The organism is Plantactinospora alkalitolerans, assembly GCF_015690345.1.
Taxonomy (GTDB): domain Bacteria; phylum Actinomycetota; class Actinomycetes; order Mycobacteriales; family Micromonosporaceae; genus Plantactinospora; species Plantactinospora alkalitolerans.
The window spans coordinates 1-40,852 of sequence record NZ_JADPUN010000228.1; the positions used below are offsets into that span (position 1 = coordinate 1).

Here is a 40,852-nt window from a genome sequence, read left to right on the forward strand (position 1 = left end):
GATGATCGCCGAGCCGGCCCGGACCGGCGACCCCTACGACGCCGTCGTGGTCGTGGACGACGGCACCGACCCGGCCGCGCTGGCCGGCAGGCTTCCCGGCACGGCCGGCGCGGCCGGCTGGTACAGCCAGACCGACCGCCGCACCACCCTCGGCGACCAGACGTTCCTGTCCCGCGCGATCGGTGGCGACCCGGCCGACGCCGGGTTCGTCGTCCGCGAGGGCCGACCGCTCCGCGCGGCCGGCGAGGCGATCGCCGGGTACGGCCTGCTGCACCGCTTCGGCCTCCAGCTCGGCGACACCGTCACGGTACGGGCCGGCGACACCCCGCTCACCCTCACCATCGTCGGCTGGTACAGCGAAACCGAGGACAGCGGCGAACTCCTGATGTACCGGGCCGAGATGCTGCCGGGCGTGGCACCCGACGCCTACCTGGTGTCGGCCGGTCCGGGCGGTACGCCGGGGACGCTGGCCGCCGCCCTGCGGGAACGGCTCGGGCCGGACGTCACCGTGCACGCCCGGGAGGCCGACCCGGACGACCTCGGCACGTTCACCGTGGCGATGCGGCTGCTGGCCCTGCTCGTCCTGGTGGTCAGCCTCGCCAACCTCGCCGCCACGCTGCTGACCGGCTCCCGCGAGCGGTCACGCACGCTGGGCGTGCTCCGGACCGTTGGCTTCACCGTTCGGCAGACCCTGGCCCAGTCCGCCACCGGCGGCGCCGCGCTCGGTCTCGCCGCCGGGATCGTCGGACTGCCGATCGGCCTGCTGCTCCTGCACGTGCTCACCAACCAGGTCATGATCGGTATCGGGGCCGGCCCGGGGCTCACCGTACCGCCCTCCGGGGCGCTGCTCGCCGCCACCGTTCCGGCGACCGTGCTCACCGGAGCCCTCGCCGGCATCCTGGCCGCCCGCCGGCTCTCCCGGACGTCCGCGTCCAAACTGGTGCGCTGGGAGTGAGGACGTCAGCCGTACGTCCGTTCAGCAGCGGGGATCTCGTGGCTGGCCCGGAGCAGGCACTGTCAGAGGTCGAAGGGTTCGCCGCAGACCATCTGCTGGACCCGTGCGATGCCGGCCCGATGTGGATAGACGGCGCCGACGCCGGTGTCGCCGCTGTCGCCGCTGGCCGTGGGCAGCGGAGGCACCTCGGACCGCCGGGCCACGCCGACGCAGAAGACGGCGCGCCGGGCCGGCTCGGGCAGCCGCGCCTCGGTGTCGTACGGGTGACGGGGCCGCAGCGGCAGGGCCACCCGGACCACCTCGTCGACGCTGTTCCCGGGTGCGACCACCGAGCCCCGCACCACGAAGTCGACGGCGAGTCCGGCCCCCTCCGGCGGCGGGAAGACCCGCTTGGCGATCTCCACGACGCCGTCCGCACCCTCGGTCAGGTACACGGCGTCCGGGTCGACCGCAGGGTTCTCGTGGGTGTCCCGGGCGGGTATCCCGGTGAACGCCACCAGCTCCTCGCCGGCCCGGTTGACCAGCTTGTACTCGATCCGCAGCGCGCCGGCCTCCCGCTGCGCGGAGACGGTCAGCCCCACGTCGACGGGCGGGGCGGTCGGTTCGGCGGTCCGGCCGCAGGCGGCACCGTTCAGTAGCGCCACCAGGGCGCCGAGCATGGCCACCAGACGACGCCGGGAGCTAGGGAGGCCCACCGTCAGTACCTCGGGCGGTTCGGCGCGCCGAGTTCGTCGCGGAGCCCGTTCTCGGTGTACTCGTACCGCTGGTTGGGGTCGATGATGTTCGGAGTGTTGGGGTCGCCGTCGTGGTCGATCGGCAGGCCCGCCGCGGCCCGCTCGTAGTTCGGCGTGTCCGGGTTGTCCGAGCCGGTGTACTCCCGGTCGTCAAGCCCGCTGTTCTCGAAGTCGTAGACGTGCGACATCTCGTGGTAGAGCACCACCACCGGCGGCCCGTCGTGCAGCGTGGTGAAGCGGGGGTTGTACTCGATCGACGGGTGCTGGGACCAGGTCTTGCCGAACGTGGTGTCGTTCTGGTTGGCCCGGCCGTTGTCGATCGTCATCTCCTTGATGGTGAACGTGTCGCCCTGGTAGGCGATGCCACCGAGGATCGGCCAGTCGGCGGCGGGTGCCTTGCTGTTCTCGTGCGCCTGGTCCAGCGCGTCGAGCATCAGCTGCCCGCGCGGCGACGCCCGGAGCATGTCGAGGTCGGCCTGGGTCCGCTCCTTGAACTCGTCGGAGCCCTCGATGGTGATGTGCTTGCCCAGGTCCTTCAGCTCGACGGTGACCACCCGCTCGGTGCCGGAGCTGGTGTCCTCGGCCTGGCCGTAGACCGTGTCGCCGTCGGGTTCGCCCGACACGGAGGAGGCGTCCGAACCACCGTCGACCCGGTCCGCACCATGTCCGGTGTAGACGGTGTCGGCGCCGCCACCCGCGCGGATGACGTCGTTGTCCCGGCCACCCGAGATCATGTCGTTGCCGGCACCACCGTCGATGCTGTCGTTGCCGGTCGCACCCTCCAGGTAGTCCCGGCCCTCACCGCCGGAGATCCGGTCGTCGCCGGAGAGCCCGTAGACGGTGTCGTCGCCGTGGCCGCCGGTCAGCACGTCGTTGCCCCGGTACCCGTCCAGGTAGTCGCGGTCGGCGCCGCCGCTGGCCCGGTCGTCGCCGGCGCCGGACTCGATCCGGTCCTGGCCGTCGTTGCCGAGGATGATGTCCCGGCCGTCTCCGGAATGGATCCGGTCGTCACCCTCGCCACCGAGCAGGGTCAGGTCGACCCGGGTACCGGTGGGCACGTTGATCTCGTCGTTGCCCTCTCCGGTACGCATGACGATGTGCGCGTCGGCGGGGTACCGCATCGTGGTCCCGTTGACCGTGACGAGCTGCTCACCGGTTTTCGGATCGGTGGTGATGGTGACCTTGTCGTCGCCGGTGCCAGTGTTGATCACCACGTCGTCGCCGACCCGGATCACCGTCGTACCGGCGCTCGCCTCCGGCGGCAGCGTCCAGCCGTCGCTCGACCCGGTGACCACCGAGGTCCAGGACCTGGCGGTGGCGGTGAGCCCGGCCCGCGCCTTCTCCAGCTCGCCCACGCAGCGCAGCAGCTCGCCGTCGTAGTGCCGGCGGGCCTCCTGGGTTTCCTTCACCGCCGCGTGGACCGCCTTCTCCTCATCCTCGGTGCGGGGCTGGAAGGTGAACCCGGCACCGCTCCTGGTCGCCGGCACCTTCCCGGTGATCTCGGAGAGGATCTGCCGGAGCATCGCCTGGCCCCGGGTGAGCCAGCCGGCGACGTCGTCGAGCGAGGTGGCCACCGCCTTGGCGGCGGTCGCGGTCTCCTCCACGTCGTCGCCGAGCTTTCCCCGGTGGGCGTGGTAGGTATCCGAGGTGGTGCCCTTCCACGCGTCGCCGCGCAGCGCGGCGGCCTGGTTGTCCACGGTTTCGCGGGCGCCGAGCGCGGAGGTCGCGTAGCCCCGCCAGGCGGTGGCCGCAGCAGTGATCTTCCCCGGATCGGCGGCCAGATCCCACAGGTCGGCGACGACGATGGCGGGGCGAGGGGCCTGGCCGCCCGGTTCCGGAGGAAGGGCCACGGCTACCGCGCCCTGCCCTGGCCGGCGCCGGCGCGGCGGGCGCGCTCCGCGGCCTCGCGATCCGCCTGCTGATAGGCGAAGGCGACCCGGTAGAGCCGGTCGACGTCACCCTCGTAGACGGCGACCAGCCGGTTGACGGCGGTGTCGCCGTCCTCCGTGGCCGCCACGTGGGACCGGTGTGCGCCCTGCCCGGCACTCAGATTGCCGAACGCCGCCGCCGGCACGGTCAACGCGGCCTGTCCCCCGCGCCAACCGTCGCCGAGCTCGATCGAGGCGTCCAGAGTGGCGCCGGCCAACTTCGCCAGCGCGGCCGGGTCCGCGCGTACCTCATCACCCATGGGCGGCACTCTATCGTCCGGTTACGACCCCCCGAGCCGCCACGGGATGCGACAGCTCCGCGAACCTCCCGCCGCCGGCGGTACGGATCGGCTCAGAAGGTGACCGGAAGGCTGTTCAGGCCCCGGGTCCGAAACGACGGTCGCCAGGACAGTTCGGCCGGATCGACCGCGAGCGCCAACCGGGGAAACCGACGCAGCACGGCGCCGATCGCCACCTGTGCCTCCAGCCGGGCCAGCGGCGCGCCGACGCAGTAGTGGATGCCGTGCCCCAGCGTCAGGTGCCCGTTGTCCGGCCGTCCCACGTCCAGCAGGTTCGGGTCGGCGAACCGTTCCGGGTCCCGGTTGGCGGTGGCGACGCAGAGCAGCACGGTCGCACCGGCCGGGATGGTGACCCCGCCGATGGCGAGATCGGTGAGCGGGAACCGGCGCAACGCCACCGGTGCCGGCGGCTCGTAGCGGAGAAGTTCCTCGATTGCGGCCGGTGACGGCTCGACGCCCTCCCGCACCGCGGCGAGCTGGTCCGGATTGCGCAGCAACGCGAGCAGGCCGGTACCGATCACGTGCACGGAGTTCTCGTAGCCGGCGAAGAGCACGAGGAAGGCCAGCGACGTCAGTTCCTCCTCGCTGAGCCGGTCGCCGCCCCGCCGGTCGCCCGGATCGGCGGCGGTGCCGGGGTCGTCCGACCCGTCGTCGCGGGCCGCGATCATCGCGGTGAGCAGGTCGTCGCCGGGATTGCGCCGCTTGTCCGCGATCAGCCGGACCAGGAAGTCCTGTAGCTCCAGAACCGCCCGCCCCCCGGCCCGGGGATCGCCGCCGGGCGGAGCGATCATCGCGTCGGTCCAGCCACGCATCGCAATCCGGTCGACCTCCGGTACGCCGAGCAGGTCGGAGATGACCGTGACAGGTAACGGGCCCGCGTACTCGGCGATCAGGTCCGCCCTACCCGTCGGGGCGATCCGGTCGAGCAGCTCGCCCGCCGCGGCCTCGACCCTGGGGCGCAGCCGGGAGATCCGCTGCGGGCCGAACGCGTGCCGGACCAGCCGGCGGATCCGGGTGTGGTCCGGGGGATCCATGTTCAGCAGGTTCGCGTCCAGGGCCGGCGGCAGCGAGAAGCCCTTCCAACTGCCGTCGCCGTTCGCCTTGTCCAGCGACAGCCTCGGGTCGGCCAGCCCGGCGCGTACGTCGGCGTAGCGGGTGACCAGCCACACCTTCGCGCCGTCCGGCAGGGTGAGCGGGTGCACCGGTCCCGCCTCACGCAACGCGGCGAATCCCGGATAGGGATCGGCGATGAAGGCGGCGTCGAACAGCGCTCCGGCGCTGGACGGGCGGGGTAGCGCTGCGGCATCCGGCTGTCCGGTCATTCAGCGAGATTACGCCCCGTTCGCGATCGGCCTCGTCCCCGGACGCCCGGCGGCACCCGGGCCGGGCGGGGTCATAACCGCAAGCGGGGCGCGGATCCGGCCTGATAGTGTCCGCCGCCGTGACTCTGCCGAGCGACATGAACCTGGCCTGGTCCGACCCGGTGCTGCAACACGCGGTCGACGCCCTGGCCACCGGTGACCTGCTTCCCGGGTACAAGGCACTGGCCGACAGCGTCGGCGACTCCGACCGTCGTGAGTTGTACGTCGACGTCCTGGGAGACGTCGGCGCCGTTCACCTCCGCGACCTGCGGGCCGAAGCGGAACGGGCCGACGACGACCCGCACTGGTGGCTGTTGTCCGGTTCCGCCGCCCGGGCCGCCGCGTGGGCCGCTCGCGGCGAGGCGCAGATGAAGTACACGTCGGAGCAGCAGGTACGCGGGTTGCTGGGGCTGTCTCGCGAGTCCCGTGACATGTTGCGGCTGGCGGTGAAACTGGCGCCGGAGGATCCGGTGCCGTGGACGGTGCTGCAGAGCATCGCCAAGGCGGCCCCGATTCCCCAGGACGAGCCGCATGTGGTGTGGAATCGGCTGCTCGCGCTCGCTCCGGACTCGTTCCTCGGCAACCACCAGCGGCTGAGCATCCTGTGCCGCAAGTGGTACGGCAGCACCGAGCAGATGCTCGGGTTCGCGCGTGAGCGCTGCACCACCCTGCCCGACGGACATCCGCTGTGGTCGCTCGCGCCCCAGTCGTACATCGAGGTGTGGGTCGACGGCTGGATGGTCGGCAACCTGGCGGCGCGGGTGTACCGGGTGATGACCAGCGGCCCGTTGAAGAAGCGCACCGCGCGGGCCGAGGTCGACGCGGCGTCGGACCGGTTCCTGGCCGGTGCCGCCGCCTATGCCGACCATCCCTGGCTGATGGTGGCTCACCAGATTTTCGGCGCGTACTACCACAAGGCAGGAGTACGCGACCGGGCCCGGACACACCTGGAGCGTGGCGGAGAGCGGGCGTCGTCCTGGCCGTGGGGGTACTTTCCCGGCGAGCAGCAGGCCGCGTTGACCGGTGCGAGGAGCTCGGCCGGGCTCGGGTAGTCGTCGTCCTCCCGTTACCGGCCCGCCCCGGACCAGGGGCGGGCGGTCCGGGGCGGGCCGGAGGGTGACGACGCGGGTCAGCGGCGCCGGGGCAGCCAGTAGAGAAGTTGACCGGCGATCAGCGCGGGATGCGTGTCGGGCTGCGCTTGCAGGGCGCGGGCGAGGTGGGCGGCGAGATACATGGACAGCCCCACCCGGTCACCCTTGAAACCGATCAGCAGGGCCAGGCGGGCCGGCGCGCAGGGCCAGGGATCGTCGCAGGTCTGACACTGGTACGACTCGGCCGGGTGGTGCCGGCCGGGTGGGTAGCGCCGTTGCGCGGCCCGTCGCATCGCCCGGTACCAGCGCTCCTGTGGCCCGATCACGGTTACCCCCGGACGGTGGTGTGCCGGGATCCGAGCCGAGGTGTCGGAGTTCCGCCGCCCGTGCGGCCGTTGGTCGGACGGGCAGGGGTGGGTGCGTCCCAGGACTGGCGCCGGTTGGTCGTCCCGGTGCGGGCTGGTGGCGCGGGTACGTCCGCCCGGGCCGGCGCGGAGGTCGCCACGCGGACGGCGGCCCGGTGGTCGGTGCGGCTGAGCGGTGGCGGTGGCGGGTAGGGCATCGGCACCAGCTCGACCGAATCCGGGCAGCGCCACCGATAGCCACACCGGCAGTACCGCCAGAGCCGGCGCCAGTTACGGCGGTGGTAGGGCTTCATTCTGCGCCGGAGTTTCATGGTCATTGCCTTCCGTCGGCGGATTCCGAATTCCACCCTGGACTGGAGGTCCAATACGCCGGAAGATGCTGGTCGGGTGTGAGAAACCCGTCGGCAATCCAATAGAAATGACCATGAGGGCCGGAGTGATTTGGGGGACGCGAAAGTCTATGTCTGCGAGTCAATATCTGGTAGAGGACCTTCGCCGGACGCGGGAACTGATCGGGTTGACCCAGGAAGCGTGGGGAGAGCGGATCCACTTCTCCGCAAAGCACGTCGGTGCGGTGGAGCGAGGCGAGCGGCCAGCACTTCCGGACTATCTCCGCGCTGTCGATCGCGCGTTCGGGACAGCGTTCATGCAGTTCTACCAGATGTTCGTGAAGGGCGAACATGCTCCGATCTGGTATCGACCCTTCATCGAGCACGAGGGCCGGGCGAGCCTGCTCAGGGTCTATCAGCCACTGCTCGTTCCGGGCATCCTGCAAACCGAGGCGTACGCGCGGGCTGTCCTAGCCGGGTACCGCGTCCAGACGGATGACGTGGAAGGCATACTCGCGACCCGGTTCGGTCGGCAGGAAATCCTGCACCGCCGGCCCGACCCCTGCCAGTTGGTCGCGGTCGTCGACGAGGGAGTCCTGCATCGCCGGGTGGGAGACGCGGCAGTGATGGCCGACCAGTTGAAATCTCTGGTGGCGGCGTGTGATCAGCCCAATGTGCGGGTGCAGGTCGTTCCGTTCGAGGCTGGCGCATACGCCGGACTGGACGGTCCGCTGGCGATCGCGACCGTGGATGGCCGATCGGTCGGCTTTTTGGAAGGACACCTCAAGGGCCGCGTCGTCGAAAGCCCGGACGCGACGATGGATCTGGAGGGCGTCTGGGAGGCCATCCGGGACTACGCTCTGTCCGGTCAGCAAAGCCTGGAATTGATCATGAGGACGGCCGAGAAATGGACGTGAACACCGCCCCGAACTGGCACAAGTCGACGCGTAGCGACAGCGGAACCTGCGTTGAGGTGGCCGACAACCTTCCTGGCCGGGTTCTGGTCCGGGACAGCAAGGACCCGCAGGGGCCGGTCCTGATGTTCGGCTCTCGGCAGTGGCGCGGCTTCGTGGATCTGACCAAGAACCAGTAGCTCGGGCCTCCGGTCTGACGGAGTTGACCCATTCATCGCCTCGTTTCGTCTTTTGATCGACACCGTCTGACGGCGGGGCGGGCCGCCCGTCACGACGTGGGCCTTGCGGTGGCCCCTCCGACCGCGTCGTATCCTGCCGGGCACAAGTTCTGCCGGGCACGAGCGGGCGGGGCCGTATCACGGCCACCCGTCCCCACCATCGGCGTGGCGCCGCCATCCATGACCAGAACGGCCGCCGCCAGCCTCGGAGGGTAGCCACCACGTCGCACAGGGTCTTCCGGGCGGCACCCGAAATCTTCCGGAACTTCTCCGATACAAGACGTCCCGGGCGTGGCGGCGCAATCTCGATAATCGGTCATCCGCCCGCTTGTCGGACGAGTCGGAACCGAATGCTCGCGGCGGCGCGGGCGACGAGGTGTCAGGAGCAGTCGATGTCACCTCGGCGGGGGTGTCGGCGGTGGCATCCCGCACCGCGATGGCGCCGCCGCGACCAGCTCCGCCCACCCCTGGAAGTTTCAGAAACGTGTCTTGTATTTTTCGGTTTGGTCTGCAACTCTTTGGCCGTCGATAGCCACTTAGTAACGTCCGACGGACAGGTGACGGCCGCGAGGGTGGCGGCGAGCCCGGCCACCGGACCAGGTCTGTCGACAGGAGGGGACAGCAGCCCTCACGTCCGTGATGGACAACCGGGATCGGCGTTCCCGTTCGCCCAGAGGCAGACACGTCTGGGCGCATTCGGCAGAGAGGACAGGTTGATGAGGGCAGGAAAACTGCTGACTATGTCGGTAGTCCTGGCGACGGGTCTCCTGGCAACGGCGGCCTGCGGTGGGGACTCGGGAGACGAGGGCTCCAGCGGCGGCAAGGTCACGATGAGCTTCTGGCACAACGCCACGACGGGGCCAGGCAAGGCATTCTGGGATAAGACCGTGGCCGACTTCGAGGCCGCCAACCCGAACGTGAAGATCGAGATTCAGTCGATCCAGAACGAGGACCTGGACGGCAAGCTTCAGACCGCGCTGAACTCCGGGGACGCCCCTGACGTGTTCATGCAGCGCGGCGGCGGCAAGATGGCCGCGATGGTCAAGGCCGGTCAACTGATGGACATCACGGGTGGGATCACCGACGCGACCAAGAAGGTCGTTTCGGAGGGCTCGTTCAAGGCGCAGACGATCGACAACAAGGTCTACGCGATGCCGGTGGCCGTCCTGCCCGGCGGCTTCTTCTACAGCAAGGACCTGTTCGCCAAGGCCGGCATCACCCAGCCGCCGGCCACGCTCGCCGACCTGCAGACCGCCGTCGGCAAGCTCAAGGCCGACGGTAGCCAGCCGATCGCCCTCGGCGCCAAGGACGCCTGGCCGGCCGCCTTCTACTACTACTTCTTCGCGTTGCGCGAGTGCAGCACCACCACGGTCACCGAGACCGCCAAGAGCATGAGCTTCGACGACCCCTGCTGGCTGAAGGCCGGTCAGGACGTTCAGGCCTTCGCCGCGACGCAGCCGTTCAACAAGGGCTTCCTCACGACGTCGGCCCAGCAGGGCGCCGGAAGCTCGGCTGGTCTCATCGCCAACCACAAGGCGGCGATGGAACTCATGGGCGCCTGGAACCCCGGTGTCATCGGCTCGTTGACCCCGGACAAGAAGCCGCTGCCGGACCTGGACTGGTTCCCGTTCCCCAGCATCGACGGCGGCGCGGGTGAGCCCGGCGCCATTCTGGGCGGTGTCGACGGGTACTCCTGCTCGGCGAAGGCTCCCAAGGCGGAGTGCACCGCGTTCCTCAACTTCATGTTGCAGACGCCGGTGCAGGAGGCCTACTACCAGGGCTTCCAGGCGCCGCCGGTGAACAGCGAGGCGCAGGCCGCAGTGACCGAGCCGCATCTGAAGTCCGTGCTCGCGGCCTACAACAAGGCCCCGTTCGTCTCGCAGTGGCTCGACACGGTCTACGGGCAGAAGGTCGGCAACGCCCTCAACATCGCCGTGGTGAACCTGCTGGCCGGTAAGGGCAGCCCCGAGGACATCGTCAACGCGGTCAAGACCGCCGCCAAGCGGTCCTAGAGATCCGTACATCATGTTCGAAACAGACCGCGAGAGCGTAAACCTCGCGCAGGACCGGTCCGTGGGCGTGACGACGGTCGGGGGTGGCGCGCCTTTCGCGTCGCCCCCGACCGGGCGCCGTCCCCGGAAGGGCATCGGCTGGCCCGCCCGGCTGGAGATCGCGCTGATGACGGGACCGACACTGATCGTGTTCCTGACCTTCGTCATCTTCCCGGTAGCCATGGCCGCCTACTACGGCTTCTTCAACTGGCAGGGGTACGGCCCGCCCACGGAGTTCGTCGGCCTGAGCAACTACGTGCTGATCTTCCAGGACGGCACGTTCGTCGACGCCCTGCAACACAATGCGGCGATCGTCGTACTGTCGCTGGTGATCCAGGGCCCCGCCGCCGTCCTGCTCGCCCTGCTGCTGAACCGGAAAATGCGGGGACAGACGCTCATCCGGGTGCTCGTCTTCGTCCCCTACGTGATCTCCGAGGTGGTCGTCGGCACCGCCTGGAGCCTGATGCTCCAGGGCAACGGCGCCTTCAACGCCTTTCTCCAGAAGGTCGGACTGGGCTGGCTGGAGAGCGACTGGCTCGCCGACCCCAAGCGGGCGATCTGGACCCTCATGGGCATCCTCACCTGGAAGTACATCGGCTTCGCCGTAATCCTCTTCCTCGCCGGGTTGCAGGGCATCCCGGACGAACTGACGGAGGCAGCGGCGATCGACGGGGCGTCCTACTGGCAGATCCAGCGCCGCATCACGCTGCCGCTACTCGGGCCGACGCTCCGGATCTGGGCCTTCCTGTCGATGATCGGTGCCCTGCAGTTGTTCGATCTCGTCTACATCATCTGGGGCCAGTACGTCTCGTCGACGGCCGGAACATCGACGATGGCGACGTACATGCTGACCAACGGGCGCAACGCGGGAGAGTACGGCTACGGCAACGCCGTGGCTGTGGTCCTGTTCTTCATCTCGCTCGTCGCGGCGCTGATCTATCAACGGTTCGTCCTGCGGCGTGACACCGCGGGCGCGATCACCGGAGGGAAGAACTGATGGCCGCGACCGCCGTAGCCGCACGCAGGCCGATCCGGGCCAGCCGGAAGATGGCGTGGGGAAGCCCGGCCGTTTACTTCGTGGCGGTGATGCTCATCCTGGCGATGCTGGCTCCGGTCGCCTACATCATCATCGGCGGTTTCCGCACGAATGCGCAGATCACCGTCGACCCGGCGGGGTGGCCGGCCCCGTGGCAGGCCGACAACTACCTTGAGGTTCTGACCGGCGACATCTTCTGGCGTCAGGTGCTCAACTCGACCATCGTCGCCCTCTGTACCACTGCGGGCGTGGTCACCCTCGGCCTCATGACGAGCTTCATCCTCGCCCGCTACCGGTTCCGCGGCCAGGGAGCGATGTACTCGCTCTTCGCCGCTGGCCTGATGTTCCCGCTCACCGTGGCGATCACCCCGCTCTACATCCTGGTCAGAAGCCTCGGCCTGATGAACACGCTGCCCGGGGTGATCCTCCCGCAGATCGGGTTCGCCATCCCGATTACGATCATCATCCTGGTCCCGTTCCTACGTGCCATCCCGGACGAGATCCAGGAGGCGGCGTCGATCGACGGATGCAGCCGGCTGGGCTTCTTCTGGCGCATGGTGCTCCCGCTCGCCAAGCCGGGCGTCGTCACGGTGGCCATTCTGACCTTCATCACCAGTTGGAACAGCTACCTGCTGCCGCTCTTCATCCTCAACAAGGAGGGAGCCTTCACGCTGCCCCTCGGCGTGCAGTCCTTCGCGTCGCAGTACTCGGTCGACACGGCCAAGGTGCTGGCGTTCACCTCCCTGTCGATGCTCCCGGCGTTGCTGTTCTTCAGCCTGTTCCAGCGGCAGATCGTCGGAGGGCTGACCGGAGCCGTGAAGGGCTGACCCCCGCCCCGGAGCTCCCCCGGTCGCTGCACGTCTTCTCCCGGGTTGTCGCGGTCGCCACCGTCTGGCCGACGTCAGGCGCCGCGCCTGGCCGACGTCAGGCGCCGCGCCTGGCCGAGGTCAGGCGCGTGGTGTCAGATAGCCCCGGGAGAAGGCGGTGGCCACCGCTGCCGCCCGGTCGTTGACGCCGAGTTTCGCGTACACGTGCAGCAGGTGGGTCTTGACCGTCGCCTCGCTGATGAAGAGCTGTCTGGCGGCCTCGCGGTTGGTCGAGCCCTGGGCGATCAGCTCCAGGACCTCCAGCTCACGATGCGACAGCGGCTCCGAGGCCGGCTGCCGGATCTGCCCCATCAGCCGGGTCGCGACGGCGGGGGAAAGTACGGCCTGTCCCCGCGCGGCCGCCTCGACGGCGCGGAACAGCTCTTCCCTCGGCGCGTCCTTGAGCAGGTAACCGGTGGCACCGGCCTCGATGGCGGGCAGCACGTCGCTGTCGGTGTCGTACGTGGTGAGCACCAGGACCCGGGCCGGCACGCCGCGTCTGGCCAGTTCCCTGATGGCGGTGACCCCGTCGGTCCTGGGCATCCGCAGGTCCATCAGGATCACGTCGGGCTGGAGTTGCTCCCCGGCGGCGATGGCCTCGGCACCGTCACCGGCCTCGCCGAGCACCTCGAAGCGCGGGTCGGCGCTGAACATGCCCCGCAACCCGTCCCGTACCACCGGGTGGTCGTCGACGATCAGCACTGAGATCAATCCGTACCTCCTGCGGGGATTGCCGGGACGATAGCCGAGATCGCCGTACCGCCACCCACCTCGGACTCGATTTCCAACCGGCCCGCGAGGCGCTGCACCCGCTGCCGCATGCCGGCGAGCCCGAACCCGCCGTTCGTGGAGCCGTTGGCCCGCTTGGCGCCGGGCTCGAAGCCGATCCCGTCGTCCCGAACGTCCAGGGTCACCAGGTCCTCCATGTACGACAGGGTCAGACCGACCCGGCTGGCCCGCGCGTGCTTGGCCACGTTGGCGAGCGCCTCCTGCGCGGTCCGCAGCAGCGCCACCTCGACGTCGGCGTGCATCGGGCGGGCGTCGCCGGTGGTGGTCAGCAATGTGTCGATCTGGGTCATCTCCGCCCAGCGCCTGGCCACGTCGTTGATCGCGTCAGGGAGCCGGGCCTCGGCGAGCATCGCCGGCTCGACCGCATGGACCGTCCGGCGGGCCTCGGTGAGGCTCTCCCGGGCCAGATTCATCGCGTTCGTCATGTGCCGGCGCAACGTCGGCGGCTCGTCCAGCGTCTGCTCGGCGGCCTGGAGTTGGGTGAGAATGCCGGCGAGCCCCTGGGCGAGGGTGTCGTGGATCTCCCGCGCCATCCGCTGCCGCTCGTCCAGCGCCCCTGCCTCGCGGGCCTGGACCAGCAACTGGGCGTGCAGGCCGGCGTTCTCCTCCAGCGCCGCCTCCAGCTTCACGTTGGCCTCGTGCAACTCGGCGAGTGCCCGCTTCTGCTTGTGGTTGCGCTGGTCGGCCATCTCGACGAAGTAGGAGAAAACCCAGGCCAGCACCGTACTGATCAGGCTGATGGCGAGCCAGGCCCACCAGAGGCCGCCGGTGATGGTGGCCACCCCGCCCAGGTACGAAACCGCGGAGATCGTCGCAGGAGCGACGACGCCGACGTACCGCCAGCGGCCTTTCAGGTAATGGAACGCCTGAGGGTAGCCGACGAAGGCGAAGAGGCCGTACCAGGGCGCGATCGCCACCAGGCCGGCGGCCAGCACCATCAGCCCCGCGTAGTACAGGCCCATCAGCGGGGCGTGCCGGTGCCATTCCCGGTGGAGCGTGTGGAACCAGAGCAGCCAGATCGTGGTCGCGATCGTGAGCCCGAGCACCGCCGGTAGGTGCAGCGAAACGCCCCAGAGCGGCAGCAGCAGCGTGATGAGGGTGCAAACCGCCAGGAGGAAGTACGGGAGAACCTGGAGGACCGCGGTCTCCTCACGCTCCCAGCGGTCGAACTCCTCGCGCAACTCGGCCTCGATGCTCACGACCTACTCCCAGCGGAAGTATCGCGCGGCCAGCCCACCGGCCACGATCGTCCAACCCAGCATTACGGCCACGTGCAGCAGTTGCGGCCAGTGACCGGCCGTGGCGTCCTGTAATGATTGCACGCCGGCACCGAGCGGACTGAGGTCACTGATCGTCCGCAGGACGTCGTTCATGCTGGCGCGCGGTACCCAGAGGCCGGCGAGGAACACGGTCGGGAAGAACAGCAGAGTCCCGATCGCGCCGGCGCTCTTGCCGGTCGGCGCGAGCGAGGCGACGAGCAGACCGATCGCGAACATCGCCAGCGCCGCCAGCACGTAACCCAGCAGGTAGGCCGGTAGCTGCCGGGGCAGCCGCACGTCGAACGCCAGCCGGCCGATGGCGAGCACGACCAGCATGGTTCCCACGGACAGGATCGTGGACATCAGTAGCTGTGCGCCGAGCATCAGCCCCGGCCTCACCGGGGTGGTCCGCATCCGGCGCAACACGCCCCTCTCCCGGTAGGCGGCGAGGATCTGGGACAGGCCGTTGAGGGCGAACAGGGCGAGGCCCATCGCGACGACGATCGGCGCGTACAGGTCGATGACCCGCAGACCGCCGAGGGTCTCGTCGGGCCTCCGGAACGCCGGAATCGCGCCGAGGATGACGAGCAGGATCGGCGGGAACGCGACCGTGAAGAACACGACCATCGGCTCGCGGAAGAACAGCCTGGTCTCGATGGCGGTGAGCCGGGACAGAGCGGACATGGTGGTCTCCTCAGGCGTCGATCGGGCGGCCGGTGAGCGCGACGAACGCGTCGTCCAACGAGGTCTGCTCGACCCGCAGGTCGGCCGCGACGACCTGCTGGCGGGCGAGCACGGTGGTCACGGCGAGCAGCAGATTGCCGGTGCCGGTCACCACGAGCTGGCTGCCGGCCCGCTCAACCGACGTGACCTCGGGCAACGCGGTCAGAACGGCGTGGTCCAGCGGCGCGGACGGCCGGAACCGGACCCGCTGCCGGTCGTCGACCCTCGCGACCAGCCCCGCCGGGGTGTCGAGCGCGACGAGCCGCCCCGAGTCGATCACGGCGAGCCGGTCGCAGAGCCGTTCCGCCTCCGCCATGAAGTGCGTGACCAGCAGGATCGTCACGCCCCGCTCCCGGATGTCCTCGATCAGGTCCCAGGTGTCGCGTCGCGCCTGCGGGTCCAGGCCGGTGGTGAGCTCGTCGAGCACCGCCACCCTCGGGTTGCCGACCAGCGCGAGCGCGATCGACAGCCGCTGTTTCTGCCCGCCGGACAACCGCCGGAACTGCGTGTCGAGCTTGCCGGTGAGCCGCAGGATGTCGACGAGATCCCGCCAGTCGGCCGGCTCTCGGTAGAAGGAGCTGTACAGCTCCAACGCCTCGCCGACCTTGAGCTTGTCGGGCAGGTCGCTCTCCTGGAGCTGCGCACCGAGCAACTGCCGCAGCTCACCGGTGTCGTGCTGCGGGTCGATGCCGCAGACCCGGATGGTGCCACCGTCCGGGGTACGCAACCCCTCGACGCACTCGACCGTCGTGGTCTTACCGGCCCCGTTGGGCCCCAGGATGCCGAAGATCTCGCCCTGCTCGACGGCGAAACCGACCCCGTCCACCGCGGTGTGGTCGCCGTAGCGCTTGACGAGGTTCTCCACCTCGATGATTGCCATACCGGAAGCGTGCCGTGGTCGATCCGGTACCGAATCGACCACGCAGCCACGGCTGGCGCGGGCCCCGGTGGGTTCCCCGATCAACCAATCGGTGGATGCCGCCCCGGTACCCACCGTGCGGGCCCACGCCGCACCGTCCTCCGCGGCGGTGGATCACGAGGTTCCACCGGCCACGGCCACCTAGCCCATCGACTTCGAGCCGTCGATGGCCTCCCGGATGATGTCGGCGTGCCCGGCGTGCTGAGCCGTCTCGGCGATGACGTGCTGGAGGACCCGCCGCGCGCTCCACCGCGCACCCGGCTCGAACCACGGCGCGGACGGCAGCTCGTGACCGGCGTCGAGATCGGGCAGCGTACGCACCAACTCGTCCGTACGCCGGGCGACGTCCTCGTACTCCGCCAGCACCCCGGCCAGGGTCTCCCCCGGCAGCATCCGGAACCCGGCCGCATGCGCCTCGTACGCGGCGGGATCGTCGCCGGTCGGCATCGCCGAGGCCCCCTCCAGGATGAACTGGGCCCAGTGTCGCTCCACCGCCGTGACATGTTTGATCAGCCCGCCGACGCAGAGCTCGCTGACCGTGCTGCGGGCGGCCGCCTGCTCGTCGTTGAGTTCCCGCGCGCTGAAGCGCAGGAAGAACCGCGCCTTGCCCAACGACTCCAGCAGGTCGGTCCGCTCGCCGGTCACGATGTTCTCGATCGTCGTCGTCATGGTCATCATCCTTTGTCCCGAGGTCGCTCGCCGTACTGACAGCTGTGACGCTACGGCCCATAGCGGTCAGTTTCTGGCCGCAATGACGGGTCATCATGTCCGCACCGAACAGAGCACCAACGCGTGCCGTTCGATCGGCCGGTAGGCGATCGCGGGGCAGCGAACCATGAAGGTTGTCGATACCTCGTTCCGGGGCATCGACCGGTGCACCTCAGCGCACGACACGGTGACCGATGCTGGACGCACGATTCACCCAGCGCTGCGAGTCGGAGACCGCACCGCGTCCACAGAGGACTGTCAAGTTCACCGCCTACCCGCTGTCGTACCGGTTCCTCAGCGATGCCGGGGACCACATCCGGGGGCGGGATCACCAGGTCGTACGCGAACGCCCGCGCTGCGCGGCACGATCCGCTACCTCGCGTAGCCGAGCGGGAGCGCGACCGAGTGGTCGCGCTCCCGCCCCAGCCTGTGGCGCCGTCGCCGGGAATCAGAAGTCGTCGTCGAATCGGACCGTGCCACCGACCCCGACCTGGTACGCCGAGACCCGCCGCTCGAAGAAGTTGGACAACTCCTGCACGTCCTGCAACTCCATGAACGCGAACGGGTTTGTCGACCCGTACAGCGGGGCGATGTCGAGCTGGGCCAGCCGACGGTCCGCCACGTACTGGAGGTACTCCCGCATGTCCGGCAGGGACAGCCCGGAAACCCCCTGTACGAGCAGGTCCTCGGCGAACTGCACCTCGCACTCCACCGCCTCGGCGATCATCTCCCGGACCTGCTGGGCCAGCTCGTCGTCGAACAGGTCCGGCTCCTCCCGCCGTACGGTGTCGACGACGTCGAAGGCGAACGCCATGTGCATGGACTCGTCCCGGAACACCCAGTTCGTGCCGGAGGCCAGCCCGTGCAGCAGGCCGCGCGAGCGCAGGAAGTAGACGTACGCGAACGCGCCGTAGAAGAACAGCCCCTCGATGCAGGCGGCGAAACAGATCAGGTTCAGCAGGAACGCCCGCCGGTCGTCCCGGGTCTTCAACTCGCGGAGCTCGAAGACCGAGTCGATCCAGCGGAAGCAGAACTCCGCCTTCCGGCGGATCGAGGGGATGTTCTCGATCGCGGCGAACGCGGCGAACCGCTCCCCCTCGTCCGGCACGTACGTGTCGAGCAGGTTCAGATAGAACTGGACGTGCACCGCCTCCTCGAAGAGCTGCCGGGACAGGTAGAGCCGGCCCTCCGGTGAGTTGACGTGCTGGTAGAGATTGAGCACCAGGTTGTTGGCGACGATCGTGTCGCCGGTGGCGAAGAACGCCACCAGCCGGCCGACCAGGTGCCGCTCCGCCGGGGAGAGCCGGTCCAGGTCGGCCAGGTCGGTGTGCAGGTCGACCTCCTCGACCGTCCAGGTGTTCCTGATCGCGTCCCGGAACCGGTCGAAGAAGTGCGGGTAGCGCATCGGGCGCAGTGTCAGGTCCATGCCGGGGTCGAGCAGCATCGGCGCCCCGCGCCGGTCGGTGGTTCCGTCGATCGTGCTCACTGGCAGGCCTCGCATGCCTCGGGGTTCTCCAACGAACAGGCCAGCACCTCGTCGTCTGAGTTGTTAGGAAGGGACCCTTCTACAACAGAAAGCGATAACAAGGGGCCCTTCCTTACACCCAGGCCGACGGTGGCCTGCTGGATGCGGGTGGCGGGGCGGGAGCGGAGGTAGTAGGTGGTCTTCAGGCCGGACTTCCAGGCGTACAGGTACATCGAGCTGAGCCGGCCGATGTCGGGCGCCGCCATGAAGAGGTTGAGCGACTGGGACTGGTCGACGTAGGGCGCGCGGGCGGCGGCCAGGTCGATCAGCGCCCGTTGCGGCAACTCCCAGGCGGTACGGAAGAGCTGGCGCACCTCCTCCGGCAGCTCGTCGATGCCCTGCACCGAGCCGTCGGCCCGCTTGATCGCGGTCCGGATCTGCTCGGTCCACAACCCGCGTGCCTTCAACTCCCCCACCAGCGCGGCGTTGATCTGGAGGAACTCGCCGCTGAGCGTCTCCCGCTTGAACAGGTTCGACACCTGCGGCTCGATGCACTCGTAGCAGCCGGCGATCGAGGCGATGGTGGCGGTCGGGGCTATCGCCACCAGCAGGGAGTTGCGCAACCCGTGTGCCGCGATCCGGTTCCGCAGCGCGGCCCAGCGCTCCGGCTGGGTGCCGGAAACCCCCCACAGGTCCGGCTGGAGCTGACCGGCCGCCGCCCGGGTCGACGGGTACGCCGGATGGGTGCCGAACCGCTCGGCCAGGTCGGCCGAGGTTTCCAGTGCGGTCAGGTAGATCTCCTCGGCGATCCTGGTGGACAGTTCCACGGCCGGCGCCGAGTCGAAGGGCATCCGGAGTGCGAAGAAGACGTCCTGTAGTCCCATCACGCCGAGCCCGACCGGGCGCCAGCGCGGGTTGCTCGCCGCCGCCGCCGTACTCGGGTAGTAGTTGATGTCGATCACCCGGTCGAGGAAGGTCACGGCGGTGCGGACGGTGTCGCGCAGTCGTTCCCAGTCGATCCGATCGCCGACCTCATCCGTCCCGCTACCGGTACCGGTTTCGACCCAGGCGTCGGCGTCGATCCCGGTTCCGCGACCGGTTCCGGCGTCGGCCAGCAGGTGGGCGGCGAGGTTGACCGAGCCCAGGTTGCAGACGGCGGTCTCGCTGTCGCTGGACACTTCGATGATCTCGGTGCAGAGGTTGGACAGGTGCACGACGTTGCCGGGCTCGGCGGTCTGGTTGCACAGCCGGTTGGAGGTGTCCTTGAAGGTCATCCAGCCGTTGCCGGTCTGGGCCAGCGTGCGCATCATCCGGCCGTACAGGTCCCGGGCCTTGACCTGGCGGACGAACCGGCCCTGTTCCTCGGCCGCCCGGTACGCCGCGTCGAACGCCTCGCCCCACAGGTCGGGCAGCTCCGGCACCTCGTCCGGATCGAACAGCGACCACGTCCCGTCAGCCTCGACCCGCCGCATGAACTCGTCCGGAATCCAGTTCGCCAGGTTGAGATTGTGGGTACGCCGGGCATCCTCGCCCGTGTTGTCCCGCAGTTGCAGGAACTCCTCGACGTCCGGATGCCACGGCTCCAGGTAGACACAGGCCGCGCCCTTGCGCCGACCGCCCTGGTTGACCGCCGCCACCGACGAGTCCAGAGTGCGCAGGAACGGCACGATCCCGTTGGACTGACCGTTGGTGCCCCGGATCAGCGCGCCGCGCGAGCGCACCCGGGACCAGGCGATGCCGATCCCGCCGGCGAACTTCGACAGGTGCGCCACCTGGGCGTACCGGTCGTAGATCGAGGTGAGTTCGTCGCGCGGCGAGTCGACCAGGTAGCAGGACGACATCTGGGTGTGCCGGGTGCCGGAGTTGAACAGCGTCGGCGAACTGGGCAGGTAGGCGAGCGACGCCATCAGCCGGTAGAGGCCGATCGCCTCCCCCGCCGTACGGGACAGGCCGCAGGCCACCCGCAGCAGCCAGTACTGGGGAGACTCCACCACGAGCCGGTCGGTCGGATGCCGCAGCAGGTAGCGGTCGTAGACCGTACGGAGTCCGAAGTACTCGAACCGCCGGTCGGCGTCCGGGTCGACTGCGTCGTCGAGCTTGCGGGCGTTGAGCCGGACGAACTCCGCCGTCTCGTCACCGATCAGCCCGTGCCGGTGACCGAGCCCGATCGCCTGACTGAACGAGGCGATGCCCTGGCCCCGAACCTCCTTGTCGATGTACCCGGCCAGCAGCCGGGCGGCCAACCGGGAGTACTGCGGCTCCTCACCGATCATCTCGGCGGCGGTCTGGATGGACAGCCGGTCCAGTTCGGCGGTGCTGGCACCGTCGTACAGGCCGCTGATCGTCCGGGTCGCCACCCGCAGCGGGTCCACGTCGGTCAGGTCGTCCGCCCAGCGTTCCACCGCACGGACGATCTTGTTGACGTCGACCGGCTCGGTATCGCCGTTACGTTTACGCACCCGCATCTGGGGACGTCGGGGGGCGGTGCTGGGATCGTCGTCCGCCCCGGAATCGACCGGCGGGACCTCGGTGACCGTCACAACTCTCTCCTCGCGAGCTCGGTCCGGTTCGGTTCGAGGGCACGCGGAGGACGCCGACGGGCACCGCAACGGCGTACGTCGGTGGCGTCGGCCGTCCCGCGCGGCCTCGAACCGCCGCGCACGGGTTCGTACGCGGCGCGCTGGCAGGTCTTCGGACTCGCGGGCAGGCACGGACGAGCCCGTGTTCTCCTACTGGCCGTCGCTTCCCGGGCGGCCCGGCTTGTGGCCGGACGAACCCAGTGCGTGATGACGGCGGTCGTTCCCACTCACCGCTGCGGGGCAGTCCCGGACTTGCACCGGGTTCCCTCTTGCCTCGGCCTCCGTCGGACGACGGGGCCGAACCAGCTGCGATCAACACCATATATAGGGTTGCTCGGAAAGTCACACCCAAGATGTCGTGTCGGCGTGTCAGGCTGCCGGCAACGTTCCGGCCGAGGCGATGGGACGGACCCGAGGGACCGGCCGGTCCCGCCGAGCCGAAACCGGAGCCCGACGGTCCGGCCGGGACGGGTCGGTCACTCCACGTCCTCGTCGTCGCCGGTCACATCGCCCGGCCCTGTCCCGTCTGCCCCGCGTGGAACCACGAGCAGTCGCCGACATCGTCAGCCGGGCCATCGGGTCGGGCCGGGCCGACCGGGCGGGAGATGGGAAGATCCGATGAACATCCTGATCACGGGGGCGACCGGACGCCTCGGCCGGGTGCTGACCCCCGAACTGGCCCGCGCCGGGCACGCCGTCCGGGCCACGAGTCGCACCGCACCGGCGGATGGTCCGGGAATCGACCCAGCCCGGATGGACCCAGCCCGGAGGAATCCGGCCGGGGTCGGCTGGGTGCGGCTGGATCTGGCAACCAGCGAGGGTCTCGGCCCGGCGGTCGAGGACATCGACACCGTCGTCCACCTGGCCTCGGCGCCGTACCAGCGGGGCTACACCCGGAAGGTGGACGTGGACGGCACCCGCCGACTGGTCGAGGCCGCCGGCCGGGCCGGGGTACGACACCTCGTGTACCTGTCGATCGTGGGCGCCGACCGGATGCCGTGGCCGTACTTCAAGGCCAAAATCGAGGCCGAGGCGATCGTGGCGGCCGGGCCGGTGCCCTGGACGGTGCTCCGGGTCACCCAGTTCCACGACCTGCTGGACGAGGCGATGGCCAAGCTGACCCGGTTGCCCGTTCTGCCGGTCGACCCGGAGATCGTCGGGCAACCGGTGGACGTACGCGATGTCGCCGCACACCTGGTGTCGCGGGTGACGGCCGCTCCGGCCGGAGCGATCGAGGAGTTCGCCGGACCGACGGTGCTCGGTTTCGCCGAGGGCCTCCGCGACTGGCTGACCGTCCGGCAGGTCCGCCGGCCGCTGCTCCGGCTACCCGTGCCGGGCCGGCTGGGTCGAGCGTTTCGCGCCGGAGCGCTCACCAGCGCGACCGGGAACCGGAGGCGGATCAGCTGGCACGACTACCTCGTCGACAGAGCCGGACGGCTGGACTAGGGAGGTGCGCCGGATCCGGCGGTACCCGGTTCCGAGCACGCTGGCGAAGCCGATCGTCGACGCGTACCACCAGAGGTCCCCGTGCCGGGTCGTCAGTTCGCCGTACCGGTTGGCAAGGAGGGCCGCGTATGGGCCACGTGCGGGAAACCGGCGCGGCCGTAGCGGGGACGTCAAGGGCACTGGCGGATCGCCGTCCGGCGCGCCACCGTCGGTCTCGTGACAACGAATGAACCGGAGTCGCTCTCCGCCGTCCAGGCCCTGGTGTTCGTCCGGCTCCCCGGACCCGACCGGGCGGGGTTCCGGCGGTTCCTGACCGGCGAATCCTCCGTTCGGGCCGCCTGGCAGGTCGTCGGCGACATCGACCTCGTACTGCACGTCTCGTGTCGGGACCTGCCCGAACTGGACCGGCTGATCACCACCATGCGGATCCGGGGCGGAGCGAGCGCCACCAGCACCCACCTCGTGATCGGCGCGGCAGGACAGCGCCCGACCGAACCGATTCCGGTGGAGGCGCACCCGACGAAGCAGTCCGGAACCGTGGTCCGGCGACGGTCGGCGGCACGGAACCGCCAGCGCGGAGACCTTCGGGTCGGATCGGGGACCGGACGATGACCCTGTCGGACATCATCCCGTCGTTGCGCTCCTCACTGCGTGCGCCCTTGACCGAGGTCTGGCCGGCGACGGCGGCCTGGGGCGAGCGCGGCGACCTGACCATCGGCGGGGTCGCGATGACGGCCGTGGTGGCCCGGCACGGAACGCCGACGTACGTGCTCGACGAGGCCGACGTACGGCAGCGGTGCCGCGACTATCTGACCGCGTTCGGTCCCGACGGTGTCGCGTACACCGCGAAGGCCCTGCTCAGTCGGGGCATCGTGCGGTGGCTCGCCGCCGAGGGGCTGCGGCTCTACGTCGGCTCCGCAGGTGAACTCCGGGTCGCCCTGGCCGCCGGATTCCCGTCCGACCGGATCGTCCTGTACGGCAGCGCGAAGACGCCGGAGGACCTCGAGGCCGCGTACACCGGCCGGGTCGGCACGATCGTCGTCGAGTCGCTCGGTGAGATCACCCGGCTGGCGGCGACCGCACCGCAGGGCCAGCGGGTCCTGCTGCGGGTGCTCGGGAGTGCGGAGCCGGCCGAGGGCACCGACTGCCGGTTCGGGCTGCGGATCGACTCCGGCGAGGCGGCGGCCGCCGTGGCCCGGATCGTCGCCCAACCCCGGCTGTCCCTGGTCGGAGTGGACTGTTCGGTGGGTCACCAGGTCAGCCGGTTCAGCGTGTACGAGCGCGAGGTGCGTGGCGTGCTGGAGTTCCTCGCCGAAATGCGGACCCGACACGGCGTCGAGCCGGCGGAGTTCAATCTCGGCGGTGGCCACGCCGTCGCCTACTCGGGCGGCGATCCGAGCCTCGCCCTGGCCGCCTTCGCCGGCCGGATCCGGTCCGTGTTGCGGCTGGCGGCGGATCGGCACGATGTTCCGGTTCCGCGGTTGACGGTGTCACCGGGTCGGGCCATCGTGTCCCGGGCCGGTATCACGCTCTACCACGTGGTGTCGGTGAACCGGGGCCCGGACGGGCACCTCCTCGTCGCCGTCGACGGCGGCATGACCGACTGTCCGTCGGGCGCGCTCTGCGGCGGCCGGCACAGCGCCGTGCTGTTCGGACGTACCACCTGTGCCGAGCCGGTGCGGGCCACCGTCGTCGGCCGGCACAACGACGCCGACGACGTGATCGTCCCGGCGCTGACGCTGCCGGCCGACGTACATCCGGGTGACCTGCTCGCGGTGGCCGGATCCGGGGCGTACCACCACTCCCGCGCCTCCAACTACCACCTGGTCGGCCGCCCGCCGCTGCTCAGCGCCCGGGACGGCCGGATCAGCACCCTGGTACGCCGGGAGTCCTCCGACGACATGCTGCTGCGCGACGTGGACGAACGGGAAGCGGCCTGACTGGACGGGAACCCGTCAGGCGGCGCTGCGGCCACGGCTCGCCGGCCACAGCCGCAGCGCCGCCGCGAGCAGCAGCCCGACGCCGACCGTCACCAGCACGGCGGCCACGACGTCGATGAGATAGTGCTCGCCCAACAGCACCCGACTGGCCGCCACGAGCAGCACGGCGGTGACCGCCGTCGCCGCCGTCGGCACCCGCCAGCCGCGGGACAGGGGTCGGGACACCAGCACCGTGGTGAGGGCGGCGGCGGTCACGACGACGGCATGCCCGCTCGGATACGTCCAGTCCGTCGCGACGACGGGGGGACCCGGCCGCTGGAACACCGCCTGCAGCAGCATCGGGGTGAGGCAGCCGACCAGCAGCACCAGGTGCCGGATGGCGTACCCCACCGCCCGTCGCCGACCCCGTACCACCAGCTGACCGAAAGCGATCAGTAGCATGGCCAGGGTGGCCAGGGTGCCCGCGCCACTGACCACGGTGGCCAGACCGGCGAGGCCTCCGTCGGCCGGGGCGTACAGGTTCGCCAGGATCCAGGCGTCCAGCGGTGGCACCCGGTCGTGCATCAGCCCCCCGGCCAGCAGGACGGCGGCGACGGCGGTGGTCCCCGCCACGATCACGGACCGGCGCTGGCCGGCCGGTGGACGGGCCGGCACCAGATCGGTGTGCGTCAGCATGAGGACAGTCTGGGCGACGTGTCGGCGGGCTCGCCTCCCGTGCTGCCCTGAGATCTCCCCGATCTACCGACTCCTGCATCCCTCCGGGGACGGAATCGGCGACCGGGACGACTCGTACACGCCGACCCGGGCGCCGGAGCGAGACAGCAACGCACCACCCCTGGTAACGTCGGCGACACTCGGCGTCGACGGAGCGGTCCCACCGTGCCACGAGTCGCCGGTTCCTTGTAGGCAGTTGATCGGACAGGGAGTTGTCGCTGCCCACATGAGGCTTCCACTTCTCTTCACGCTGCGGGTACACCCTGACCCGGTTGCGCCAGTTGCGATCCGAATGCCGGGGGTGTCGAAGTGACAAGTCAGGTGGACGTCGAGCAGAGCTATCCACTCTCGTCGGTCCAACGTGGCGTCCTCCGCCAGGTTCTCGCCGAACCGAGCCCGGGCCCCGGCCCGACCCCGACGAGCTATCTCGAACAGGTACGTCTCATCGTCCGCGGCCGGCTGCGGGTGCCCGACTTCCAGCTCGCCTGGAGCCGGGTGATCGCCCGCCACGCCACCTTGCGGACCGGGTTCGTCTGGCACGGACTCGAGGAGCCGGTACAGGTCGTCGTGCCGACGGCACCGGCACCGGAGTGGTACGTCGAGGATCTGCGGACCATGCGGGCCTGCCAGCGTCGACGCGGCCTGGCGGAGTTCCTCGCCGCCGACCGGGCCCGGGGGTTCGCGCTGACCGCTCCGCCGCTGTCCCGGTTCACCCTGCTCCGGGTGTCCGAAACCGAGCACCTGTTCGTGTGGACCGCGCATCACCTGGTCATCGACGGATGGAGCTTCCCGATCCTGCTCCGGGAGGCGCTTGAGGAGTACCGGGCGGCGATCGATGGCCGGGATGCCGGACTGCCGACACCGGCACCGTTCCGGGAGCATGTCGCCTGGTTGGCCAGCCGCGACCTCACCGGCGCGGAGGAGTTCTGGCGCACCGAGCTGGCCGGGCGGTCCGCGCCGACGCCACTTCCGACCGACCAGCCGGACGGGCCCGAGGACGAGTTCGGTACGCCCGATGCCTCCCCCTCGGCGCCGGTGGCCGGGGCGACAGCGGGGCCAGGGACGGCAGCGGAGCCAGGAGCGACAGCAGGGCCGGGGACGACAGCAGGGCCGGGGACGACAGCCGAGCCAGGAGCGACAGCGGTGTCCCGGCCGGTGGAGGTGCCCGGGTCGAGGGGTCGGTTCTGGCCGGGTGACAGGTCCGGGCTGGCCGACGTACCCGGGCCCACGGGCGCCCCGGGGCCGGCGAACGTGTTCGGGCCGGCCGACGCGATCGGGCCCGGGGCCGCGTCCGCGGTGGCGGACCCGTTCGCCGAGCACCGCGTCGAATGTAGCGGCGACGACACCGCACGGCTGCACGAGACCGCCCGCCAGCAGCGGATCACCCTGGAGACCGTGCTGCACGGATGCTGGGCCTGGCTCCTGTCGACGCACAGCGGGGAGACCGACGTCGTCTTCGGCGCCACGGTGTCCGGCCGACGGGCGGAGGCCGTGGAGTCGCAGAACATGGTCGGGCCGCTCGTCAACATGCTGCCGGTCCGGGTGAGGATCCACCCCGAGCAGCCCGTCGGCGCCTGGCTACGACAACTGCAACAGCATCAGGCGCTGTCCCGCCCGTTCGACCACGTACCGCTGGACCGGATCCAGGCCTGGACCGGGACGCCTCCCGGTTCGCCGCTGTTCGAGACGTTGGTCGACTTCGAGAACTACCCGGTCGACAACGACCTGTTCACCGGTACGAGCGACGCGTCGACCCTGTCGATGCGGTTCGAGGGCCGGTGGTCGTCATCGCACCATCCGCTGACCCTGCTCGTCGTACCGGGCGAACGGCTCGGTCTGCACATCACGTACGACCGACGCCGTGTCCGGCAGGCAACGGTCGAACACCTGCTCGCCCAGCTGACGGTCCTGCTCGTCCAGTTCGCCGCCGATCCGGAGCGCCCACTGTCCGAGCTGTCCCTGCCCGGTCGCGAGCACGGCCCAGCGGTGTAGTTCCCCGCTCCGCCTGCCGGACCGTGAGCGGGTCTTACGGTCGGCCTTACAGCGCCGAGACGACCTTCGGTCGGCGCCAGAGCAGCGCGATGAGGACGAGGGTGATCAGTGCGCCCGGCACGAGGCTCGCCCTGATCCAGGTGTCCGTGATCAGGGCGAAGACGAAGAACCTGCCGATGAACTGGATGGCGAGCAGGGCGGTCAACAGCGCCCGACGCCAGCCCCGGTCGAATCGCGATCCCAGCGCCAGCCAGGCGTACGCGATGCCGAAGCTGAGGTGGAAGCCGTGCTCGACGCCGACCTCGTACGGCGGGGTGACCAGCGCGTACAGGTGCTCCAGCACCAGCACCCACAGCAGGATGGTGGCCGGGTCGCGCCGGGCACGGGCTGCCGCCGGGCGGTCTGACGGGCCGGACGGAACGGTGACGCTCGCACTTTCACGCACGGGGCAGTCTCCTCGAATTCATCCCGGGAAGGGCCGACTGAGATCTTCTCAAGTGAGAGTATCTTGCTCGCGCCCTAGGATCCAGGCATGAACGCCGCGCGATCCCGATCCGACGCGTCCCCGCTGGCCTTCCTGCCCAGGGACGTCGCCACCGGCATGCTGATCAGCACGGTGCACCGACGCTGCCAGAAGCTACTCAACGACGCGCTGCGCCCGCTCGGGATCGAGGAGCGGCACTTCGCCACCATGGCCGTACTGGACAGCCGGGGGCCGCTCACCCAGCGTCAACTCACCGACCTGCTCGACCTCGACAAGTCATCGCTGGGCCGGATCGTCGACGAGCTCGAGCGGCAGAACCTGGCCGAACGCCGGGCCGTACCCGGGGACCGTCGTGCCCACGCCGTCCATCTGAGCACGCAGGGCCGGCAGCGGGTGAGCGAGGCGCAGCAGATCGCCGGCCAGGTGGGGCAGCAACTCTTCGGACACCTTCCGCCGGAGATCCGCCGAGCCCTCGACGGCGCGCTGCGGCAACTGCTCCCCCCACCCGGCACCGACGGCACCCCGAAGTGACGGCGCCGGGTCTGCGAGGCGACGGTGTCGGCACGGCGCAGGAGCCGGCGCGGCGATGATATGAACCCTCGGAGCGCGGGTCAGCGCAGTCCCGCCGCCAGCCGGTCGCGCACCTCCTGCGACGCCTTCGCCGGGGAGCCCGCGTCGAAGGGCGGCTGCGGGTCGTACTCGATGGCGAGCTGGATGGCCTCGGCGGTGGTCCGGTCGGCGAGGGTCGCGGCGAGGGTGAGCGCCATGTCGAGCCCGGCGGAGACGCCGGCGGCGGTCATCAGTCTGCCGTCGCCGACCACCCGCTGCGGGGTGTAGGTCGCACCGAACGAGGTCAGCACGTCCGCCCGCCTCCAGTGCGTGGTGGCGGTACGCCCCCGCAGCAGCCCGGCGGCACCCAGCAGCAGCGATCCGGTGCAGACGGAGGTCGTCCACCGGGTGCCCTCGTGCATCCGGCGGATCCAGTCCAGCAGCGGTCCGCCCTCGACGTGCTCGTCGACGCCGGGGCCGCCGGGCACGACCAGCACGTCGCAGGAGTCGATCTCGGCCAGCGTGGCATCGGCGACAAGGGCGAGGCTGCCGGCACTGTTCCGGACCGGCCCGGCACCGGCCGCGACGAAGACCACCTCGGCACCGGGCAGGAGCTTGAGTACGTCGTACGGGCCGACCGCGTCAAGCGCGGTGAACCGGTCGAAGAGCGGAAGAACGATGCGCATCGAGGGCTCCGTAGGCTCAGGCGAAGTGGTGGCGGTACTGGCCGGGGGTGACCCCGATGGTGCGTTTGAACCGCCGGTGCAGGGTCTCGACGGTGCCGAAGCCGCATCCCCGGGCGATCGCCCCGACCGGGACGTCGGTGCTCTCCAACAGTCGTCGGGCAGCCTCGACCCGGACGGATTCCACGTACGCGGCCGGGGTCTGCCCGGTCTGCGCGGTGAACGTCCGGGCGAAGTGCCGTTCGCTCATCCCGGCCCGGTTGGCGAGGGCCGGCACGCTCAGGTCCTCGGTGAGGTGGTCGGCGATCCACACCTGGACCTGCCGCAGCGGGTCGTGCACCGGACGCTGTGCGGCCAGTTGCGTACTGAACTGGGACTGGCCGCCGGGGCGCTGGACGAACATGACGAGGCTGCGGGCGATGGCCCGGGACGTCTCGGCGCCCCTGTCCTGCTCGACCAGCGCGAGCGCGAGGTCGATCCCCGCGGTGACCCCGGCGGAGGTCCAGACGCCGTCGGCGTTTACGAAGATCGGGTCGGGTTCGACCGTCACCGCCGGATACCGCCGGGCCAGTTCGGCGCAGCTTCCCCAGTGGGTGACCGCCCGCCGGCCGTCGAGCAGACCGGCCTCGGCCAGCAGGAACGCGCCGCTGCACACGGCGGCGACCCGTCCGGAGCGGGTGGTGGCGGCGGCGATCCAGTCAATGAGCCGGCGGTCGGCGCAGGCCTGTGTCCGCCCCGGCCCGCCGACCACCACGAGCGTGTCGATCCGGCCGCCGGCGAACTCGTCGATGGTCGCGTCGGGGGTGATGCCCAGGCCGCCGCTGGCCCGGACGGAACCGACGGTCCCGGCCACCGTCTCCAACTCGTACCCCGGCGCCAGCCGGTTGGCCTGCACGAACACCTCGTGCGGGCCGGACAGGTCGAGGATCTGGAAACCCGGGAAGATCACGAAGACGACGCGGTGACTGTCCACCGGACCATCGTTTCCGGCACCGGCCCTGGCGGCAATGACACGCTACTGACGATTTCCGCCATCCCCGTCGGGGAACACTGCCGGCCACCGTGACGACCTGGCACGCCGTCCGGTGGGCCCGCAGTTCCCCCATGTTCCCCGCGACATCGGCTGGCCCCGGCCGGTGGCGCCCTGCTCACCTGGGCCTGGCCCGGGTTCATCCCGCATCCGTGGCGGGCGGTTCGCCGGCTGCCGAAGTCGAGCCGTGACCGCCGGCTGTCCGGCCGCGCATCCCAGCATCTGATCGGAGCGGTTCCGCCGACGAGCCGACAAACGGTCAAGATCTCGTTCCGGAATGGCAGTGGTCAGACCTCCGAACGGCCGATTCCGGATCGCGGCGACTGGAGCAAACAGTCGCGACCGCACCCCCGGCGGAGCGTCGACCGATCCATCACGCGCTTGTTACCAGCGCATTTCGCGGTCAGTTAGCCGATCCCGACCTTGATAACGGTCGGATCACGAGGACTTCCCAACCCGTACGGCCCTCACGTACGGTCCCGGAAAGGCAGGAGGTCAGACCTCCATCCTCATGCCTCTGAGCGTGCCGAGGTGAGCTGCTAGTGCAGGAACGTGCTTCCCGCTATGCGGGATACCGATCGTTTGACTATCTGACCCCGCAGGTCGACTTCAAGGTGTTCGACCTCGCGCCACAACTCGGTCGGGTCCCCGAACATGATCTCGGCCTGACCGACGCCCAGCGCGACCGGGTATCCCGGCTGCTGCGCGACCACTCCGCGATCTCACTGCACGAACACCCGAAGATCCTGCCGGCCGACGTCACGCAGCTACGTGACTACAACCGCACCGGACGCAACTCCTTCGGCTTCGAGGGACTGGCCCGGTCCGGCATGACCGCGGTGTTCGACAACTTCATGAACGGCACCGGCTGCGTGACCAGCGAGGCCGCCTGGAAGTGGGACGACGTCATCTACGACATCGGCCTGCGGTTCGCCGACGTCGCCAAGCAGGACTACGTCGTGCTGGCCACCACCCTGGAAGAGATCTTCACCGCCAAGCGGAACGGCCAGCTCGCCCTGGTGGCCGGGCTGGAGGCGGCCACGATGATCGAGAACGAGCTGGACCGGATCGACATCCTGTACGGCTTCGGCGTCCGCCAGATGGGCATCGCGTACAGCCAGGCCAACATGCTCGGCTCCGGCCTGTCCGAGGAGCGCGACGGCGGGCTGACCCATTTCGGCCGGCGCGCCGTCGACCGGATGAACAAGCTCGGCATCGCCATCGACGTCTCGCACTCCGGTGACCAGACCAGCCTGGACGTCATCGAGGCCAGCCGGGTACCGGTCTTCATCACCCACGCCGGGGCCCGCTCGGTGTGGGACACCCCCCGGATGAAACCGGACGACGTGATCCGGGCCTGCGCCGACCGTGGCGGTGTGATCGGCATCGAGGCCGCCCCGCACACCACGCTCTCGCAGGAGCATCCGCACCACTCGATCGAGTCGGTGATGGACCACTTCGTCTACTGCGTCGACCTGGTCGGCATCGACCATGTCGCGTTCGGACCGGACACCAACTTCGGTGACCACGTCGGCCTGCACGACACCTTCACCGGACACCTGGCGATCGGCAAGGCGCACGGCGCGGTCGCGCACCCCCGGGTGCCGTACGTGTCCGGGATGGAGAACCCGGCCGAGTGTTTCAGCAACATCGTCGGCTGGCTGGTGAAGCACGACTACTCCGATGACGAGATCGCCAAGGTCATCGGCGGCAACATCATTCGCGTTCTTCGGGAGGTTTGGTGAGCAAGTCAATCAACGGCCGCGCCCGTCGCTGGCGGGCCGCCGTCGCGCTCGGCGCGGCGGCCGCGCTCGGCCTGTCCGGGTGCGGGCTCAACGAGGACAACGGAGCCTCCGGCGACGGTGCCGCGGGTGACACGGTGCTGCGGATCGGCACCACGACCGACGTGTCGAACTTCAACCCGCTGCAGTCGCTGAGCAAGACCGACTCCTGGATCCTCAACGCGATGTACCCGCACCTGCTGCGGATCGACGCCAACGCCAAGAAGGCGCCGGAGCTGGCCAAGGACTACACGTACGAGAACGACGGCAAGACCGCCGTGTTCCACCTGCGCGACGACTTCACCTGGACCGACGGCAAGCCGGTGGTGGCCGACGACGTCAAGTTCAGCGCCGAGTCGATCATGAAGTACAAGCTCGGCAACGTCGCCGCCAAGCTCACCTGGGTCACCTCGATCGAGGCGCCGGACGCCACCACGGTCAAGTTCAACCTCTCCCAGCCGTACGCGCCGTTCGCCGAGGGCGTCGGGTTCTGGATGTCGGTCGTGCCGAAGCACGTCTTCGAGGGCGCCGGTGACCTGTCGAAGTTCGCCAACGACTCGAACTGGGTCGGCGCGGGTCCGTTCGTGCTGGAGAGCGCCACCAAGGGCCAGCGGTACGTGATGAAGCGCAACGACAAGTACCCGCTGGCGCCCGGCGGCAAGCCGGCGGTCAGCAAGGTGGAGTACCGGCTCTACCCGGACGTGAACACGATGATGCTGGCGCTGCGCAACGGCGACATCGACCTGATGGGCACCCCGGTCCCGGCGTCGGCCGCGAAGACCTTCGAGAGCGACTCGAAGATCAAGATGACAAAGGTCGGCGCGCTCGGCTTCGCCCACCTGACCTACAACATGAACAACAAGGACCTGGCCAAGCAGGAGGTCCGGCAGGCGTTGTCGATGGCGATCGACACCAAGTCGATCATCTCCTCGGTGCTCCAGGGTGACGCGCAGCAGATGTCCGGCCCGATCTCACCGATCTTCGCCGACTACGACAACACCGAGATCCAGCCGTACCCGTTCGACCCGGCCGGGGCGAAGGCCAAGCTGACCGCCGCGGGCTACAAGGACGGGAACGGCGACGGGCTCTTCGACGGCCTGGAGCTGGGCGTGGCCTGCGACCAGTCCAACGCCAACATCACCCGGGTGGTGCAGCTGTTCCGGGAAAGCGCCGCGAAGGCCGGAATCAAGCTGGAGAACGAGTGCGTGGAGCGGAACACGTTCCTGTCCCGCACCAAGGACGGCAAGTACGACATCGACGCGTCGCAGTGGGGCGTCTTCGACAACCCGATGGACCAGCTCCGCAGCACCTACCTGTCCAGCAACCCGGGCGGGATCAACTACAACCTGCTCAAGTCTCCCGAGATCGACCAGCTGATCAACGACGCGGCGGGTACCACCGATCCGGCGGCCTTCGCCACCAAGATCAAGAACATCGACAAGGTGGTGCACGAGCAGGCGTACCTGACCCCGCTGTACGTGGAGAACTTCCAGTTCGCCTACAACGCCAGCAAGTTCGGCGGCTTCGAGGCATCGCCGTCCGACCTGCTCGGCATGGTCACCGCGTACTCGCTGGCCCAGGTGAAGCCGGTCGGCTGACCGGCTCCTAGAGAGAAGGGAGGGGGTCCCCCGTGGCACGCTTCGTGCTCAACCGGGCGCTGAAGGCCGTACTGACCATCTGGATAGCGATCACCGCGACGTTCTTCCTGCTCCGGTTACTTCCGGGGGACCCCACGACCCTCATGGTCGAGGGCGACATGACGCCGGAGATGCGGGCGGCGCTGCTCAAGACGTACGGCCTGGACCAGCCGCTGCTGGAGCAGTACGTCTCGTACCTGCGCGAACTGCTGCACGGCAACTTCGGCATCTCGTTCCGGCAGATCCAGCCCGTCACCGACATCCTGCTCGACCGGCTGCCCTGGACCCTGCTGCTCGCCGGGGTGGCGTTCCTGCTCACCATCGCCGTCGGCATCCCGATCGGGGTGTACGCGGCGGCGCACCGGGGCCGCTGGCCGGACAAGCTGCTCCAGGGATTCGGCATCGGCGGGCACGCGCTCTTCGTGCCCAGCGTGGCGATGCTGCTGCTGGTGTACCTGGGCGCCAAGCTCGGCTGGTTCCCGATCGGCGGTGCGATCGACCCGGACACCCGGGGCGCGGCGGCCTACCTGAGCCTGGCGCATCATCTGGTGCTTCCGGTGGCGTCGCTGGTGCTGGTGCAACTCGGCCCGTACGCGCTGACGCTGCGGACCAACCTGATCGACGTCCTCGGTGAGGACTACATCCGGGCGGCCCGGGCCCGGGGCCTGTCCGGCCGGCGTCGACTGTGGAAACACGCCCTGCGCAACGCGATCCTTCCGGCCCTGACCCTGATGGGCCTGCAACTCGGCACCCTCGTCGGCGGCGCGGTGCTCACCGAGACCGTGTTCGCGTACCCCGGGGTCGGCCGGCTCATCTACGAGGCGGTCGGGCAACGCGACTATCCCGTCCTGCAAGGAGCGTTCATCATGCTCGCCATCACCGTGGTGGTCGCCAACGCGCTCACCGACCTGCTGTACGCGGTACTCAACCCTCGGATCCGGCTATGAGTAGCCCGCTGGTGACGGACCCGGCCGCGGCGGCGGTCCCGGTCCAGGAGGTCGGGCCCGGTACCCGCTCGGCGTGGCGGACCTTCCTGCGCCAGCCGTCCGGGCTGCTCGCCGCCCTGGTCCTGGTGGTGATGGTGCTGCTCGCGGTCTTCGCCCCGCTGATCGCCGACGAACCCGGTGGAACCGGCGCGGACGTGCTGCGGGCCCCGTCCGGCGGGCACTGGTTCGGCACCGACGACCTCGGGCAGGACATCTTCGCCCAGGTGGTCTGGGGCACCCGGACCAGCCTGCTGATCGGGGTGGCCGCCTCGCTGATCGCGATCGTGCTGGGCACGGCGATCGGGCTCGCCTCGGCGTACTTCCGGCGGGTCGACGCGATCGGCACCGTGGTCACCGACGTCATGCTGGCGCTGCCCACCCTGCCCCTGATGATCATGTTGGCCGCGATCGTCAGCCCGAGCGTCTGGACGCTGACCGTGATCATCGGCGTCTTCGCCTGGCCCGAGGTGGCCCGGCTGATCCGCTCGCAGGGCCTGGTGGTCTCCGCGATGCCCTACATCGACGGCGCCCGGGTGCTCGGCGCCAGCGGCTGGCGGATCGTCACCCGGGAGATCATGCCGGCGGTGGTACCGCTGATCGTGGTCAGTGTGCTGCTGACCGCGTCCCGGGCGGTCATCTCCGAGGCCGGGCTGAGCTTCCTCGGCCTCGGCGACCCGGACGCCTGGTCATGGGGCCGGATCCTGCTCAACGCCCAGCGCAGCGGTGTGGTGGCCATCGCCTGGTGGCAGACCCTCTTCCCGTCGCTGGCGATCCTGCTGCTGGTACTCGCCGCGACGGTGGCCGGCATGCGCTTCAACGACATCCGCGACCCCCGCCGGAACGGAGGCTGACCAGTGCGTCTGCCCGACAGTTTCTACTCGACCGTACGTGCCCGGCTCGGCGACGCACTCGACGTACGCGGCCTCGACGGGTTCCTGGCCACCACCTCGGCCGACGTCGCGTTCCTCTCCGGCTTCTTCTACATCGCCACCGAACGACCGGTCTACCTGTGGATGCCCCGCGAGGGCGACCCGCTGCTGGTGATCCCCCGCCTCGACGAGGAGTACGCCGCCCAGCAGGGCGTCACGATCGAGACGGTCAGCTACTTCGAGTTTCCCGGGGTGGTGACCGCCGAGCAGACCCTCGGCGCGGCGCTGGCCAGCCGGAGACCGAAGCAGATCGGGGTGAGCGCCGGGCTGTCGATCGGGGCGTACCGGGCGCTGTCCCGGGCACTCGGCGGCAGCACGCTGGTCACCACCGACGCGGTGGCCAGGCTACGGCTCCGCAAGTTTCCCGAGGAGATCCCGTTCCACGAGGCGGCGGCACGGATCTGCGACGAGATGCTCGGCGCCGGCCGTGAACTGATCGCCGACGCACTGCGCCGGGGTACCGCACTCCCCCGCGAGGACGAGATCGCCCGGCACGTCATCGGCTACGGCACCGACCGGATGTACGCCGACTACGACCTGGTGGTCTACACCACCAAGCTGGCCGGCGGGCTGGTCTACGCCGGCCCGAACTCGGCGCTGCCGCACGGCCTGCCGACCCGGCGGCGGATCCGGCCCGGCGACACCCTGATCCTGTCCCTCGGCGCGGCCGTGGCGAGCCGGTTCGTGGAGAGCGAACGGACCTTCGTGGTCGGTGAGCCGACCGCCGAACAGCAGCGCTACTACGAGGCCGACCGGGAGGCGCAGGAGGTCGGCACCCAGGCGATGCGGGCCGGCCGGACCTGCGCCGAGGTCAACAAGACCTGTCTCGACGTGCTGCGCGGGCACGGGCTCGGCGACTTTATCCGGCACCGGCAGGGCCACGGCATCGGGTTGCAGAACCACGAGGCGCCCTGGGTGGAGGACGGCGACGACACCGTGCTCGAGCCCGGGATGCTGCTCTCCAGCGAGCCCGGGGTGTACGTCCCGGGCCACGCCGGCTACCGGATCTCCGACACCGTCCTGGTGGAGGAGAACGGCCCGCGCCGGCTGACCGGCTATCCGCGCGATCTCGCATCCAACATCATCGAGGAGGTCCGATGACGATCGGAAGTCCGACGAACTTTTCGGGTCGGCTGCACATCAACGGTGCCGAGTTGGTGGTCGAGGCGTTCGGCCCCGAGGACGCACCGGCCATGATCGTGCACCACGGCGCGCCGGGACTCGGTTCCCGGTCCGAGCCGAAGCGCTCGTTCGGCCCGTTCGCGGACCGGTTCCGGGTGATCGTCTTCGACGCGCGGGGCTCCGGCGAGTCCAGCGACGACGAGCCGTTCACCCACGAACAGTGGGTCGCCGACGTGGACGCCATCCGGGCGCACTTCGGCTACGAGCGGATCGTGATGGCCGGCGGCTCGTACGGCGGGTTCATCGCCCTGGAGTACGCCATCGCGCACCCCGAGCGGGTCGCCGCGCTGGTCCTGCGGGACACCGCCCCGGACACCGCGCACGACCACCTCGCCGTGGAGCGGGCGAAGAGCACCGACCGGACCGTCATTCCACAGTGGGCCATCGACCGGATCGGCACCGGCCGGTTCGAGAGCAACGACCAGCTCCGGGAGTACTGGAAGGCGATCCTGCCGCTCTACGACCACCAGCACGACCCGGCCAAGGACGCCGCGAGGCTCGCGGCGACCCGGTTCCACTACCGGACCCACAACGCCGCGTTCGGGCAGAACATGCCGAGGTACGACCTCAAGCCGAAACTTCCGACGATCACCTGCCCGACCCTGGTGACCGTCGGCCGGCACGACTGGCGTACCCCGGTGGCCGCCTCGCAGGTCATCGCCGACCTGGTCCCCGACGCCCGGCTGGTGGTCTTCGAGCACTCCGGCCACTCGCCGCAGTTGGAGGAACCGGAGCTGTTCCAGCGGACCGTCCGGGACTTCCTCGATTCGGCCGGGATCCGGTAATGGCCCTGCTGGAGGTCGAGGACCTGCGGGTCAGCTTCCCCGGGCCCGGCGGCGACGCGACCGCCGTGCACGCGGTCAACGGGGTGTCGCTGGAGCTGGAGCCCGGGCGGACGCTGGCGATCCTCGGCGAGTCCGGCTCGGGCAAGAGCGTCACCGCCCAGGCGGTGATGGGCATCCTCGACGTGCCGCCCGCCCGGGTCGCCGGCTCGGTCCGGCTACGCGGACGGGAGCTGCTCACCCTCGCGCCGAAGCAACGCGACCGGGTCAGCGGCGAGGAGATCGGCATGGTCTTCCAGGACGCGATGGCCGCGCTCAACCCGGTCTTCACCGTCGGTGACCAGCTCAGCGAACTGCTCCGGGTACGCCGGGGAATGTCCCGGTCCGGTGCCCGGCGACGCGCGGTCGAACTGATCGACCGGGTGCACATCCCGGCCGCCAAGGACCGGGCCCGGGACTATCCGCACCAGTTCTCCGGCGGGATGCGTCAACGCATCATGATCGCCCTGGCGATCGCGCTGGAGCCGGACGTGCTGATCGCCGACGAGCCCACCACCGCGCTGGACGTGACCGTGCAGGCGCAGGTGATGGAACTGATCGCGGAGATCCAGCGGGACAGCGGGATGGGGCTGCTGCTGATCACCCACGATCTGGGCGTGGTCGCCGAGGTCGCCGACGACGTCGCGGTGATGTACGCCGGCCGGATCGTCGAACGGGCCACCGTGGAGCAGATCTTCGCCGGCCCGGCCCATCCGTACACCGAGGGTCTGCTCGCCTCGATGCCCCGGATCGACCGGCGCGACGAGGAGTTGTACGCCATTCCCGGCAGCCCGCCGAACCCGGCCCGGCTGCCCAGCGGCTGCCCGTTCCACCTTCGCTGTCCCCGGGCCGACGACGTCTGCCGGGCCACGCTGCCCGCGCTGGAACCGCTGCCCGCCGGCCGCGCCAGCGCCTGCCACCACCGGGAGGAGTTGCTGCATGTCAGCCACTGACGAGCGGGTACTCCGGGTCGAGAACCTGGTCCGGCACTTCCCGGTCAAGGGTCGGCTTCCGTTCACCTCCGGCGGCGTGGTCAAGGCCGTCGACGGGGTCTCCTTCGACCTGCGCCGAGGCGAGACCCTCGGGGTGGTCGGCGAGTCCGGCTGCGGCAAGAGCACGCTGGCCCGGATGCTGGTCGGGCTGGAGCGGCCGACCTCCGGCGAGGTGCGCTTCGGCGACGCGGTGGTGCACGCGGCCCGGGGCCGGGACCTGCGGGCCCTGCGCCGGCGGATCCAGATCGTGCTCCAGGACCCGTACACGTCGCTGAACCCCCGGCGGACGGTACGGGAGATCCTGCTCCAGCCGTTCGAGATCCACCCCGACGCGCTGGACCGGAAGCGCCGGCTGGACCGGATCCGGGAACTGCTCGACCTGGTCGGCCTCGACCCCAGCGTGCACCTCGACCGGTACCCGCACCAGTTCTCCGGCGGGCAGCGCCAGCGGATCGGCATCGCCCGCGCGCTGGCCCTGCAACCCGACGTGATCGTCTGCGACGAGCCGGTTTCCGCGCTCGACGTCTCGGTCCAGGCCCAGGTGGTGAACCTGCTGGAACGACTACAGCGGGAACTGGGCGTGGCGTACGTCTTCATCGCCCACGACCTGTCGGTGGTCCGGCACATCTCGGACCGGGTCGCGGTGATGTACCTCGGCAAGCTGGTGGAGAGCGGCCCCGAGGCGACGCTGTACGACGCACCGGCCCATCCGTACACCAAGGCACTGCTGTCGGCGGTGCCGGTGCCGGAACCGGTCGGCCGGGGCGACCGGCGACGGATCCTGCTCGCCGGTGACCCGCCGAGTCCGGTCAACCCGCCGTCGGGCTGCCGGTTCCGGACCCGCTGCTGGCAGGCCACGGAAACCTGTGCCACCACCGAGCCCCCGCTGGCCGGCGACGAGCGTGCGGTCGCCTGCCACTACCCGCTGGCCGCTTGACGCCGCCCACGGCACCCCACGACCACCGTCCCGCATTAAGGAGAGAGCTTTGCTGCAAGAACCCGCGTCCCGGTACCAGGGCCACAAGTCCTACTCGTACCTGGAGCCACATGCCGACTACCGGGTCTTCGACCTGGCCGCAGAGGTCGGCCGGGTGCCCGAACACGACCTCGGGCTCACCGGCGCGCAGCGGCAACGGGTCACCCGGCTGCTGGCCGAGCACATCGCGATCTCCCTGCACGAGCACCCGGTCATCCTGCCCGAGGACGTCCGCGAGCTGCGGACCTACAACCGGACCGCCCGGCAGCGGACCGGTTACGAGGGGCTGGCCCGGTCCGGCCTTACCGCCGTCTTCGACAACTTCATGGCCGGCGCCTCCTGCGTGACCAGCGAGAACGGCTGGAAGTGGAACGACCTGATCTACGCCCTCGGGATGCGGATGAGCGACCTCTACAAGCAGGACTACGTCACGCTGGCCACCTCGCTGGCCGACATCCGGGCGGCGAAGCGGGACGGCCGGCTCGCCCTGGTCGCCGGGCTGGAGTGCAGCAGCCCGATCGAGAACGAACTCGACCGGATCGACATCCTGTACGGCTTCGGCGTCCGGCAGCTCGGCATCGCGTACAGCCAGGCGAACATGCTCGGCGGTGGGCTATCCGAGGCCCGGGACGGTGGGTTGACCCACTTCGGCCGGCGCTCGGTGGACCGGATGAACAAGCTCGGCATCGCGATCGACATCTCGCACTCCGGCGACCAGACCTGCCTGGACGTCATCGAGGCCAGCCAGGTACCGGTCTTCATCACCCACGCCGGCGCCCGCTCGGTCTGGAACATCTCCCGGATGAAGCCGGACGACGTGATCCGGGCCTGCGCCGAACGGGGCGGGGTGATCGGCATCGAGGCCGCCCCGCACACCACCCTGTCCGAGGCCCATCCGGAGCACTCGCTCGAGTCGGTGATGGACCACTTCGTCTACTGCGTCGACCTGGTCGGCATCGACCACGTGACGTTCGGCCCGGACACCATGTTCGGCGACCACGTCGGGGTGCACAAGGTGTACGCCGGCAACTACGGCAAGGACGCCGGCAACAAGCCGGCGCACCCCCGGGTGGAGTACGTCTCCGGAGCGGAGAACCCGGGCGAGGCGTTCGGCAACATCGTCGGCTGGCTGGTCAAGCACGACTACTCGGACGACGAGATCGCCAAGGTCGTCGGCGGGAACACCATCCGGGTACTGGAGCAGGTCTGGTAAGGACGGGTCACGGCGGAACGACGGCACCCGTGCGCAGATCGGTCGGACGGGTGTCCAACTACTACACTCCGTACGCCGAGTTCGGCAGTCAGGGCGCAGCCCAGCGGTCGATCGAACGCGGTGGCGGCGTGGAGCGGGAAGGTGGAAGTGATGGCTCGGCGCGAAACCGCGTTGCAGGCCGCGCAAGGTCAACTGCGCGACCTGATCGGTAGCGAGTTCCTGACCGGCGACAAGCTGCCCAACGAGCGGGAACTGGCCGACCGGTTGGCGGTCAGCCGGGCCACCGTACGGGAGGTCCTCGGCCAGCTCGCCGCCGAGGGCGTACTGACCCGGACCTGGGGGGTCGGCACCTTCGTACGCGAGCCCGCCGAGCGGGTGCCGGTGTCGATCGGCGACGTCACCGCCCTGCGGGACCGGATCACCGCCACCGGGCACCGCCCCGCGCTCCAGGACGCGGCGGTGAGCCGCGCCTCCTGCCCGGACGACTGCGCCAAGATCCTCGGGTTGCCGGTCGGTTCGCCGGTGTGGCGGGTCGACCGGCTCTTCGCCGTCGACGGCGTCGCCGCCGCCTGGATCCGGGATCACCTGCCGCTCAGCGTCGGCGACCGTCACCTCGACCCGTCCGGCCTGGTCAGCATCGACCTGGACATGTTCGAGTTCCTGGCCGACGCGACCGGGATGCCGGTACGGCGGGCCGAGATCGAATTCGTCGCCGTACTCGCCGACGAGGAGGCGGTCGACCGGCTCGGGGTGCCGATCGGGCATCCGCTGGTCAACGCGACCCAGATCGGCTACAACGCCGAGGACACCGCCCTGTTCCACGGTCACATCATGGTCCGGACCGACGTACTGACCCTGCGGATCACCCGGGGCGCGTAGTCGGACGTGACCGTCGGGGGGTGACCGTC

The 40,852-nt window shown here is 69.9% G+C and carries 39 protein-coding genes, 1 pseudogene and 1 riboswitch; of the genes and pseudogenes, 23 read left to right on the forward strand and 17 right to left on the reverse strand.

The annotated features are described in order from the left end of the window. The coding region (locus tag I0C86_RS25780) for an ABC transporter permease (RefSeq protein ID WP_196203865.1) at positions 1 to 955 on the forward strand (955 nt) is incomplete at its 5' end. Positions 956 to 1,017: 62 nt separating this feature from the next. Here I0C86_RS25780 and I0C86_RS25785 read toward each other — a convergent pair. The 4 genes from I0C86_RS25785 to I0C86_RS25800 form a co-directional block, all read right to left on the reverse strand. Then, positions 1,018 to 1,650 carry a hypothetical protein gene (locus I0C86_RS25785; RefSeq protein WP_196203866.1) on the reverse strand — a complete coding sequence of 211 codons (633 nt, stop codon included), beginning with the start codon at positions 1,648 to 1,650 and terminating at the stop codon, positions 1,018 to 1,020. A 2-nt stretch (positions 1,651 to 1,652) separates the two neighbouring features. Further along, on the reverse strand, positions 1,653 to 3,539 hold the full coding sequence (locus tag I0C86_RS45170) for a M91 family zinc metallopeptidase (RefSeq protein WP_196203867.1): 1,887 nt from the start codon (positions 3,537 to 3,539) through the stop codon (positions 1,653 to 1,655). Positions 3,540 to 3,541: 2 nt separating this feature from the next. After that, entirely contained in the window at positions 3,542 to 3,877 is a 336-nt protein-coding gene (locus I0C86_RS25795) for a hypothetical protein (protein ID WP_196203868.1), read from the reverse strand. Between the two features lie 92 nt (positions 3,878 to 3,969). After that, complete coding sequence (locus tag I0C86_RS25800; RefSeq protein WP_196203869.1) at positions 3,970 to 5,238, reverse strand: cytochrome P450 family protein; 1,269 nt, start codon at positions 5,236 to 5,238, stop codon at positions 3,970 to 3,972. Positions 5,239 to 5,357: 119 nt separating this feature from the next. Between I0C86_RS25800 and I0C86_RS25805 the strand changes: the two genes are divergently transcribed. After that, positions 5,358 to 6,329 carry a hypothetical protein gene (locus I0C86_RS25805; RefSeq protein WP_196203870.1) on the forward strand — a complete coding sequence of 324 codons (972 nt, stop codon included), beginning with the start codon at positions 5,358 to 5,360 and terminating at the stop codon, positions 6,327 to 6,329. 77 nt (positions 6,330 to 6,406) lie between these two features. On the opposite strand, the gene I0C86_RS25810 is transcribed toward I0C86_RS25805, so the two are convergent. Further along, positions 6,407 to 6,694, reverse strand: coding sequence for a hypothetical protein (locus I0C86_RS25810; protein ID WP_196203871.1), 288 nt, complete (start codon positions 6,692 to 6,694; stop codon positions 6,407 to 6,409). Between the two features lie 2 nt (positions 6,695 to 6,696). Beyond that, positions 6,697 to 7,050 (reverse strand): hypothetical protein, encoded by a 354-nt coding sequence (locus I0C86_RS25815; protein WP_196203872.1) that lies wholly within the window; start codon positions 7,048 to 7,050, stop codon positions 6,697 to 6,699. 143 nt (positions 7,051 to 7,193) lie between these two features. Here I0C86_RS25815 and I0C86_RS45560 point away from each other — a divergent pair. The 6 genes and pseudogenes from I0C86_RS45560 to I0C86_RS25840 all read left to right on the forward strand — a co-directional run. Beyond that, positions 7,194 to 7,361: pseudogene (locus I0C86_RS45560) on the forward strand (helix-turn-helix domain-containing protein); the annotation flags it as partial. A gap of 18 nt (positions 7,362 to 7,379) precedes the next feature. Beyond that, the gene (locus I0C86_RS25820) at positions 7,380 to 7,979 is read left to right on the forward strand and encodes a DUF5753 domain-containing protein (protein ID WP_230394786.1); all 600 of its coding nucleotides are present in this window, start codon (positions 7,380 to 7,382) and stop codon (positions 7,977 to 7,979) included. Beyond that, positions 7,970 to 8,155: a DUF397 domain-containing protein gene (locus tag I0C86_RS25825; RefSeq protein WP_196203874.1), complete on the forward strand. Its 186-nt coding sequence runs from the start codon at positions 7,970 to 7,972 to the stop codon at positions 8,153 to 8,155. Before I0C86_RS25820 ends, I0C86_RS25825 begins: the two co-directional genes overlap by 10 nt. A gap of 755 nt (positions 8,156 to 8,910) precedes the next feature. Further along, positions 8,911 to 10,206 (forward strand): ABC transporter substrate-binding protein, encoded by a 1,296-nt coding sequence (locus tag I0C86_RS25830; RefSeq protein WP_196203875.1) that lies wholly within the window; start codon positions 8,911 to 8,913, stop codon positions 10,204 to 10,206. A gap of 61 nt (positions 10,207 to 10,267) precedes the next feature. After that, positions 10,268 to 11,242 carry a carbohydrate ABC transporter permease gene (locus I0C86_RS25835; protein WP_323373847.1) on the forward strand — a complete coding sequence of 325 codons (975 nt, stop codon included), beginning with the start codon at positions 10,268 to 10,270 and terminating at the stop codon, positions 11,240 to 11,242. Beyond that, positions 11,242 to 12,108, forward strand: a complete 867-nt coding sequence (locus I0C86_RS25840; RefSeq protein WP_196203877.1) for a carbohydrate ABC transporter permease — start codon at positions 11,242 to 11,244, stop codon at positions 12,106 to 12,108. Before I0C86_RS25835 ends, I0C86_RS25840 begins: the two co-directional genes overlap by 1 nt. Before the next feature lie 120 nt (positions 12,109 to 12,228). On the opposite strand, the gene I0C86_RS25845 is transcribed toward I0C86_RS25840, so the two are convergent. The 7 genes from I0C86_RS25845 to I0C86_RS25875 form a co-directional block, all read right to left on the reverse strand. After that, entirely contained in the window at positions 12,229 to 12,858 is a 630-nt protein-coding gene (locus tag I0C86_RS25845) for a response regulator (protein WP_196203878.1), read from the reverse strand. Next, positions 12,855 to 14,135: a sensor histidine kinase gene (locus I0C86_RS25850; protein ID WP_196203879.1), complete on the reverse strand. Its 1,281-nt coding sequence runs from the start codon at positions 14,133 to 14,135 to the stop codon at positions 12,855 to 12,857. The genes I0C86_RS25845 and I0C86_RS25850 overlap by 4 nt, the downstream gene beginning before the upstream one ends. Before the next feature lie 3 nt (positions 14,136 to 14,138). Then, positions 14,139 to 14,879: an ABC transporter permease gene (locus I0C86_RS25855; protein ID WP_196203880.1), complete on the reverse strand. Its 741-nt coding sequence runs from the start codon at positions 14,877 to 14,879 to the stop codon at positions 14,139 to 14,141. Between the two features lie 10 nt (positions 14,880 to 14,889). Continuing rightward, positions 14,890 to 15,798 carry an ABC transporter ATP-binding protein gene (locus tag I0C86_RS25860; RefSeq protein WP_196203881.1) on the reverse strand — a complete coding sequence of 303 codons (909 nt, stop codon included), beginning with the start codon at positions 15,796 to 15,798 and terminating at the stop codon, positions 14,890 to 14,892. A 180-nt stretch (positions 15,799 to 15,978) separates the two neighbouring features. After that, a complete protein-coding gene (locus I0C86_RS25865; RefSeq protein WP_196203882.1) occupies positions 15,979 to 16,506 on the reverse strand; it encodes a DinB family protein in 528 nt (175 codons plus the stop codon). Positions 16,507 to 16,993: 487 nt separating this feature from the next. Continuing rightward, a complete protein-coding gene (locus I0C86_RS25870) occupies positions 16,994 to 17,989 on the reverse strand; it encodes a ribonucleotide-diphosphate reductase subunit beta (protein WP_230394792.1) in 996 nt (331 codons plus the stop codon). Between the two features lie 38 nt (positions 17,990 to 18,027). Further along, positions 18,028 to 20,475, reverse strand: a complete 2,448-nt coding sequence (locus I0C86_RS25875; RefSeq protein ID WP_196203900.1) for a ribonucleoside-diphosphate reductase subunit alpha — start codon at positions 20,473 to 20,475, stop codon at positions 18,028 to 18,030. A gap of 200 nt (positions 20,476 to 20,675) precedes the next feature. After that, positions 20,676 to 20,911: riboswitch (cobalamin riboswitch) on the reverse strand. Between the two features lie 296 nt (positions 20,912 to 21,207). Here I0C86_RS25875 and I0C86_RS25880 point away from each other — a divergent pair. The 3 genes from I0C86_RS25880 to I0C86_RS25890 all read left to right on the forward strand — a co-directional run bounded on the left by I0C86_RS25880 (position 21,208) and on the right by I0C86_RS25890 (position 23,975). Further along, positions 21,208 to 22,035, forward strand: coding sequence for an SDR family oxidoreductase (locus tag I0C86_RS25880; protein WP_230394787.1), 828 nt, complete (start codon positions 21,208 to 21,210; stop codon positions 22,033 to 22,035). A 216-nt stretch (positions 22,036 to 22,251) separates the two neighbouring features. Further along, the gene (locus I0C86_RS25885; protein WP_196203884.1) at positions 22,252 to 22,647 is read left to right on the forward strand and encodes an Lrp/AsnC ligand binding domain-containing protein; all 396 of its coding nucleotides are present in this window, start codon (positions 22,252 to 22,254) and stop codon (positions 22,645 to 22,647) included. Continuing rightward, entirely contained in the window at positions 22,644 to 23,975 is a 1,332-nt protein-coding gene (locus I0C86_RS25890) for a diaminopimelate decarboxylase family protein (RefSeq protein ID WP_196203885.1), read from the forward strand. The genes I0C86_RS25885 and I0C86_RS25890 overlap by 4 nt, the downstream gene beginning before the upstream one ends. A gap of 15 nt (positions 23,976 to 23,990) precedes the next feature. On the opposite strand, the gene I0C86_RS25895 is transcribed toward I0C86_RS25890, so the two are convergent. Continuing rightward, positions 23,991 to 24,650 (reverse strand): phosphatase PAP2 family protein, encoded by a 660-nt coding sequence (locus I0C86_RS25895; RefSeq protein ID WP_196203886.1) that lies wholly within the window; start codon positions 24,648 to 24,650, stop codon positions 23,991 to 23,993. Positions 24,651 to 24,998: 348 nt separating this feature from the next. Between I0C86_RS25895 and I0C86_RS45175 the strand changes: the two genes are divergently transcribed. Continuing rightward, a complete protein-coding gene (locus I0C86_RS45175; protein WP_196203887.1) occupies positions 24,999 to 26,681 on the forward strand; it encodes a condensation domain-containing protein in 1,683 nt (560 codons plus the stop codon). Between the two features lie 46 nt (positions 26,682 to 26,727). Here the strand turns inward: I0C86_RS45175 and I0C86_RS25905 are convergent, their stop codons facing one another. Further along, complete coding sequence (locus tag I0C86_RS25905) at positions 26,728 to 27,126, reverse strand: hypothetical protein (protein WP_196203888.1); 399 nt, start codon at positions 27,124 to 27,126, stop codon at positions 26,728 to 26,730. 87 nt (positions 27,127 to 27,213) lie between these two features. Here I0C86_RS25905 and I0C86_RS25910 point away from each other — a divergent pair, with 87 nt between their 5' ends. Next, positions 27,214 to 27,696, forward strand: coding sequence for a MarR family winged helix-turn-helix transcriptional regulator (locus I0C86_RS25910; RefSeq protein WP_196203889.1), 483 nt, complete (start codon positions 27,214 to 27,216; stop codon positions 27,694 to 27,696). 80 nt (positions 27,697 to 27,776) lie between these two features. Here I0C86_RS25910 and I0C86_RS25915 read toward each other — a convergent pair whose 3' ends face one another. Both I0C86_RS25915 and I0C86_RS45180 read right to left on the reverse strand, forming a co-directional pair. After that, on the reverse strand, positions 27,777 to 28,400 hold the full coding sequence (locus I0C86_RS25915) for a DJ-1/PfpI family protein (protein WP_196203890.1): 624 nt from the start codon (positions 28,398 to 28,400) through the stop codon (positions 27,777 to 27,779). A 16-nt stretch (positions 28,401 to 28,416) separates the two neighbouring features. Then, entirely contained in the window at positions 28,417 to 29,370 is a 954-nt protein-coding gene (locus tag I0C86_RS45180) for a GlxA family transcriptional regulator (protein WP_196203891.1), read from the reverse strand. 599 nt (positions 29,371 to 29,969) lie between these two features. Between I0C86_RS45180 and I0C86_RS25925 the strand changes: the two genes are divergently transcribed. The 10 genes from I0C86_RS25925 to I0C86_RS25970 all read left to right on the forward strand — a co-directional run bounded on the left by I0C86_RS25925 (position 29,970) and on the right by I0C86_RS25970 (position 40,823). Next, entirely contained in the window at positions 29,970 to 31,172 is a 1,203-nt protein-coding gene (locus tag I0C86_RS25925) for a dipeptidase (RefSeq protein ID WP_196203892.1), read from the forward strand. Then, entirely contained in the window at positions 31,169 to 32,806 is a 1,638-nt protein-coding gene (locus I0C86_RS25930; RefSeq protein ID WP_323373848.1) for an ABC transporter substrate-binding protein, read from the forward strand. Before I0C86_RS25925 ends, I0C86_RS25930 begins: the two co-directional genes overlap by 4 nt. Before the next feature lie 32 nt (positions 32,807 to 32,838). Then, entirely contained in the window at positions 32,839 to 33,792 is a 954-nt protein-coding gene (locus tag I0C86_RS25935; protein WP_196203893.1) for an ABC transporter permease, read from the forward strand. Further along, a complete protein-coding gene (locus I0C86_RS25940; RefSeq protein WP_196203894.1) occupies positions 33,789 to 34,682 on the forward strand; it encodes an ABC transporter permease in 894 nt (297 codons plus the stop codon). The genes I0C86_RS25935 and I0C86_RS25940 overlap by 4 nt, the downstream gene beginning before the upstream one ends. Positions 34,683 to 34,685: 3 nt before the next feature. Further along, positions 34,686 to 35,861, forward strand: a complete 1,176-nt coding sequence (locus I0C86_RS25945) for a M24 family metallopeptidase (protein WP_196203895.1) — start codon at positions 34,686 to 34,688, stop codon at positions 35,859 to 35,861. Beyond that, a complete protein-coding gene (locus I0C86_RS25950) occupies positions 35,858 to 36,727 on the forward strand; it encodes an alpha/beta fold hydrolase (protein ID WP_196203896.1) in 870 nt (289 codons plus the stop codon). Before I0C86_RS25945 ends, I0C86_RS25950 begins: the two co-directional genes overlap by 4 nt. Then, complete coding sequence (locus I0C86_RS25955) at positions 36,727 to 37,716, forward strand: ABC transporter ATP-binding protein (protein ID WP_196203897.1); 990 nt, start codon at positions 36,727 to 36,729, stop codon at positions 37,714 to 37,716. Before I0C86_RS25950 ends, I0C86_RS25955 begins: the two co-directional genes overlap by 1 nt. Beyond that, positions 37,703 to 38,692: an ABC transporter ATP-binding protein gene (locus tag I0C86_RS25960; protein ID WP_196203898.1), complete on the forward strand. Its 990-nt coding sequence runs from the start codon at positions 37,703 to 37,705 to the stop codon at positions 38,690 to 38,692. The genes I0C86_RS25955 and I0C86_RS25960 overlap by 14 nt, the downstream gene beginning before the upstream one ends. A gap of 49 nt (positions 38,693 to 38,741) precedes the next feature. Further along, positions 38,742 to 39,944, forward strand: a complete 1,203-nt coding sequence (locus I0C86_RS25965) for a dipeptidase (protein ID WP_230394788.1) — start codon at positions 38,742 to 38,744, stop codon at positions 39,942 to 39,944. Positions 39,945 to 40,094: 150 nt separating this feature from the next. Next, complete coding sequence (locus I0C86_RS25970) at positions 40,095 to 40,823, forward strand: GntR family transcriptional regulator (RefSeq protein WP_196203899.1); 729 nt, start codon at positions 40,095 to 40,097, stop codon at positions 40,821 to 40,823. The last annotated feature ends 29 nt before the right edge of the window (positions 40,824 to 40,852 follow it).

Bases quoted from the DNA above. Each gene is read 5' to 3' on its own strand.
- I0C86_RS25795 (WP_196203868.1), bottom strand. From the start codon at position 3,877: ATGGGTGATGAGGTACGCGCGGACCCGGCCGCGCTGGCGAAGTTGGCC.
- I0C86_RS25800 (WP_196203869.1), bottom strand. From the start codon at position 5,238: ATGACCGGACAGCCGGATGCCGCAGCGCTACCCCGCCCGTCCAGCGCC.
- I0C86_RS25815 (WP_196203872.1), bottom strand. From the start codon at position 7,050: ATGACCATGAAACTCCGGCGCAGAATGAAGCCCTACCACCGCCGTAAC.
- I0C86_RS25820 (WP_230394786.1), top strand. From the start codon at position 7,380: ATGCAGTTCTACCAGATGTTCGTGAAGGGCGAACATGCTCCGATCTGG.
- I0C86_RS25825 (WP_196203874.1), top strand. From the start codon at position 7,970: ATGGACGTGAACACCGCCCCGAACTGGCACAAGTCGACGCGTAGCGAC.
- I0C86_RS25830 (WP_196203875.1), top strand. From the start codon at position 8,911: ATGAGGGCAGGAAAACTGCTGACTATGTCGGTAGTCCTGGCGACGGGT.
- I0C86_RS25840 (WP_196203877.1), top strand. From the start codon at position 11,242: ATGGCCGCGACCGCCGTAGCCGCACGCAGGCCGATCCGGGCCAGCCGG.
- I0C86_RS25855 (WP_196203880.1), bottom strand. From the start codon at position 14,879: ATGTCCGCTCTGTCCCGGCTCACCGCCATCGAGACCAGGCTGTTCTTC.
- I0C86_RS25860 (WP_196203881.1), bottom strand. From the start codon at position 15,798: ATGGCAATCATCGAGGTGGAGAACCTCGTCAAGCGCTACGGCGACCAC.
- I0C86_RS25865 (WP_196203882.1), bottom strand. From the start codon at position 16,506: ATGACGACGACGATCGAGAACATCGTGACCGGCGAGCGGACCGACCTG.
- I0C86_RS25870 (WP_230394792.1), bottom strand. From the start codon at position 17,989: ATGCTGCTCGACCCCGGCATGGACCTGACACTGCGCCCGATGCGCTAC.
- I0C86_RS25875 (WP_196203900.1), bottom strand. From the start codon at position 20,475: ATGCGGGTGCGTAAACGTAACGGCGATACCGAGCCGGTCGACGTCAAC.
- I0C86_RS25880 (WP_230394787.1), top strand. From the start codon at position 21,208: ATGAACATCCTGATCACGGGGGCGACCGGACGCCTCGGCCGGGTGCTG.
- I0C86_RS25890 (WP_196203885.1), top strand. From the start codon at position 22,644: ATGACCCTGTCGGACATCATCCCGTCGTTGCGCTCCTCACTGCGTGCG.
- I0C86_RS25895 (WP_196203886.1), bottom strand. From the start codon at position 24,650: ATGCTGACGCACACCGATCTGGTGCCGGCCCGTCCACCGGCCGGCCAG.
- I0C86_RS25910 (WP_196203889.1), top strand. From the start codon at position 27,214: ATGAACGCCGCGCGATCCCGATCCGACGCGTCCCCGCTGGCCTTCCTG.
- I0C86_RS25915 (WP_196203890.1), bottom strand. From the start codon at position 28,400: ATGCGCATCGTTCTTCCGCTCTTCGACCGGTTCACCGCGCTTGACGCG.
- I0C86_RS25940 (WP_196203894.1), top strand. From the start codon at position 33,789: ATGAGTAGCCCGCTGGTGACGGACCCGGCCGCGGCGGCGGTCCCGGTC.
- I0C86_RS25950 (WP_196203896.1), top strand. From the start codon at position 35,858: ATGACGATCGGAAGTCCGACGAACTTTTCGGGTCGGCTGCACATCAAC.
- I0C86_RS25955 (WP_196203897.1), top strand. From the start codon at position 36,727: ATGGCCCTGCTGGAGGTCGAGGACCTGCGGGTCAGCTTCCCCGGGCCC.
- I0C86_RS25960 (WP_196203898.1), top strand. From the start codon at position 37,703: ATGTCAGCCACTGACGAGCGGGTACTCCGGGTCGAGAACCTGGTCCGG.
- I0C86_RS25970 (WP_196203899.1), top strand. From the start codon at position 40,095: ATGGCTCGGCGCGAAACCGCGTTGCAGGCCGCGCAAGGTCAACTGCGC.